Source organism: Paenibacillus sp. Y301 (assembly GCF_059445505.1).
On record NZ_JCAIUL010000010.1, the window covers coordinates 115344 to 173014 of the forward strand.

53 protein-coding genes and 3 pseudogenes (2 of these 56 cut by a window edge) are annotated in these 57671 nt (G+C 39.9%); 15 read left to right on the forward strand and 41 right to left on the reverse strand.

The window, feature by feature from the left end:
* From bcaP to AC1D69_RS17700, 4 genes are all read right to left on the reverse strand, one after another.
* Window positions 1–839, reverse strand: partial view of a branched-chain amino acid transporter BcaP gene (gene bcaP, locus AC1D69_RS17685; RefSeq protein WP_495457468.1) — the 5' portion only. 556 nt of this gene lie to the left of the window's left edge; the window shows 839 of its 1395 coding nt (coding positions 1–839); its start codon is at window positions 837–839; the stop codon falls past the left edge of the window.
* A gap of 181 nt (window positions 840–1020) precedes the next feature.
* Entirely contained in the window at window positions 1021–2319 is a 1299-nt protein-coding gene (locus tag AC1D69_RS17690) for a hemolysin family protein (RefSeq protein WP_495457469.1), read from the reverse strand.
* A gap of 95 nt (window positions 2320–2414) precedes the next feature.
* Entirely contained in the window at window positions 2415–3041 is a 627-nt protein-coding gene (locus AC1D69_RS17695; protein WP_495457470.1) for a LysE family translocator, read from the reverse strand.
* A gap of 494 nt (window positions 3042–3535) precedes the next feature.
* Entirely contained in the window at window positions 3536–4447 is a 912-nt protein-coding gene (locus AC1D69_RS17700) for a tyrosine-type recombinase/integrase (RefSeq protein WP_495457522.1), read from the reverse strand.
* A gap of 423 nt (window positions 4448–4870) precedes the next feature.
* On the opposite strand from AC1D69_RS17700, the gene AC1D69_RS17705 reads away from it, so the two are divergent.
* Together AC1D69_RS17705 and ppk1 are read left to right on the forward strand one after the other, a co-directional pair.
* Window positions 4871–6094, forward strand: a complete 1224-nt coding sequence (locus AC1D69_RS17705; RefSeq protein ID WP_495457471.1) for an MFS transporter — start codon at window positions 4871–4873, stop codon at window positions 6092–6094.
* A gap of 323 nt (window positions 6095–6417) precedes the next feature.
* On the forward strand, window positions 6418–8541 hold the full coding sequence (gene ppk1 / locus AC1D69_RS17710; RefSeq protein ID WP_495457472.1) for a polyphosphate kinase 1: 2124 nt from the start codon (window positions 6418–6420) through the stop codon (window positions 8539–8541).
* On the opposite strand, the gene AC1D69_RS17715 is transcribed toward ppk1, so the two are convergent.
* Window positions 8489–10021 (reverse strand): Ppx/GppA phosphatase family protein, encoded by a 1533-nt coding sequence (locus AC1D69_RS17715; protein ID WP_495457473.1) that lies wholly within the window; start codon window positions 10019–10021, stop codon window positions 8489–8491. The genes ppk1 and AC1D69_RS17715 overlap by 53 nt on opposite strands.
* A gap of 186 nt (window positions 10022–10207) precedes the next feature.
* Window positions 10208–10825, reverse strand: coding sequence for a TetR/AcrR family transcriptional regulator (locus tag AC1D69_RS17720; protein ID WP_495457474.1), 618 nt, complete (start codon window positions 10823–10825; stop codon window positions 10208–10210).
* Window positions 10826–10992: 167 nt separating this feature from the next.
* On the opposite strand from AC1D69_RS17720, the gene AC1D69_RS17725 reads away from it, so the two are divergent.
* Window positions 10993–12183, forward strand: coding sequence for a YhgE/Pip domain-containing protein (locus tag AC1D69_RS17725; RefSeq protein ID WP_495457475.1), 1191 nt, complete (start codon window positions 10993–10995; stop codon window positions 12181–12183).
* Window positions 12184–12324: 141 nt separating this feature from the next.
* On the opposite strand, the gene AC1D69_RS17730 is transcribed toward AC1D69_RS17725, so the two are convergent.
* The 5 genes from AC1D69_RS17730 to AC1D69_RS17750 all read right to left on the reverse strand — a co-directional run bounded on the left by AC1D69_RS17730 (window position 12325) and on the right by AC1D69_RS17750 (window position 17153).
* Window positions 12325–12876, reverse strand: coding sequence for a YdhK family protein (locus AC1D69_RS17730; protein ID WP_495457476.1), 552 nt, complete (start codon window positions 12874–12876; stop codon window positions 12325–12327).
* Between the two features lie 105 nt (window positions 12877–12981).
* Window positions 12982–13455, reverse strand: a complete 474-nt coding sequence (locus tag AC1D69_RS17735) for a hypothetical protein (RefSeq protein ID WP_495457477.1) — start codon at window positions 13453–13455, stop codon at window positions 12982–12984.
* Between the two features lie 94 nt (window positions 13456–13549).
* The gene (locus AC1D69_RS17740) at window positions 13550–14587 is read right to left on the reverse strand and encodes a GNAT family N-acetyltransferase (protein ID WP_495457478.1); all 1038 of its coding nucleotides are present in this window, start codon (window positions 14585–14587) and stop codon (window positions 13550–13552) included.
* Between the two features lie 345 nt (window positions 14588–14932).
* Window positions 14933–16561: a copper amine oxidase N-terminal domain-containing protein gene (locus tag AC1D69_RS17745; protein WP_495457479.1), complete on the reverse strand. Its 1629-nt coding sequence runs from the start codon at window positions 16559–16561 to the stop codon at window positions 14933–14935.
* A gap of 109 nt (window positions 16562–16670) precedes the next feature.
* Window positions 16671–17153, reverse strand: a complete 483-nt coding sequence (locus tag AC1D69_RS17750) for a DUF5412 family protein (RefSeq protein WP_495457480.1) — start codon at window positions 17151–17153, stop codon at window positions 16671–16673.
* A gap of 112 nt (window positions 17154–17265) precedes the next feature.
* On the opposite strand from AC1D69_RS17750, the gene AC1D69_RS17755 reads away from it, so the two are divergent.
* Window positions 17266–18177, forward strand: coding sequence for a VanZ family protein (locus AC1D69_RS17755; RefSeq protein ID WP_495457481.1), 912 nt, complete (start codon window positions 17266–17268; stop codon window positions 18175–18177).
* A 31-nt stretch (window positions 18178–18208) separates the two neighbouring features.
* On the opposite strand, the pseudogene AC1D69_RS17760 reads toward AC1D69_RS17755, so the two are convergent.
* From AC1D69_RS17760 to AC1D69_RS17840, 17 genes and pseudogenes are all read right to left on the reverse strand, one after another.
* Window positions 18209–18340: pseudogene (locus tag AC1D69_RS17760) on the reverse strand (GNAT family N-acetyltransferase); the annotation flags it as partial.
* Between the two features lie 16 nt (window positions 18341–18356).
* Window positions 18357–18704, reverse strand: a pseudogene (locus AC1D69_RS17765) (GNAT family N-acetyltransferase); the annotation flags it as partial.
* Window positions 18695–19174: a hypothetical protein gene (locus AC1D69_RS17770; protein WP_495457482.1), complete on the reverse strand. Its 480-nt coding sequence runs from the start codon at window positions 19172–19174 to the stop codon at window positions 18695–18697. The gene AC1D69_RS17770 and the pseudogene AC1D69_RS17765, both read right to left, overlap by 10 nt.
* Before the next feature lie 26 nt (window positions 19175–19200).
* On the reverse strand, window positions 19201–20079 hold the full coding sequence (locus tag AC1D69_RS17775) for an alpha/beta fold hydrolase (protein WP_495457483.1): 879 nt from the start codon (window positions 20077–20079) through the stop codon (window positions 19201–19203).
* A gap of 36 nt (window positions 20080–20115) precedes the next feature.
* Complete coding sequence (locus AC1D69_RS17780) at window positions 20116–20463, reverse strand: hypothetical protein (protein ID WP_495457484.1); 348 nt, start codon at window positions 20461–20463, stop codon at window positions 20116–20118.
* Between the two features lie 346 nt (window positions 20464–20809).
* A complete protein-coding gene (locus tag AC1D69_RS17785; protein WP_495457485.1) occupies window positions 20810–22303 on the reverse strand; it encodes a UDP-N-acetylmuramoyl-L-alanyl-D-glutamate--2,6-diaminopimelate ligase in 1494 nt (497 codons plus the stop codon).
* 149 nt (window positions 22304–22452) lie between these two features.
* Entirely contained in the window at window positions 22453–22713 is a 261-nt protein-coding gene (locus tag AC1D69_RS17790) for a hypothetical protein (protein WP_495457486.1), read from the reverse strand.
* A 60-nt stretch (window positions 22714–22773) separates the two neighbouring features.
* Complete coding sequence (locus tag AC1D69_RS17795; RefSeq protein ID WP_495457487.1) at window positions 22774–23985, reverse strand: hypothetical protein; 1212 nt, start codon at window positions 23983–23985, stop codon at window positions 22774–22776.
* Window positions 23986–23996: 11 nt separating this feature from the next.
* Complete coding sequence (locus tag AC1D69_RS17800) at window positions 23997–24839, reverse strand: hypothetical protein (RefSeq protein WP_495457488.1); 843 nt, start codon at window positions 24837–24839, stop codon at window positions 23997–23999.
* Complete coding sequence (locus AC1D69_RS17805) at window positions 24836–25525, reverse strand: ATP-binding cassette domain-containing protein (protein ID WP_495457489.1); 690 nt, start codon at window positions 25523–25525, stop codon at window positions 24836–24838. Before AC1D69_RS17805 ends, AC1D69_RS17800 begins: the two co-directional genes overlap by 4 nt.
* Window positions 25522–25950 (reverse strand): GntR family transcriptional regulator, encoded by a 429-nt coding sequence (locus AC1D69_RS17810; RefSeq protein ID WP_495457490.1) that lies wholly within the window; start codon window positions 25948–25950, stop codon window positions 25522–25524. The genes AC1D69_RS17805 and AC1D69_RS17810 overlap by 4 nt, the downstream gene beginning before the upstream one ends.
* Before the next feature lie 216 nt (window positions 25951–26166).
* Window positions 26167–27084, reverse strand: coding sequence for a D-ribose ABC transporter substrate-binding protein (locus tag AC1D69_RS17815; RefSeq protein WP_495457491.1), 918 nt, complete (start codon window positions 27082–27084; stop codon window positions 26167–26169).
* Between the two features lie 15 nt (window positions 27085–27099).
* The gene (locus tag AC1D69_RS17820) at window positions 27100–28062 is read right to left on the reverse strand and encodes an ABC transporter permease subunit (RefSeq protein WP_495457492.1); all 963 of its coding nucleotides are present in this window, start codon (window positions 28060–28062) and stop codon (window positions 27100–27102) included.
* A 2-nt stretch (window positions 28063–28064) separates the two neighbouring features.
* On the reverse strand, window positions 28065–29546 hold the full coding sequence (locus tag AC1D69_RS17825) for a sugar ABC transporter ATP-binding protein (RefSeq protein ID WP_495457493.1): 1482 nt from the start codon (window positions 29544–29546) through the stop codon (window positions 28065–28067).
* Window positions 29547–29565: 19 nt separating this feature from the next.
* Window positions 29566–29964 (reverse strand): D-ribose pyranase, encoded by a 399-nt coding sequence (gene rbsD / locus AC1D69_RS17830; RefSeq protein ID WP_495457494.1) that lies wholly within the window; start codon window positions 29962–29964, stop codon window positions 29566–29568.
* Between the two features lies 1 nt (window position 29965).
* The gene (gene rbsK / locus AC1D69_RS17835) at window positions 29966–30844 is read right to left on the reverse strand and encodes a ribokinase (RefSeq protein WP_495457523.1); all 879 of its coding nucleotides are present in this window, start codon (window positions 30842–30844) and stop codon (window positions 29966–29968) included.
* 5 nt (window positions 30845–30849) lie between these two features.
* Entirely contained in the window at window positions 30850–31857 is a 1008-nt protein-coding gene (locus tag AC1D69_RS17840) for a LacI family DNA-binding transcriptional regulator (protein ID WP_495457495.1), read from the reverse strand.
* Between the two features lie 236 nt (window positions 31858–32093).
* Between AC1D69_RS17840 and AC1D69_RS17845 the strand changes: the two genes are divergently transcribed.
* Window positions 32094–32870 (forward strand): 3'-5' exonuclease, encoded by a 777-nt coding sequence (locus AC1D69_RS17845; protein WP_495457496.1) that lies wholly within the window; start codon window positions 32094–32096, stop codon window positions 32868–32870.
* 59 nt (window positions 32871–32929) lie between these two features.
* Here the strand turns inward: AC1D69_RS17845 and AC1D69_RS17850 are convergent, their stop codons facing one another.
* From AC1D69_RS17850 to AC1D69_RS17860, 3 genes are all read right to left on the reverse strand, one after another.
* Window positions 32930–34129, reverse strand: a complete 1200-nt coding sequence (locus AC1D69_RS17850; protein WP_495457497.1) for a DNA glycosylase AlkZ-like family protein — start codon at window positions 34127–34129, stop codon at window positions 32930–32932.
* 66 nt (window positions 34130–34195) lie between these two features.
* On the reverse strand, window positions 34196–34657 hold the full coding sequence (locus tag AC1D69_RS17855; RefSeq protein ID WP_495457498.1) for a DUF6985 domain-containing protein: 462 nt from the start codon (window positions 34655–34657) through the stop codon (window positions 34196–34198).
* A 47-nt stretch (window positions 34658–34704) separates the two neighbouring features.
* On the reverse strand, window positions 34705–35202 hold the full coding sequence (locus AC1D69_RS17860; protein WP_495457499.1) for a DinB family protein: 498 nt from the start codon (window positions 35200–35202) through the stop codon (window positions 34705–34707).
* Window positions 35203–35684: 482 nt separating this feature from the next.
* Here AC1D69_RS17860 and AC1D69_RS17865 point away from each other — a divergent pair, with 482 nt between their 5' ends.
* Window positions 35685–40424: a S8 family serine peptidase gene (locus AC1D69_RS17865; RefSeq protein WP_495457500.1), complete on the forward strand. Its 4740-nt coding sequence runs from the start codon at window positions 35685–35687 to the stop codon at window positions 40422–40424.
* 412 nt (window positions 40425–40836) lie between these two features.
* Here AC1D69_RS17865 and AC1D69_RS17870 read toward each other — a convergent pair whose 3' ends face one another.
* Window positions 40837–42390: an amidohydrolase gene (locus AC1D69_RS17870; protein ID WP_495457501.1), complete on the reverse strand. Its 1554-nt coding sequence runs from the start codon at window positions 42388–42390 to the stop codon at window positions 40837–40839.
* A gap of 119 nt (window positions 42391–42509) precedes the next feature.
* On the opposite strand from AC1D69_RS17870, the gene AC1D69_RS17875 reads away from it, so the two are divergent.
* A complete protein-coding gene (locus AC1D69_RS17875; RefSeq protein ID WP_495457502.1) occupies window positions 42510–42929 on the forward strand; it encodes a hypothetical protein in 420 nt (139 codons plus the stop codon).
* 277 nt (window positions 42930–43206) lie between these two features.
* On the opposite strand, the gene AC1D69_RS17880 is transcribed toward AC1D69_RS17875, so the two are convergent.
* A complete protein-coding gene (locus AC1D69_RS17880; RefSeq protein ID WP_495457503.1) occupies window positions 43207–44097 on the reverse strand; it encodes an aldo/keto reductase in 891 nt (296 codons plus the stop codon).
* 83 nt (window positions 44098–44180) lie between these two features.
* Window positions 44181–44954 carry an SDR family NAD(P)-dependent oxidoreductase gene (locus AC1D69_RS17885; RefSeq protein WP_495457504.1) on the reverse strand — a complete coding sequence of 258 codons (774 nt, stop codon included), beginning with the start codon at window positions 44952–44954 and terminating at the stop codon, window positions 44181–44183.
* Between the two features lie 86 nt (window positions 44955–45040).
* Between AC1D69_RS17885 and AC1D69_RS17890 the strand changes: the two genes are divergently transcribed.
* Window positions 45041–45718, forward strand: coding sequence for a spermine/spermidine synthase domain-containing protein (locus AC1D69_RS17890; protein WP_495457505.1), 678 nt, complete (start codon window positions 45041–45043; stop codon window positions 45716–45718).
* Here the strand turns inward: AC1D69_RS17890 and AC1D69_RS17895 are convergent.
* Window positions 45715–46200 carry a GNAT family N-acetyltransferase gene (locus AC1D69_RS17895; protein WP_495457506.1) on the reverse strand — a complete coding sequence of 162 codons (486 nt, stop codon included), beginning with the start codon at window positions 46198–46200 and terminating at the stop codon, window positions 45715–45717. The genes AC1D69_RS17890 and AC1D69_RS17895 overlap by 4 nt on opposite strands.
* Before the next feature lie 162 nt (window positions 46201–46362).
* On the opposite strand from AC1D69_RS17895, the gene xerS reads away from it, so the two are divergent.
* On the forward strand, window positions 46363–47448 hold the full coding sequence (gene xerS, locus AC1D69_RS17900; RefSeq protein WP_495457507.1) for a tyrosine recombinase XerS: 1086 nt from the start codon (window positions 46363–46365) through the stop codon (window positions 47446–47448).
* Window positions 47449–47798: 350 nt separating this feature from the next.
* Window positions 47799–49055 (forward strand): DUF5050 domain-containing protein, encoded by a 1257-nt coding sequence (locus tag AC1D69_RS17905; protein WP_495457508.1) that lies wholly within the window; start codon window positions 47799–47801, stop codon window positions 49053–49055.
* A gap of 441 nt (window positions 49056–49496) precedes the next feature.
* Here AC1D69_RS17905 and AC1D69_RS17910 read toward each other — a convergent pair whose 3' ends face one another.
* Together AC1D69_RS17910 and AC1D69_RS17915 are read right to left on the reverse strand one after the other, a co-directional pair.
* A complete protein-coding gene (locus tag AC1D69_RS17910) occupies window positions 49497–50072 on the reverse strand; it encodes a GNAT family N-acetyltransferase (protein ID WP_495457509.1) in 576 nt (191 codons plus the stop codon).
* 123 nt (window positions 50073–50195) lie between these two features.
* Window positions 50196–50390: a hypothetical protein gene (locus AC1D69_RS17915; protein WP_495457510.1), complete on the reverse strand. Its 195-nt coding sequence runs from the start codon at window positions 50388–50390 to the stop codon at window positions 50196–50198.
* A 143-nt stretch (window positions 50391–50533) separates the two neighbouring features.
* Here AC1D69_RS17915 and AC1D69_RS17920 point away from each other — a divergent pair, with 143 nt between their 5' ends.
* Window positions 50534–51052 (forward strand): DUF2243 domain-containing protein, encoded by a 519-nt coding sequence (locus AC1D69_RS17920; RefSeq protein WP_495457511.1) that lies wholly within the window; start codon window positions 50534–50536, stop codon window positions 51050–51052.
* A 25-nt stretch (window positions 51053–51077) separates the two neighbouring features.
* Window positions 51078–51866 (forward strand): cytochrome c oxidase assembly protein, encoded by a 789-nt coding sequence (locus AC1D69_RS17925; protein ID WP_495457524.1) that lies wholly within the window; start codon window positions 51078–51080, stop codon window positions 51864–51866.
* A 626-nt stretch (window positions 51867–52492) separates the two neighbouring features.
* Here AC1D69_RS17925 and AC1D69_RS17930 read toward each other — a convergent pair.
* Window positions 52493–53365 carry a GNAT family N-acetyltransferase gene (locus AC1D69_RS17930; protein WP_495457512.1) on the reverse strand — a complete coding sequence of 291 codons (873 nt, stop codon included), beginning with the start codon at window positions 53363–53365 and terminating at the stop codon, window positions 52493–52495.
* A 224-nt stretch (window positions 53366–53589) separates the two neighbouring features.
* Window positions 53590–54477, reverse strand: coding sequence for a LysR family transcriptional regulator (locus AC1D69_RS17935; RefSeq protein ID WP_495457513.1), 888 nt, complete (start codon window positions 54475–54477; stop codon window positions 53590–53592).
* A 112-nt stretch (window positions 54478–54589) separates the two neighbouring features.
* Between AC1D69_RS17935 and AC1D69_RS17940 the strand changes: the two genes are divergently transcribed.
* The 3 genes and pseudogenes from AC1D69_RS17940 (at window position 54590) to AC1D69_RS17950 (ending at window position 56552) form a co-directional block, all read left to right on the forward strand.
* Complete coding sequence (locus tag AC1D69_RS17940) at window positions 54590–55975, forward strand: MFS transporter (RefSeq protein WP_495457514.1); 1386 nt, start codon at window positions 54590–54592, stop codon at window positions 55973–55975.
* A gap of 100 nt (window positions 55976–56075) precedes the next feature.
* Window positions 56076–56201, forward strand: a pseudogene (locus tag AC1D69_RS17945) (transposase); the annotation flags it as partial.
* A 99-nt stretch (window positions 56202–56300) separates the two neighbouring features.
* Window positions 56301–56552 (forward strand): dehydrogenase, encoded by a 252-nt coding sequence (locus tag AC1D69_RS17950; protein WP_495457515.1) that lies wholly within the window; start codon window positions 56301–56303, stop codon window positions 56550–56552.
* A 143-nt stretch (window positions 56553–56695) separates the two neighbouring features.
* On the opposite strand, the gene AC1D69_RS17955 is transcribed toward AC1D69_RS17950, so the two are convergent.
* Window positions 56696–56860 carry a hypothetical protein gene (locus tag AC1D69_RS17955; protein ID WP_495457516.1) on the reverse strand — a complete coding sequence of 55 codons (165 nt, stop codon included), beginning with the start codon at window positions 56858–56860 and terminating at the stop codon, window positions 56696–56698.
* Window positions 56861–57315: 455 nt separating this feature from the next.
* A protein-coding gene (locus AC1D69_RS17960) for a copper amine oxidase N-terminal domain-containing protein (protein WP_495457517.1) crosses the window boundary here: on the reverse strand, window positions 57316–57671 show its 3' end. 1192 nt of this gene lie beyond the right edge of the window; the window shows 356 of its 1548 coding nt (coding positions 1193–1548); its start codon lies off the right edge, out of view; its stop codon occupies window positions 57316–57318.

Genomic DNA, 57671 nt, shown 5'->3' on the forward strand with positions numbered 1-57671 from the left:
ATGCCTGTAATAACTAGAGATACCACGATATAAAGAATCGTACATATAGCAAGCGAAGAAATGATCCCAATGGGTAGATCTCTTTGAGGATTCTTCACTTCTTCTGCAGCTGTTGATAAGGCATCGAACCCTATATATGCAAAAAACACAGCGGCCGCACCATTGAAGACACCCGTCATCCCATAGGGTAGAAATGGGGACCAATTCGAAGGTTTCACATAAAAAATACCAACACCAATAAATAATAAAATAACTGCAATCTTAATCACAACCATAATGGTATTGAATCGAGCCGTTTCCTGTATTCCTCTCGTCAACATAAAACAAATTAAGAGAATAATTAGAACTGCAGGAAGATCAATGTAAGTTCCCTTCGACATATTAAAGGGTCCAGAAATGGCTGTAGGCAAGTGAATACCAAAACCATCTAATAACCCCTTTAAGTAACCAGACCAACCACTAGCCACGGCTGCGCCTGCGACACCGTATTCAAGTGCAAGGTCCCATCCTAGAATCCATGCAAACACTTCACCAAATGCGGTATAGCTATATGCATATGCGCTTCCTGATACAGGTACAGACGAAGCAAACTCCGAGTAACATAAAGCCGCAAGCACACACGCTATAGCTGCAACTACAAAGGATAGAACTAATCCGGGTCCTGCATGTTCAGCAGCTGCAACTCCTGTAAGAACAAATATACCCGTTCCAATAATGGCTCCGACGCCTAGGATAGTAAGGTCCATCGCGCCCAATGACTTTCTTAATGTTGCTGACTGATCTTTAGAATTCCCTTCTTCAATGTAACTGGATGCTGATTTTTTTCGAAATAAGTCCATGTTCTCTCTCCTTATTGCTTCTTGTGCCGCTGATTATTATCTTCTTTTATTATGTACGATGTCAATTACAAAAAAACGGAAATTAGAAATATCATCGACATATCCAGCATTTCCCTCATTATTATTGTTAAAAACGCAAAAAAAAACAGCACATAGGGCTGCTCTCGATCTATATCTATGATTATGATTCAACAATGAGTTCAACTTTACAATAACGATGTTTATCTTTCTCAAGAAGGGTAAATGTCACATTCTCATGTTGCCATTGATCTCCTTCTTCTAGTTCAGAATGATGACCATATAGCCATCCACCTATAGAATCCCACTCTTCCGTATCAAACTCAGTTGGGAGTAGGTTATTAATATGCATTAACGATACTTTACCATCCGCGATAATATGATTATCAGCGACTTTTGTGATTTCCTGCTCTTCTTCACCATCAAATTCATCGCGAATCTCGCCAACGATCTGTTCTAATATATCTTCGATGGTAACCATACCCGAGGTTCCACCGTATTCATCCACTAGAATGGCAATATGAGTGCTTTCTCTTTGCATTTTCTTTAACAATGCGTCTACAGAAGCCGTCTCAGGAACTGACATCACAGGTTGCATCAAGGTTGAAACTTCAACATTAGGGTTATCATCATAAGCTAAGAAAAATTGCTTCGTATTAATAATCCCGATAATGTTATCCTTATTCTCGTGTGCTACTGGAAATCGAGTATATTGCTCTCTCTTGATAATCTCCATATTTTCCTTTTGGGTCTTATCTGTATATAAGCACACCATATCTGTACGAGGTACAAGAATATCCTTTGCCAGCATGTTATCAAAAGCAAAAATCCGATTTACATACCCGAGTTCATTCTTGTTGATCTTACCACTTTCGTAACTTTCATTTATTATAATCTGAAGCTCTTCCTCGGAATGGGCTTCTTCATGTTCTGATGCAGGCTTGATCCCGATCATTTTAACTAATTGATTAGCCGAACCATTTAAAGTCCATATGAAGGGTCTCATCACTTTGTCAAACAATATGATAGGTTGGGCAGTTAATAATGCAATGGTCTCCGTTTTCCGTATAGCAATCGTCTTAGGTGCCAATTCACCTACTACGACGTGCAAGTACGTAATAACAACGAATGCAATAACGAACGAAATGAAATCATTTAAGCCTTGAGCTAGTTGCATTTTCGCAAATAAAGGATGTAGAATACTTTCTACTGTTGGCTCACCCAACCAACCTAGTCCGAGTGACGTAATCGTAATACCCAATTGACAAGCAGATAAGTAACCATCTAAATTGTCTAGTACCCTTTTTACAGCCGATGCATTCTTTCTACCTTCACTGATCATTTGATCCACTCGACTTGAACGAAGACGTACCATAGCGAATTCCACCGCTACGAAAAAAGCTGTTAATGCAATTAATATAGCGATTAAAAATAGATTTAACCCCGGCCTGCCACTTTCCACTACTTCATCTTCTCCTTTAAAAATATTATGATTTTTATAGTTACAAGATATAATTATACATCGATCACGGTTTTTTTACAAAAATATTGTCTAATTTAAGGTTGAGTGGTTGCCAATTTCAATCCTAATCCTATATATATGGCAGAAGCCGTAACATTAGAATATTCACTAAATTTAGGTCTGGCCAATAATTTATGACTGAAAGTCCCTGCAAAATAGGCGAGTATTGAAAAAATGACACCAGATAAGACTAGGAAAATCAACCCTAAAACAATCATTTGAAGTGGGACATACCCGGTTGTATAATCAACAAATTGCGGTAGAAAAGTAAGGAAAAATATAGCGACCTTTGGATTAAGGACATTCATAGTAAGCCCTCTAAGCAATAAACTCCGCTGCCCTTTCGGCTGACTCGCATTCAACTGGATAGGACTCTTACGATATTTAATAGACTTAAAGGCTAGGTAGAACAAATAAAGAGCCCCCGCCCATTTAAATAGGCTGAATGCAGTTGCAGATGTCGTAACAATAATAGAAAGTCCCAGTGCTGCGGCTAAGGTGTGAACGATACTTCCAAGACTTAATCCCACAGCCGTGTAGACTCCCGCTTTCCTTCCATTGGTCATTCCCTGTGTAACAGCAAATATAAGATCAGGACCTGGTATGAGGATCAATAAGATGGAAGCACCGATAAATATCATAAGTGAAGATAATGTAAACATGTGTTTAAATCCTTTCTTGTGCTTATTTTAGATGAATGAATTAATGTTAGAGCGAATATGACCTCAAGAGATTGTGTTGCTTCAACTGCAGCTAATTGTGAAAGGTTCCCTCTGACGCGTGTAACCCCTCATCTTTTAGACCGCATAGCGAACATATGTTCCATCGTCTTCAAATTGCTCTTTTAATTCCGGTATCACTATGCTTCAGTCTCGTATTAGTAGCTACAAAACCAATATATTGCATCTAAATCCTCCAAACAAGACAATTTATGGGTGTAATCCTCCTTGATGATTAAAAATGAGAATTATTCGAGGTTCGAACATATGTTCTAATGAGTGCAAAACGACCATAAAAAGTGATTTATTGTGTTTGGACCTTCGATCTTGAAGCTAGGAAATATATAAATGAAGTAGATAGAAAAAGTATTGGTTAACATAATATTTATTATGTTAACCAATACTGTTCGTTCATTTTTTAGCATCACTTTTAATTCCTACATCCTCACTTTTTCATTCTTTTCCTCTTCAATATCCTGTTCACTTATAGAAAATGAAGGTAATTCCAAAGTGAGTCTGGACATCGCTTCCTCTTTCTCACGACTCGTAATATGGGTATACACCGTAGTCGTCTGAATGGAGGAATGACCTAATAACTCCTGAACGGTTCTCAGATCTGCTCCCTTTCGTAGCAACATCGTGGCAAAAGAATGGCGCAACTTATGGCTGGAATAAGGTATTCGTTGCATCGGTTGGATATCACTCTGAAACCGATCGAACGTATCCGATGCCGCTTGTTGAATCGATCGAATCGATAACCGACGACCCTTTTGTGAGATAAACATCGCTACCTCTTTATTACGCTTAGGCTCAATACGTTCGCTCACTGCCCGCTCCAATACAGGACATACCGATTCAGGAACGGGAACTGTTCGCCATTTACGCCCTTTACCAAATACACTAAGTAATCGACCCTCCGAATTGAAATCACTTAAGTTCAGCGTATGCACTTCACCTACACGCAGACCCATGTATGCCATTAAAAGAAAGATTGCTAAATTACGGTCACGATGTTTTCCTTCCACCGCACTAAAGAACCTTTGCATTTCAGATTCCTCTAAATAGACGGGTGCACGATACTTGTCTGTTTTTGATTTCTTGATACCTACTGCAGGATTTACGTTATGTAGTTCCAATTCCATTAACGCTTTAAAAAAACATGAAACTGAAGCATGTTTACGATTACGTGTAGAATCACTTACGCCACGTTCACGGACAGATGATAAATAAGATACAACATGGAATTTCCTAACACTGTCTAATGACTTTCCATTGAGTGAAGCCAAAAATTCATGTACATCTCCGAGATACGATTTCTGTGTGTAAGTTGTATACCCGGCGTCTTTCATCCAGATTAAAAAACCATCCAACGCTTCTTCATAAACTTCTGTCCATTCGTTCACGGGTAGTCACTCCCTTTCTTCACTGTTATCTCTTCGTAGAAATTAATTTTAACATGAAGTTCAGTCGTTAGCACAATTAGTTCATTTTAGAGAAAGAACTTACGCGATTTGAACAAAATCCATTTTGGTATCATTTTTTCCAATAAAAGGTTACAAATAACGTGAGATAGCGGCCGTGATCCACTTAACAAATCCATTTAAATCAAAACAGCGTATAATTTAAGTTATACGCAATTATTTTAATGCGTTTTTTATGAGTTATTCTATATACTTCGTGACAAACTAAACCATATTGAAGATAATGATAAAGTGGTGATTTACACGAGAACACGTACTATAAAACAGCATAATACATAGGAGGTATGTTCCTTGGCAGGATCCAAGACTCAAGCAGCACCCATCGCTTCTACTGCATCGACCGTATATCCTATACTGTTTGCGATCAGTATTGTCCATCTATTGAACGACACGATGCAGTCAACCGTCTCCGCTCTTTTTCCAATCCTGAAGGATTCCATGAGTTTATCCTTTAGTCAGATTGGTCTAATAGCCTTCGCTATGAATATTACAGCTTCTCTTCTACAACCGGTTGTAGGAATGTTCGCAGATATTCGACCGCGCCCTTACATATTGCCTATTGGCGTATGTTTCACTTTGCTAGGTATCATCATGTTATCTATCGCTCCGAATTTCGCAATCGTATTACTCTCGGTTATATCTATCGGAATAGGATCGGCTGTATTCCATCCAGAATCATCTCGCGTTGCATTCTTGGCCAGTGGCGGGAAACGAGGGCTGTCACAGTCAATTTTCCAAGTTGGAGGTAATATTGGGAGTGCATTAGGCCCAATTATGACCGCCCTTATATTCGTCAAAATCGGTCAATTCGGTGTGATCTGGTTCACGACTGCAGCTGTAGTGGCTATTATTATCCAATATAAAGTAGCTCAATGGTACGGAAAGCAACCGTTACGCATAAAACCCGTTAAGACTAAGCCTTTGTCCACAGATGTCCGTCCAACCGGGTTAAGTCGCGCGCATGTCATATGGACGATTGTTATCTTAGTATTTCTCGTTTTTTCAAAAAATGTATACATGTCTAGCATCACTTCTTACTACACGTTCTTCTTAATTGAAACGCAAGGTGTAACCGTACAACATGCACAGTATTTCTTATTTGCATTCCTTGCAGCGGCAGCTGTGGGTACGTTTTTTGGGGGTCCTTTATCTGACCGATTTGGACGGAGAAATATTATATGGGTGTCCATATTAGGAACAGCCCCCTTCTCTATCGCACTTCCACACGTATCACTGGGATTAGCTGCAGTTATGAGTATTTGTGCAGGGTTCATTCTGTCCTCAGCTTTCTCGATCATCGTGGTATACGCTCAAGAATTAGTACCTGGTAAAATAGGTTTGATCTCCGGATTGTTCTTCGGCTTAGCATTTGGTCTTGGAGGATTAGGCTCAGCAGTCATGGGGAATATTGCGGATTTCACTAGCATCCCGTTCATCATGAACATCTCATCCTACTTACCTTTACTCGGTATACTAGCTGTATTTCTACCTAAAGATGAAGAACTCGGCAACTAAAATGAAGTTAAAAGAAAAGCTGGTAGTGCAAACCGATGATTCGGAATGCGCTGCCAGCTTTTCTTATATGGATAATGTCCTTTTGTGATGAACATGATAATATACATAAGATAAGACCTATAATTGAACTCGGCACTATTTCTAAAAAAAGATCTTCCGAACACTTGGTTAACATAATTATTATTATGTTAACCAATGCAAATCAGACGTACCTCTTCTACATTTATTTCATCATGAATATTATTTTTTTACACAGAATTTACAATTATATTGTAAGCTGAGAGTGATAGAAGACAATAATAACAAATTATGGCGGAGGAATTATGATCTCAGAAGAGAAATCCACACTTAAAAGTAACTTACCTACCCTATCATCTGCGTATTTGAATCGCGATCTAAGTTGGATTGAATTTAACAGACGTGTACTTCAGGAAGCTCAAGATACAGACACGCTTCTCTTAGAACGGGCTCATTTTCTAGCTATTGTATCTACAAATCTAGATGAGTTCATGAGTGTTCGTGTAGCAGGAATTCAAGATCAGATTAGAGCTGGGTATACAAAGAAAGACTTCACAGGCTACACGCCTTCGGGTCTCTATATGCGTCTTTTGAAAAAAGTATCTAAAATGATTAACGACCAGTACCGTACATTTCGTGATATCTCTAAATTGTTAACAAAAGAGGGTATTGTATTCTCTAGCTACAATGAATTGAATACCGTTCAAAAACAAGCCATGGATCAATATTATCAAGATATCATTTTCCCTGTATTAACTCCTATGGCAGTAGATCAGAGTCGCCCCTTTCCACTTGTTCATAGTCAATTTGTTTATTTATCTGTCGTACTTAGCCGTATAGGAAGTGTAGAAGAAGAACCCTATTTCGCAATCTTACAAATCCCATCCAACTTAGCGCGATGTATTCCTCTTCCTCATCGAACTAATAGTAAGAAACGCCAATTTATTTTTATAGAAGATCTAATTAAACGACATATTCACACACTATTTAGCGGTTATGCTCCAATAGCAGTTCATGAATTCCGCATTACACGTAACTCGGATCTAACGATTGACGAAGAAGGCGCCGAAGATCTATTAGAAGAGATTGAGAAGGAATTACGTAAACGTAGATGGGGATCACCCGTATGTATAGAAGTGGAGAAAGGGATGCATCCCTATGCCCTAAGTCAGCTCCAATATGAGTTTGAAATTAAAGACTTTATTTTTGAAATAGATGGTCCTCTGGATCTTAGCTTTCTACATAATTTCGCAGGATCTCTAAAGGGGTTCTCCCATTTAAGTAATCACCCTATTGAACCCGCATATCCGATGGAATTTGATGAGAATGAGGATTTTTTTGAAGTGCTACGAGAACGTGACGTCCTTGTATATCATCCATATGAATCCTTTGAGGCTGTTACCGATTTCATCATTCAAGCATCTGAAGATGAGCATGTGATGGCAATCAAAATGACATTGTATCGTGTCAGCGGCAATTCTCCGCTTATCCAAGCCTTAGCGACAGCTGCAGAATCCGGTAAACAGGTTACCGTTGTGGTGGAATTGAAGGCTAGATTTGATGAAGAACGTAATATCGCATGGGCTCGCAAGCTTGAGAAATCAGGATGCCACGTCGTATATGGTCTAATTGGGTTAAAAACACATGCCAAAATAACACTAATCGTAAGACAAGAAGATCATGGCTTGCAACGATACGTTCATGTAGGCACAGGAAATTACAACGACAGCACAGCCAAAGTATATACAGATTTGAGTCTATTCACTTCCAATCATGGCATTGGACTAGATGCTTCTGAGCTATTTAATCAAATGACGGGATACTCAACCAACAATGATTGGGAAGCCATAACTGTTGCACCGTCCAATATGAGTCAATCCCTCTTCAAACTGATTCGTAGAGAAGCCGAACATGCGGCTGCTGGTAGACCTGCACGAATTATTGCCAAGATGAATTCCTTATCGAATCAAGAGATGATCGACGAGTTATATGCTGCTTCACAGGCCGGTGTTCAGATCGACCTCATTATACGCGGTGTATGTTGCTTAAGACCTGGCGTTCCAGGATTAAGTGATCGAATCACAGTTCGGAGCATTGTTGACCGCTTTTTGGAACATTCTCGTATTTATTATTTTGAAAATGGTGGAACTTCAGAGGTATGGATCTCCAGCGCGGATTGGATGACTCGTAACTTAACTAGACGTATTGAACTGATGTGTCCGGTTTATGATCCTCACATCCTCACACTTGTCGCCCAAATCCTGCAATTGTCTCTTAAAGACAACGTTAAGTCTAGATTTCTACAACCTAGCGGTAGTTATGAATTCGCAGACGACAAAAAGGCTCCATTTAGGAGCCAGTCTGAGGCTATGAAGGTTAAGAAATGGAAGGGAAATCAATCTTCAATTTTAGATCCCATGCATTTTTAAATACTTTAACGGCATTATCCATCTCTTCTTGCTCAATCCATGTTTCTGTATCACTCTGAACCGTGAGATGTAGCGTCTTATTTCGAACCTCTGCATGAATTGATCTCACAGCTTGTGTCTCGCTTTGGTCGAGAGCAATGCATAGTTGCACTAAAGATCCTAACTTATGGATCCATACTTCGTCGGAAGGTAGTAATATGTCCTCATGTTCTTGGGACAGTTTCTGCTTCCGGCTTTTTGTGTTGTAAGAGGATATTAACGCACATAGAATGATCTCTCGATGCGTTAGTCCTCGAATAGAAGAATTCATAATCCAGTAATGGGTATGTCGGTTATACTGATAATAATTGATATGCCCACCAATGCGATACAACATAATCGATACGTATAAAAGCTTCTTATGCTCCTTCGTATCCCCCTCACCTTGCAAGGTTTCGTAGATCTCTTTGGATAATGTGTAGACATGCTCTAAGTGTGAACGTGATGCTTCCGCTTCAAAAGCTAATAATGTCTGAATGCTATACTCCAGTGTATTAGGTTTCACGGGTTGGGCGGGATTTAAGAAATCATGCAACATTCCCTCACGTAGACCTTCTCCACTAATTAGACAATGTTTAGCTTGGATATAATGATATACGGTATGTGCAATAATAAGTCCTGAAACAATGATATCCGTCCGGCTCTTAGACAAGCCATTTACAGTTTTACGTTTTTCTAGAGAAAGATGTGGAAGTGTATGAAATAGATGATTGATCGTATCTGTCTCTAACGCATAGCGATGTGAGGTCGGCATGGAATAATTGCAATGTTTCTGATCTATTTTACCGAGTGAACGGATCGTTCCACCTAGACCAAACAACGGTAACTCAGGTTTAGATTGCAACCACTTATGCTCATCAAGCATACTTAGCACATATGTACGAAGATTGAGAATTTGTTCCTCATTCCAATTACCATCGTTTCCGAACGTGACATTGGTATTCACCGCACCAAAAGGTAGAGATATACTTGTCTGATAACTTCGATTCTCAAACAATGTAATTTCCGTACTGCCCCCACCAATATCAACAATAAAGCCATCCTCTATATCAAAAGCATTAATGACACCTAGAAATCCGAAATAAGCCTCCTCTTTTCCTGAAATAAGCTTAATATCTATGGAAGATTCCTGTGATAGGAACGCAATAATTTCTTGAGAGTTACTAGCATTACGAATCGCTGCAGTTGCTCCCGCACGAATTCTGTCCACGCCAAACGTAGTACAGACCTTTCTGAATTGTTTGAGAATAGGTACTATGGATGCCATCTCATTCTTATCCAGAATTCCCTCTTCATTAACTTTCTCACTCAAACGAGCTGACTGTTTACATTCTTTAATAATCTTGTACCCTCCATCGGGTGTTGTATCATAAATAACCAGTCGGATGGAGTTGGAGCCAATGTCAATAATACCTATCCGGTACGGTTTATCTATTATCATTTATACTCCTATTCCTTGCTGAGTAGGCAACTTGTTATTATGAATATCTAAGTTAATAATATACCATATTTGTCCCTCTCGGTGTTGTTTTGCACTCCTACCACCGTCAACTATGTATGTTATACTGAAGCTCATAAAAAGGGATACTGACTTTTTCAATGTAGGTATCCCTTAGCTTTGTATTCCTTATTTTTTTAGACCCGCTGCACTGAAAGGACCATTAATAGCTATGGTAGATAAAATGCGTGCCATTTCCTTAGGCGATTCTTTTCTTCCGCTATGTAGCCATTGTTGGATAATCCCGATATGTGCAGAAGCTACATAAGATATCAAATATTGGCTAGGAACCAGTAATTTCTCCTTATCAAAAAGTTTAGTGGAGATATCTCCAAACAAGGTTTCCCACATGAACTCTTTTAGCCTTGACTGAAATGACAAATCTCCTTTTGGGCCTAAGACGGCTTTCATGAATCCGCTATTTTCATCCAGGTATTCAAAAATCAAAATGAGCAGATGAAAAGTAGCGGGAGTCGAGGAATTCGTTTCCATATCGGATAGAACATCAGGAAAATTATGTATGGCAATTCTGGACATGTCCTTCATTATCTCTTCTTCGCATTTAATCATTAAATCGAATTTGTCCTGATAGTGTGCATAAAATGTTCCTCTGTTAATTTTAGCAGTTGTAGTGATGTCTTTGACGGTCATCGCCTCGAACCCTTTCTCCTCAATCAATTTCACCAAAGCATCCCGAATCGATTGTTTAGTCCGAATCACACGTAAATCTGTACTATCTTCTCGCATACAACTTCCTCCCTAATATTTTTAACGACACATCCCGCGAATGTGTTCTTTAAGTAACACATCACCCGTTTTTGACCGTTGTCTTTAAACACATCAGTAATTATAATTTGCAATATAATAAACAACAGGTTGTTTGTTATTATAAACAATATTAAGGAGGATTGCATATGTTTAATATGTTTTTCAAAAACAGATTGTTAGTAATAGCACCCATTATTGCATTGGCTATCGTCTTTATCTTTTCGTTAACCTTATTTCCAACGGTCCAGCCGCAACCGAAAAAACTGCCGGTGGCCGTTGTAAATGAGGATCAGGGAGTAGAGATTCCGGGACAGTCCACTGTAAATATGGGGCAAACTATCATGGATATGGTGCAAACCGCTTCCGCGTCTGCCCCAGACGAAGACCCTGTAGTTAAATGGGTGGAAGTAGAAAGTACAACGGCAGTCCAAGAGGGGTTAGATGACCAAAAGTATTATGCAGCATTGGTAATCCCAAAGGATTTCAGTGCAAAACAAGTCTCATTAAGAACCGAAACGCCTTCTTCACCGGAATTACAGATATATGTCAATCAAGGTATGAATGCAGCCGCATCCAACATGGCGGCACAACTACTAAATGGCATGGTTGATAATATCAATAACAACGTCCGTACTCAATTACTCGATGGATTTAAAACACAAGGAGCGACTCTGACTGTAGAGCAGGCTTCCAGTATCGCAGTGCCTATTACAAAAACAGTCACCAATATAAATGAAGTTGGGAAGAATAGCGCAGGTGGCAACGCACCCATTTCATTATTCCAACCTCTATGGATTGCATGTCTGGCTAGTTCAGCCATTCTTTTCCTAGCAGTCAGCAAAATGCCGATGTTCACTCAAAAAGAAAAACTAGTTAGTAAGATTGGGCAGATAGTGATAGGTACGGTAGCAGCATTGGTCATTGGATTCGGTTTGACTTGGTTAGCCGAGGCAATGGTCGGGCTGAATATTCCGAATTTCATGGATACCGCTCTATTTTTAACAATTACAGCTTTTAGCTTCATCATGATGATTACAGCTGTTCTTTCATTGGTTGGAATCAAGGGCATCGCTCTTTTTGCCTTATTGCTATTCTTCGGAGCTCCTTTATTAGCAATGGCACCTGAGATGATGTCGCCTTTCTATCGGGATTGGATTTACTCTTGGCTACCGATGCGCTTTATGATTGAGGGGCTTCGTGAACTCTTTTACTTTGGTCAGGAATTGGCTTGGAACACAGCTCTTTCCGTCCTTGTCTGGATTATCGTGGTCAGTTTGATCGTTATCCTGCTTACTACCTTTCAACGTGCAAAATCAAAACAAGTAGCCAGCACTTAATAATACGTATAATGGAGATTTGTAAATGTAAAAACACTCTCAAACTTTCTCCTACATATTGATCTGTATACAAAGAATGGATAGAGTCATCAGAATATATCTGATTCCCTATCCATTCTTCTTTCTTCATGAATCCAATGATCACTTCGCAGCTGAAATCTCACTTTCAGTTACCCATTTATGATTAGTTACCTTGTCCCCACCCGTTGTCGGAGTGTAATCAACCATATATACAGTGGTCTGTTCAGCCGTATCAATGACAGCCGTTGCACCCATCATACCTTCCATATGATCTGCATTCATGATCACATCAGCATCTGGTTTATAAGGTTCGGCAGCAGCATCCTTTATATCTTCGTGAATAATCCATTTGTGATTACTTACTCGTTCTCCACCAGTTGTCGGAGTATACGAAACAGCATAAACTGTAGTGTCATAGGCACCTACGACGGTTGCCTTTGCACCCTCCATTCCTTCCATATGACCCGTTTTGATGATAACTTCACTTCCAACTTTATAGGTTGGATTCACGGCTTCCTTTAGACCCTTTGGAACTTCACTTGAACTTGAATGCGAACTGTGGTCCATGGGTGTCTCATTTACAGCGTTCTCTTTACCATTGTCATTTCCATTTCCACATGCACTTAAACTAATCGATGCTGCTAGCATAAGAAAAATCAATTGCTTCTTCATTTGATATGACCTCCGAATTCTTAGTTGTCCATATTCTACTGTATACCCATGGAACGTATAATTTCAAACAATAATTCATTATTTTTATCTAGATAAATGAAGTCATTACACCCAAGTGGTAAAGCGTTTTTGGACAAAGGGGATCCCATTACGCTCCGCCCATCTTGATAGTTCGGCTATCCCTTTATCTTCATCACCTTGAAATCGAAAACACAAATCAATGGGTACAATTTTATTACGAATTGGTTTAATTCCTATAACGGATTGGAACGTCCCTCTTACCATTACAGTCTTTATCTCTGACGCTTCAACTGTTCGTCCATTAATGAATAAGGAGTCTGGGTTGATTATCATGACCGTTGGTTTCATAAATAATCGATAGATTGGAATTGCCAACAAACCTAAACATACTAGAAACCATACACAACCAATATAAAATAGTACTCGATTACTATCATGGTCATACCTTCTTAACAAACTCATAAATATGACTAAGGAGATACTAATGCTTATAATTTGAAGAATCTCCGAAGGGTTCTTGATCTTAAAGTTACTACTTTGGATTTCAACTAGTCCCATCTTAGATACCTCCCTCTCATCTATCCATCTGTTACATCCACATGGATAACACCCGGCCCAATATCATATTATTCATTGCAGGGAAGGAATACCTCTATATTGTTCCGCGAAACTCTTCCTCAAGGATAGACATCTTAATCTCGTCATGAAATTCCCCATCTGAATAGAGGACATCTCGGAGTATCCCTTCGTGTTGAAATCCGATCTTCTCATATACATGAATCGCTCTTGGATTAAATGTATATACGCCCAGGTCGATTCGATGTAACTTCAACGTGTCGAAACCGTATCTAAGCATCAGCTTCATGGCTTCTGTTCCATATCCTTTGCCTGTATGTCGCGTATCTACACCAATCCGTATATTTGCACTTCGGTTCATCGAATCCATTTCGTTCAACACGACTTCACCGAGAAATTCACCCGTTTCCTTGGCCACAATGATGAAATCAGCACGATCATCGTTCATAACACCAATTTTTTTAATCCATGACATAATGTCATCTTGTGTAAAATCTCCCTGAGTCCCGGTAAATCGGTTGGATTCGGGCTCTTGTACAAAAGCATAATAATCCTCAAAGTCTGACTCACACGCCAAGCGTAGATCAATCGTATCCCCTTCAATTCTCACCTCTTTGCTTTGTTCATTTATATCATAATCTTCAGATCTTGCAGAAATTTCGTCCTCTGTGGGTTCCTCAAATCTAGTATCAAATAACAGTCTCATTTCTTCAGTTATATGATAAACATTCGAGTTACTATCGGTTATAGCTTCATTACGCATCTGTAATTGTTTCTTCGTCTGTATTTCTGGTGTGTTTATGTAATGTAGTTCAGTCGTTATTCCTTTATCCATAAAATGTTGTTTCACTTCGATTCTTTCTGCCTTACTCCAAAAACCAAAGTCTACAACCACGTTCACACCTATGGATACTAACTCATCTGCAAGATTGTATAAATAATCCATACTTTTACGCTGAATGAATTGATGTTGGTCTCCCAATTGTTCATCAAAAAGCGATAGCATTAAATCATCACATGATAGAATCATCGCCTGATAACGTTCTTTCAATTTCTTGGCATAAGTGCTCTTCCCGCTCCCCACTTTACCACAAAGCATATATACAGTTGCCATGTTACGTTCACTCCTATTTGTAAGCTAATTTATATGATATAGATAATATTACCATGAAATCCGTCATGTTACGTCACTCCGTGCGCTGTGAATTACCCGCGGTGCGAAATCCCTGTAGCCGCATGCCATCCCGGCACATCCATTTGGCCTAAACCGCGTAGAGAAATCCGTTATCGGAGAGCAAGAATGGCAATATTATAATCCGAATTTCTCGGATGCCCTATAGATGCAGGTTTTGGATTCCCCCTCTAAATTGGCCACAAAAAAACAAGCCGGACCAATCTCGGCTTGTTTAGGCGATCGTTTATCCGGAGTACTGTACGGTTCCAACATTCCAGCTCATTCTTAATTAGGCACTACTTTCAGGCTCTCAAATTCCTTGATCATTTGAGCATCGGCAAGAAATATGTTTTTTCCTCCAAGCTCGGAACCCATGGCCAGCCTATCCCCGGATGCTCTGTAAATGCTGACCGAATCGTCGGTAGAAAAATTCACTGACATTCCATGGAAGAACGTCACCGGAAATGTCCGGGGTAGCGTAACTTCAACGCCATCTGTGGTGATTTTCTTGAGGATACGGCAAACCGTGCGGATCCCTTCCTGATCCTGCTTATTCGTTCCGATCAGCGGTTTATATATCAGATCCCCGTCCTGAATATCTACAGACACGACCGTATCGATAGAGCATGAGGATGCCATCTCCTGAAAGCTTCGCTCCTTGGGAAGCGCCTTTCGTTCTTCTTCATAAGACGGTCGTTCGTAGGACAGTCGTTCTGATTGGCCGTTGTTATTTGGGAACGGACTGTCATATCCGAAATCCAAAACGCCGTGCCCCACGTCCCCGGCAAAGTTCAGTGAATCCCCAGGGTAAGGCGTCTGGTTATCATGAGCATATGTCAAATCTTTTCCCGTAAGGAGCTTATCTGCTAGGATCACAGTAGAGTTGTCCTTCAGGTCGATAAGTGACAGCAAGCCGCTGCGATTAGGTCGGACTACCAGAAAGTCGGTATCCACAGCCTGAACCCCGAACACGTCGTCTTGCTGGGTCAGCTGTGGTAGATCATACGTTGAGACGACTTTCCCTTCATCGTTATATACCCACACGATCTTGCCGTCAGTTAGCACCGCATGTTGAATCCAGCCGTTCGTATCATAGACTTGATAATCCGACGCATTAGACTCATACCGCTGGTCATAAGACGCATGCTTCTGCTCGACGATCTGGTTATCGCGGATCAGAAGAGTGTAGACTTCATAATGGGGTTGAGGACTTGCATAACTATCCACTAATGTCAGCACCGTATTCTTACCATGCCTGCTAGGGCCCTCAACTGAAACCGCTCCCTGCAACTGCGCTTCCAGCTTGCCTATGGAAAGTACATCGGACTGTTCGCCTTTGCCCATATACAGGTCACGGGTCGTACGATTCAACCATATCGCCAATGGGTTCAGCTCGAGGTAATCGTTCGGCTTCGTTATGCGTACGTTATGTGTGGTCGCCTCCCATTTAACTTCCGCTCCAATAGCTTCTGAGAAAAAGCGCATCGGTACATACACACGACCACCAACCATTCGGAGGGGTGTGGACAGAGAGACTCGCTGCCCATTTACGGATGCGCTGGTTGAGCCGAAGGGAACTTTAACCGTGAGTTCCGGATACCTCATCGTCACCGTTTTGGCCTGTGTGTTCCAGGCCACCAAGGTTCCGAGCAGTTCCCCGATATCCCGGAAAGGCAGATAAACCACACCTTCGTCTAGGAAAGGAGGCGTATTCGTCTTCACTACTTTTTCGTTAATCGTGATGTTAATGTCACTTTTTACAGATGTAGCGGGCGCTTCGGATTTGTCTGCGCTTACGGGTAGCGCGATGACAAATGCTACAGCCGTGGCCAGAAGCGTCGCAGGTAGAAATGAAGACCATCGTAATGTGAAGCGCATCTCGCAGGAAAACTTGGTTTTTAGGTTTTTAATCATCTGTTCATTTCTCCTTTAAGGTAGTTTTAAAAAAATAATTAATGCATTCATTCGTTTTTCGATATCTTCCAGTTGGTCAACATTTACTAACTTCTCATATCCCGTTAGTTCAAAAACCAAGTAGTTTAAAAATAAGAGGCACCTTAATGTCCTCCGCTTTATAGCAGTTTTCGAATTTCCCTTTAAGTAATAGACTTCGGCAGGCAGCTCCGGATTCTTCATATATATCCGTATTTACATTCAAATCAATGTTTCTATAATCATTATATTTTGGACTTTCATTTTTTATTGAAAGGATGTCTGAAGATTTCCAAGTTATCGAAAAATCATCTTTATGGTTACTAGAATATACCTTTTTCTTTTCTCCAGTCTGAGTCTGTTCGACCTCGACAATATAAATTACTCCACCTGCTGCACCGCCATAATTTAAATAATATGAGCTAGCTTCAAATTTACCATCAGGTGATTCTATGGGACCTAGAAATAATGTTGCGTTATCAAGGCTTTTAAAATTATAAAAGTACCTATTATATCCAATGAACAGTAATATACTAAAAATCAATAGTGAAATAATAATATATCTTTTTTTCATACAAAACCTCCGGTGCTCACTGGTCTAAAATAATTTCTTTATTTACAATATCTTACACAGTATTCTTATCTTAACCGAAACATTAGCGGTAATTTAAAATTAGGAGACATTTATGAAAGTGAAATCACGGAAATTCATCTTTACAGGAACCATCTTATATACAATTGTTGTCTTATTTTTTATTTTCTTTGCTTTTAATAGAGTGGATCATACAGCAGGAGTAAATGGATATACATTTATGCTTGTCCCAGAGAGAGTTCCGCTTCAATTCCCAGAACTAACCTCCTCATGGATATTTGACTTTGGAAATATTGTTGCTTTTATTCCTTTTGGTGTACTCATTCCCCTATTGTATCGAATCCGCTTTGGGAAGTTTATAACCTTCTTTATCTTGGCGATTCTCGTTCTGGAAACGCTGCAGGCTTTAACTTATCTTGGCAGCTTTGATGTAGTTGATGTGATATCCAATACTCTAGGTGCAGCAATAGGATATATCTCCTATAGAGTCGGATTTTCTTCAAAAATTTCTTATAAAAAGCTTATTGCTTCGGTCCTATCTATCGGTGTTCTTCTAGTTGGAATAATCGTGATTTCGGAAACCATCAATTATGTTGTAGCCAAAAGAGAAGGCCCGATTCAAGCGTTACATGAGGTGAAAGAAATAAATGGATCCCTGCCTATGACTGAAAATCTTCCCAGTTTGACGGTATCAGGCAAGAAAATAGAACCCAAAATGAACGTGTATAACAGTGATGGTGATAAAAGCAAATCATACATCTACATCTTAGGGAATAAATCAGATGTGAAGTTTTATTCATATTATGGCATTCCAGACAAGGGAGATCCCAAGGGAGAAGTCACTGTACTGGTGGATGATGGAAAAATAAGTGTTCAGTACAATCAAAAAGGTGCAGAACCTTTAAACATACCATTGGACAAGGTGAACAAAATTACGATTATCGTATCCGGAAACGCTAAACTATGGGATGTTGGATTCAGTGAAATGAAGCATTGGTGGGAGTGAAGAACAAACAAGCAACAAATTAAAATATCCTTCAAATACAAAATCCATTCTTATAATAAATGAACAAATCAGTCCATTTCTGATTCTCCAAAGAAAACTCTTTCCTCACACAATCAAGAAGAAATCCAGCTTTTTCAGCAAGCTTTATCGAGGGATGATTATCCATATCTCCCCTCGTTCCAAAATTGATTATGTATTGAATATCCCATCATAGCCCATTGATAATCCATACGTAGAATCTTAATCAACTCTATTTTCCCAACATTCATTCCATCCTCTTTACGGAATATTCCATAGATGTACATCTCATCTCTAATCGCACATTCATGGAATCCGTTAATCCAATCGCGGAACCACTCTTCCGTAGAAGAAGGCATATCTGTCGGACGTCCATCATCGTATTTGTACTGAGAGGGAAGTCTATTATCGAATTGTGTGTACCAATTAACATAATCCTCATTTACATAAGGACGAATGATAAGTCTTTCTGTCTCTATTAACTTATTTGATCTCGTCGTTACATCCATTTCGTAAACCCCTTTTGGAGAAAAGGAATCTGATTCTGCTCTGCCCAAATCTTCAATTCTTTCATTCCCTTATCTTCTTCCTCTATAAACCGAAAACAAAAATAAGTAGGAACATATTTCTTATCGGTTGGTTTAATTCCTAGAACAGGTCTGAAATATCCCGTAACCATTAGCATTTGAATTTCATTAGCTTCAACAATACGATTATTAATGAATAGGGATTTCCTACTAATCCATAAGTCAGTTGGCCTAGCAGATTTCCTATAAATAAAAATAACTAGCGAAATGCTATATATAAGAATTTGGGCGCCACCCAAATACAAAATGCTCTGCGGACTAAAATCATTCTGAATCTTTCCTATTAACCACGTCACGGATATGATTAATACCATGCTAATGGCTAATATTTGTGAATTTCCTGAAGGATATTGGATCTTAAATTTACTGTTCTGTACCTGCGTTTGTTGCATTCTAATACTCACTCCTTATCACAGAGTTATGTCAAAAAATCAATAATCTTATGGTTAACAATCTCGGATTGTTCCATAGTTAATGCATGACCTGCATCCTGTATAACACTTGTATGTAAGTTTGTTAGTAGTCGCTTGGCTTTAGATAACATTCGATCATAATGATAGATGACTTCTTTATCGCCAACCATCAGTAAAATCTCCATAGTAAGGCTTTGTAACTCGTGATCTTTAAATACAGTAGGTGTCACTCGCAAAAGTGGTATACAATTCAATCCTGAGACGATGAACTGACGAATCAGTACCTCAGCTTTAGCATCTGCTTGGTAGGAACTATTCATGAACCACGCTAACTCTTTACGAATACGATAAGCTGATGGTAAAACTATTGAAGGGTATACTTTTAATAAGAACATAGGAGTTATTCTATAAATTCCGGCGGCAGGTGCTAATAAGATCATTTTCTGTACTTTCTCAGGAGAATGAAGCGCAAAATTTATTGTGAGCCAGCCACCCATAGAATGTCCCATGAATATGGCTGATTGAAGATGAAGTTCCGTAAGAATATCAGAAACCCAGAGGGCTGCGTCTTCTCTTGTTCGTATAAGTGATGTAATAGTACTTTTACCTAAGTCACCTAATGTATCCACTGCGTACACTCTGAAATGTCTAGATAAGGATTCAACGTTGGGATACCACATGGTAGCACTGAACGTCATCCCATGAAACAACAATATTGCGGGAGACTCTATTAACCCCGATACAATGATGTGTGTATCACCAAATCTCGTAGATAGCATTACATCCTCAAACGGGACAGGCCATAACTGCATGGAGTCATCATACGCTTGGAGGAACTTCTCTCTATTCCCTTTTTTACGAACAATAGAATAGCTCCTATCCATGGATCAATCACCTCTTTCTGATCATCAATCAAGTATTCACATCCACCGCGCAAACCTTTTTTGGATAAACGGAATCTGATTCTCTTCTGCCCAACTCTTCAATTCTTTCATTCCCTTATCTTCATCCTCCGTTAATCTAAAACATAAATGAACGGGTACATATCTTTTGTTCTTGGGTTTAATCCCTATAACGGGGTTGAAGTAGCCCATGACCATGACTATCTTAATCTGATGAGCCTCAACTGTGCGACCATTAACGAAAAGGGAGTTCTGGTCTAATCTTAGGATAGATGGTTTCATAAATGCCTTAATGATCATGAATGTCAGCCCAATCGCAAATATTACAAGCGCAATGCATTCGATATAAAACTCGGTCCAAGACATGTTGTCATTTTGCATAATTGAAACTAACATTCTCATGTGTAATATCGACATAATGCTAACCAATATGATTGGTCCAATCAGGGAAGGATATCTAATCTTGTGTTCACTATTATTTTTCATCACTGGTGGCGTCATCTTAAATATTTCACCCCTAAAATCTAAATCATTTTTAAGTCTCAGGCTTATTCTCAGAATAACAATCAAAGCATAATAACGTTGTATCGTCTAATACTACCCCGTTAATAAATCCATCATTGCAGTAAATCTTTTGTTCACATACCTTACAGTAGCCAACAAATTCTTGCATACACATGTCCTCCTAAATCTAGTTCGTCATCTGCATCTATTAGGATCGGATTTGAATACCTTGAGTATGATCGCCTACTTCTGTATAAGAATGGTTCTGGTAGTCTTTTAGAATATGCTGGATTTCTGTTTTATAATCTTCTTTCCCAGCAAAGAACACGATATCTTCTGGATTAGCTAGTTCAATGGCTCTTGCTACTACTTGTTCCCGATTCGATAGCAGCTCCTGTGAAGTGCATTCTCCTTGCCCCTTCTCTAGTTCTTTAATCATCCTATTCGTAGCTTCCGTTGATGCATATTCCGTATTTACGATAACCATATCACTATGCTTAAGCGCGATTTCTCTCATCTGTGAAAATATACTCTCCTCATTCTTATCTTCACAACCAATCACCGTAATCACTCTCTTATGTGCCAGCTCATGCAATGTTAATAGTGCGTTGTTTAATGCATCAGAGGTATGGGCGTAGTCAACAATCACAAGAAAACCCTGATCACCATCTATCATTTCCATTCTCCCCGTCACATTCGTGAATTCAGATAATGCTTGTTGTATGGAGTGAAGCGGGATTTGTTCAGCTAGGGCTGTCGCAATAGCAGCAAGCGCATTGTACACATTAAAAATACCAACCATTTTGCATTGAATTGTAACCGTTCCTACAAAGGAAACGAGCCTGAATGTCATTCCTTTAGCTGTTAGTTGAATGTCTTCTGCCACCACATCTGCTGGATTGTTAATACCATATGTAATCACTTGTGCTGTTGTTAAACTATTAAATACTTCAGATGCTGAGTCATCTGCATTGAGAATAGCAAATTTTTGTTTAGAAGGCTCATGTGAGTATGAATTTCCCATTCTTGAGAAAAGAGCACCTTTGGCCATAAGGTAATTGTCCATCGTTCCGTGATAATCGAGATGATCATGGGTTAGATTCGTGAATACAGCTGTACGAAAATCACACCCTACAACACGTCCCATATGTAAACCTTGAGAAGTCACTTCCATTACACAATAATCTGTTGAACACTCATTCATTTTTGCTAGATTGGATTGAAGCATATGTGGGTCTTGTGTATTGATGTTACTTTTACGTATCGTGCTACCAATCTTTGTTCCGATATTCCCCATAAGACCCGTACGGTAACTAGCATGAGCTAAAATAGATTCAATCATATGACTTGTCGTTGTTTTTCCATTGGTTCCTGTTACCCCAATTAACTTGAGATCATGACTGGGATAACCGTAGAAATGTGTAGACAGCACGGCTAACGCGAATCTAGCATTGGATACTTTAATTGTGGGAACTTGAGCAACGACATCCTTCTCAACAATGATAGCCACAGCTCCCGCTTCAATCGCATGATCAATATATTGGTGACGATCCGCTTGAAGTCCTGATATACCAGATATACATACGAATAAATCGCCCTGCTTCACTTCTCGTGAATTCATATTAATTCCCGTAATATCCACATCTATATTCCCTTGAACCGAAAAGATGGTTAGTTGTTCAACAAGTTCTTTTAATTTCAAGAAAGAAACCTCCTATATAGAAAGTTAAACCTTTCACTATATATTCTCCAAAAGTTATATTTTCCCTTTTGTTGATTACATATCAATCATCATAAAAGCCTCTGGAGATTTCGCTCCAAAGGCTTTTGTACTGTCTCATTACGTGCTCACTATGCAGTTATGACTGATGTTACGACTTCATTTCTGAGCATGATGGATTGTCTTATAATATTCTTTTTCATCAAATCACGTTGTACAGCTACAGGGGTAGTATAGAGTCCTTCTTCCTTCGCTAAGGCTAACAATGTCCTCTTCGTTGCATCCATCGCAAGCTCCTCATCTTGAAGGATATAATACGCCACTTGATAGCCATACGTTTCCAACCGTCTTAATACCTCTAGTGTTCTATTGAAATAATCCGTTGATCTCATAATATCTACCTCGCCTGTACGTTGTGATGTTGATTAACGATTTAAAATACAAATAGGAGCCTAATCAGCAATTTGCATATATATCGTCCCTTCCCACTTACTTTCCATTGGCTTACCATCATAAACAATCTCACCTGTATATAGAATAGCTCCATTCGTCGCATCTAGTACGGCAATCTGTGGAGTAAAGTTTGATTGAGATACAATATATAACTTATTATTTTTCATATTTCCACTTAATATTTTATCGACACCCAGTTGCTGGGCAGTTAAGGTTAGGACTTCATTTGTTAACGTCCCTGTATCGATATTATAACGTGATATTGAAATGAAATCAGTCTGATAATTCAAGATAGAAAGTACATTACTATCTAGCCGAACATCTCCGTTGTCATCGATTCCTTCTTTCATCAGTAGGTCTGACAGATCTTTCAACTCACCGGTCTTATATGAATATGAGTAGAGATGCTGATCAAATTTCCCCATGTAATCGTTTGCTCTTGTTTGCTGATCAGTAACAACTAATACGCTATACTCACTGGGTGATGAATAAATTGTATTCGAAATACTTCGATCAAATAGCTTAACATTGTTCTTAAGGTTATCTTCAAAGGCAAGTCTTCCATTACTGATTAATGCTCCACTGTTTATATCCACAACATAATCATGATACTCAACCGCAGAACCATTCAAATTCCCCTTACTTCGTTGGTTTATAAGCATGTGAACGTGCTCACCAATCATCTGCACATCCTCCACATAGATATAAGAATAGTCCGATGAATTCTCCACAATGGTTTCATAATGCTTAACTTCACCGGAAGATTGATTTAGAAGGTCGATACTAAGTAGAATCTCCGACGTGCCATTAGAAGTATTATTGATAACAGCATCCGCATAAATAATCCACTTATCATCTTGATAAAAGCTATTAATATTTCCTTTTCTCCTCATAAAAGAGCGATGATCCTTGAAGATCTGATGGATATCCGCTTGCTCATTCCGCCATGACTCTGTACCTGAGAATATTTGGCTAAAGATATTGCGCCTACTTGGATAATCTCTGCCCTCAGTAGTAGCGTTCAAGTATTGGTATCTTCCCCTAACCAAAAAGGCTCCTTGAACTATAATCTTGTTTCCCTCGTCAACATCTCCTGATACTTTCGATATCTTATATTCCGGAAACTGGGCCACTGCACCATATACATAATACGTACCCAATCCAACAACAATAAACACAGTTATTACTATAGAAATCCAATAACGTCTCATGATAATCCTCCTTACACTGTTATCTTTTTGGAAAGAAGTCGACAACCAAGCCATACTGACACACTAAGAACGATTACGCACATGACTAACTCGATGCCATATATTTCATTAGAATATAAATATCCATTTACATCATTCAATCCCAGACCGAACAAAGGGAATAAAAGTGCGAACAAGCAAATACCTAAATAAAGAAGTGCGTATATAATGCCTACACGGCGATAGCTTCTTTCGATCAAAATAGCAGTGAAAATAGCCATAACAGCTATCATTCCTAATCCGTAATAGACTAGAAATACATCCAGATGCCAAGGTACCAACAACGGTAGCGCTCGATTTGCATAAAGAATATTAGATAAATAGGAAGGATCTCTAATATCTGATGGGACGATCAAGTTGAAGATTAACTCCTGAACAGGTAAAAGCGCCAACTGAAAAGATACAAGCACCAATATGAACATAAGAATCGCAGTAGCTTTTGAGAAATAAATATGTCGTCTTGCACTAGGAAGTGTCAACAAGCGATATATGAATGTATTTCTACCAAACCAATCCCGGTACCAAATTAGAAATACATATATCGCACACACCCCAATACTTAGCAGAATTGGAGTCATATAAATGGCTTGTATATTAGCCATCACATCCGTAAACGAAATATTACCGTTAGGTGAAGGTGTATAGCTACTATACTTCCCAATCTTCCAAGCCCCACTTTCTCTGTAAGATACAGCACTCTTAGTCCACCAGATCACGACACCAACCTGACATAATAACGTTAAACTCATAAGCCCTGCTAGTATATATTTGAATCGATTGATCTCCATATGTACGAGCTTCAGATAACTTTTCATGGCTGGTACACCTCCCTCATAACGTCGACAATGGACTTGCCTTCCTCGCTACGCATTTGTTCACAATAAAAGTCCTGATAGATGGCTCCATCTTTCATGAGTAGTGCTCGATCGATCAAATGCTCTACCTCACCGATCTCATGCGTGGTCAAAAGTACGCCGCGATCTTCGATCAAGTGGCTGGAGAATACCTCTGCAATCAAACCCCGACTAAACATATCTATTCCCGAAAAGGGCTCGTCCATTAAGACATATTCAGTATCTTGTGCAAGTCCCAACACTAAATTAAATTTAGATGCAGTCCCTTTCGATAGATTACCAATTCTCTCTGTTCCATCCAGGCTAAAAAATGTCATAAGCTCGTCAGCTCTACTTGTATTCCAGCTCTGATAAAAGTCTGCCATGAACTGGAGTCCCTCAGATAGCTTCATCCCAGAAGGCATTGTTAAATGATCAGGGATAAATGCCACTTTCTCATACATATTCTTATCTATGGGTTGACCATCAATCCGAATTGTACCTGATTTCAGAGGCGTCAATCCCATCATTGCCTTTAGAATCGTTGACTTACCCGCTCCGTTAATACCTATGAGACATGTGATTTGTCCCTTCTCTACCGTGAAGGAGGCACCGTTTAGCACAGAACGTCTACGAAATTTCTTATGAATGTCTACAACCTCAATCATGCCTCGTCTCCTCCTTCCTCTAGTAGTCTATCTATTTCATTTCTTTCAAGATACTTCTGCTTTACGATATCCAATAGTTCTTCTACGGGAACGTCAATTTTACGGACCGATACCACAAAGGCATCAACTGCATCGCTAATTAATTCAGAACGAATACTTCGTAGCATATTCTCATCAAGCGTGATTCTACTTGCTGAATTCCCTTCGGTTACGATCAATTGCTGTTCCTCCATTTCTTTATAAGCCTTCTGTGCTGTATTAGGGTTGATCTTCAGTAATGCACCCAATTCCCTCCGTGAAGGAATGATCTGTCCAGCCTCCAGCCGACCGGTAGCGAGTTGTTCTTTGAAATGACGGACAACTTGTAAATACACCGGATCCCGGCCATTAAAAATAACTTCTGTCCAACCTTCATTCATTTTCATCCGGATACCTCTCATTCTTTTCAAGTGTGTGTACCAAGTAGTTCATACACTTCAACTGTATTATGCCCATAATACATTCATATGTCAATACCATCCAATATTCTTGTATTCATCCATATGGGTTAAATCTACGAATCAATAACAAAAAAACACTGCACTCACCTAATCAGTGAGTGCAGTGCTTTATGCAAGAAGCCTTATAACAGCCTTCTCTTCTTACTCTTTAACTACCAATTTCAATGGAGCAGCAACCAACTTCTCTACTGTCTTACCATCAAGTACGTCTTTAGCAGCTTGAATGGACAATTGTCCAATCAACTCAGGTTGTTGAGCAACAGTACCTGTTAAATTGCCTGCTTCAATGGATTTCAAAGCATCGTCATTACCATCGAAACCAATGACAGGAATTTTCTTACCTGAACTTTGAATCGCTTCAATGGCTCCTAGTGCCATTTCGTCATTATGCGCAAAGACAGCTTGTACCGAAGGATTCCCTTGTAGCAAGTTCTCCATCACAGTTAGTCCTTTGGTACGGTCGAAATCAGCGGACTGTTTCCCAATCACATCGAGTTGTGTATCTGCGATCTCGTGGAATCCTTTCCCACGTTCACGTGTAGCTGATGCACCAGGTGAACCTTCAAGTTCAATGACCTTTGCACCTTTACCAAGTTGTGCCACGATGTATTCTGCAGCCATCGATCCACCTTTTACATTGTCTGAAGCAACAAGTGTCTGAATATCACCTTTGTCAGAAGAACGGTCAAGTGCAATCACTGGAATATCTAAGCTGTTCGCAGTCTGAACTACTGTAGAGATCGCAGATGAATCTACTGGATTGATTAACAGAGCATTTACTCCTTGTTGCATCAAATCCTCCACGTCATTACTTTGTTTCGCAGAATCATTCTGCGCATCAATGATAATAACTTCTAGCCCTTGTTTCTTAGCCTCTGCTACAACGCCATCTTTGACAGATACAAAGAATGGGTTGTTCAAGGTTGAAATCGATAAACCTATTTTCGCATTTTCTGAATTACCACTTTGGTTGGGCTTGGCCCACTCTGGTGGCTCTAATGAACAACCTGTCATGAGGATCATTAGTAAGGAAGTAAGAATTAAAGTCATTTTTTTCATATTAGAATCCTCCTCTTATGCAGTCTTCTTACGGTCAATTAATACAGCAATGGCTATAACAATACCTTTGACTACCATTTGGTAGAATGATGATACGCCGAGTAAATTTAGTCCGTTGTTCAATATCCCAATGATAAGAGCACCAATTAAAGTACCTACAATACGTCCACGCCCACCTGTTAAGCTCGTACCACCCAATACAACAGCAGCAATGGCATCTAACTCATAAGATGCACCCGCCGTTGGTTGTGCGGAGTTCAATCTAGAAGTCAGGATAGCACCTGCTAGTGCAGACAACATACCGATTAATGAATAGATCATTATTTTGATGCGATCTACTTTTATCCCAGAAATGATGGAAGCTTTTTCATTACCACCGATTGCGTACGTTTTACGACCGAATGGCGTTTTGTGTAATACCATCCATAATACTGCGAATATGATAATCATCGTGATCGCTGGAACCGGAATGCCTAGGAAATAACCACGACCAAACAATTGAAACATCTTACTTTCTCCAAGACCTGTGATCGGGTTACCATTTGTATATACAAGCGTTAATCCTCGAAAAATAGTCATGGTGGCTAACGTTGCGATAAAGGGCGCCATACGACCTTTGGTAATCATGAGTCCATTGACCATACCCATCACTCCACCTAGCAAACAACCAATAATGATAGCTAAGATTGGATCCAATCCAGAGAGCATGAGGTTAGCCATCAGCGCACTGGATAATGCGAGAATCGAACCAACGGATAAATCGATACCCCCTGTTAGAATTACAAAGGTCATCCCAAATGCGATCAACGCATTAATGGCAACTTGTCTTAGCAAATTCAGAATATTCAGTGGATCTACGAAACTTGGATTTAATGCGGTTACGATAATAATAAGAATGATTAACCCAAGTAACGGACCCAGTTTCTGTGTAATTTGCCCGATTTGAAAGCCCTTCTTTTCATCCTTGATAGTCGTCATAACTATTGCCCCCCTGTAGCTAACGTCATAATATTTTCTTGCGTAGCTTCCTGTTGTGAAAGTTCTCCACTGATTTCGCCTTCATGAACAACTATAATCCGATCACTCATTCCTAATACTTCAGGTAGTTCGGAAGAGACCATGATAATCGCTACGCCACGCTCCGTTAATTCGTTCATGAGTTGATAAATTTCTCGTTTCGCCCCAACGTCAACGCCGCGGGTTGGTTCATCTAAGATGAGAACACTTAATCCAATTCCAATCCACTTAGCGATAACCACTTTCTGTTGATTACCACCAGATAAGCTACTAACTAATGCATCTGCGGACTGTGTTTTGATCTGTAAACGTTTAATTAGAACATCTACAAATTCTTGTTCTTTCTTATTATTAATGATCCCTTTTGGCGCGAAGCTGTATAGATTCGTTAATACCATATTGTCCCGAATTGAGAAATCTAGAACCAATCCTTCATCTTTCCGGTCTTCTGTTACGAATCCGATGCCAGCATGCATGGCATCATTAGGATTGTGGATCGAGACTTTTTTCCCTCGTACCCAGATCTCGCCCTGATCTAAGGAATCTAATCCGAATATTGTTCTCATTATTTCTGTACGTCCAGATCCCATTAATCCTGAGAATCCTACGATTTCACCAGATCGTACGGAGAAATTAACGTCCTTAAACTGACCCTTTTTAGAAGCATTCTTGACTTCAAGTACAATCTCTCCGGGTTCTGCTGTACGTTCAGGGAAACGGTCTGTTAGTTCTCGTCCAACCATTTTTCTAACAACATCGTCAAAGTTCGTATCTGGTATATCCTTTGTATCTACTGTTTTCCCATCACGCATAACCGTTATTCGATCACATATTGCAAAAATCTCTTCCATACGATGCGAGATGTAGACGATGGAGACTCCTTCTTTTTTGAGTGATGCAATGACTTCGAATAGTTTCTGTATTTCTCGTTCGGTTAGAGCAGCTGTGGGTTCATCCATAACGATTACTTTCGCATGAGTCATGAGTGCTTTTGCAATCTCAATCATCTGTTTCTCACCAACAGAACATTCTCCCGCTTCTTGATTTAGTGGGATCGTAACAGCAAGTTTTCGAAACTGCTCATTGGCTAACGCCTTCATCTCATTCTTATTTAATAAACCAAATTTCGTTGTCCGTTCCTTACCAATAAATAGGTTGTCTAGGACAGTCATGTCGGACCATACATTAAGCTCTTGATGGATAAAAGCAATTCCTCTTTGTTCAGCCTCTTTTGGATTGGTAAAGTAGGTTTCCTTGTCATCAATAATGATGGTACCTTTGTCACGTTGATGAAGACCGATTAGAATATTCATCAACGTAGACTTACCCGCACCATTCTCGCCCATAAGGGCGTGAACTTCACCATCCTTTAGATCGAAATCTACACCCGTCAATACATTGTTAGCACCGAATGATTTATAAATATCTTTCATCGTAATGTGCATACCCTTGGCACCCCCTCATTTATCCGAAATATACACCGGCTTGTAAAATACAGTTAGCGTAAGGTTTAGCCTCACCCGTACGAATAATAACCTTAGCTTTCTGAGTTAAACACTTAAATTGTTCATGTGAACACTCTTCTATTGGTATTTCCTTAAATCTATCTTTTAAGTAGTGCGATGTTTCTTGATTGTCTGTCGCTAATTCCGATGCAATGGTTACTTTCTCGATGACCATGTCCTCAACCAGTAGATCTACGACATCTTGGAAGCTGGGTACACCGAGTGTAAGAGCGAGATCAATCTTAGGAACACCTGCTGGGATAGGAAGTCCCACATCTGCAATGACGATCGTATCGGTATGACCTAGATCAGCAAGTATTTTGGAGATATGACTGTTCAATATTCCATGTTTCTTCATATTAAAGACTCCCTTCAACTTCTGTTCTTGTTGGCATCCCACCTTGAGCCCCGAATTTAGTAACCGATAACGAAGCAGCCCGATTGGCGAACTTCACACTATCCTTTAAGGACTTACCTTCAGCCAGTGCAACCGCAAATGCAGCATTAAAAGTATCCCCTGCCCCGGTGGTATCTATAGCATTCACTTTATAGGAAGGAACAAGAACCTCTTGTTCTCCATCGTAGTAACGTACGCCATTACTACCTTCTGTAATGAATAACTTATTGGGATATTTCCGTAACGCGTCTTTCGTGCTCACTCCAGCGAACAAGATAGCACATTCATGCTCATTCGGTGTTAAGTATGTAGCATGTTCAATAATACTTTCACTAATGGGACGTGCAGGAGCCGGATTGAGTAACATTGGAACATTGAATTGATGGCAAATGTCACTTACATAAGATACCGTTTCTTCTGGAATCTCTTGTTGGATTAGAACCATATCTGAACTTCGAATGGTCTCAAGAGCTTGTTCGACATAAGAAGGAGTTACGTAATCATTGGCTCCTTTGACAACGATGATACTGTTATCACCTTCAGCTAATATGATATGTGCCGTACCACTTTCAACATCTGTAACCGGTTCCATATATGTGGTCTGAATGTCATTTAATTTGAGATTATCCATAATAGCTTTTCCATGATAATCATCCCCTATACAACCGATCATCGTAACATCAGCACCTAGTCGTGCGGCTGCCACAGCTTGATTCGCCCCCTTTCCTCCTGGAACCGTGGTGAAACGATCCCCTAATACAGTCTCACCCGCGTGAGGACGCTTAGGTGAGGTTACCACCAAATCCATGGAACAACTTCCTATTACCGTAATCTTAGCCATCATGATCAACCTCTTTCTTGTTGTTTGATTTCATTTATTCTTCTAGTCGTTTCTCGTTCAACGAAACTAACAGGTAATTGAATAATCTTATCCTCTACATTATCTTGTTCAATTAACTTAATAAGTAAACCAGCTGCTTCTCGACCCATCTCATACGCCGGTTGGCGGATGGTAGATAATGAAGGTGATAACAGACTGCTTAGCGGAATATCATCAAATCCGATGACCTGTAAATCTTGAGGTATTCTCTTGCCAAGACGATGTGCTTCGTGAATTACTGCTGTTGCCACGATATCGTTACTGGCAATGACACCATCCGTATCTATATATTTATCAAATAATTCCTTAGCCCATTGTTCAGCTTCTGTGTATGAGAAAGATGAAGTCTGGATAACATTAAATGTTATACCTCTCTCATTAAACACTTCGACGGCACCTAGAAAACGATCTTGTGCTGGTTTGATATGTGCTGGTCCTTGTACTATGGTGATTATTTCACTTCCACGAGCAATCATTTCTTGTGCAGCAAGGCGACCGCCTTTTCTGCCATCTGCGTATACAGAAGGACTTTCATTAGAAGTACGATCTAGAAAGACGATCGGAATTTTCAGGGATTGATACGTATCGCTATCTGGGAAGTTGGTTGCTGAAATTACACCGATGATATTATTCTGGACAAAAGTTCGAATGTAATCTAATTCCTTCACTTCGTTCTCATCACTATTTCCAAATATTAAGCGATAACCTTGCTCTTGCATCCGATCCTCCACACCCCGTGCTAACTGTGGAAAGAATGGATTCGTAATGTCTGATAGCAGCAACCCTATTAATTTTGATTTTCTTTTGTATAAGGATCGTGCTACTTCATTAGGTGTGTAATTGATCTCTTGGATTGCCGCTTCTACCTTTTTGCGTGTATCCGTATTGACATAGCCTGATTCATTTAATACCCGTGAAACCGTAGCCACTGAAACTCCAGCTATTCTTGCGACATCTTTTATAGTCATTGTCATCACTTATCATCTCCAGGTGTAACCGGTTACATTGATTACATTTCTAAAATATCATACTCCAATACTTTTTACAACTATTTATTTAAAATAAAGATCATTTGTTCTTTCCATCTTAGAGAATTGTTTCTATGGCGCCTAATTATGGATATCCACATCATGATTATAACTGAATTAACCATAGACACTAACTATTGTCCCTGATAAAATAGAACAAGTTAAAGAACGGGGGCACCATCGTGGATTATGTAATTTTAGATATTGAATTCAACGGTCGCAAATTTGCAAGTGACCTACCCATGGAAGTGATTGAGATCGGTGCTGTCCGATTGAATTCACAGTTACATGAAATGGATGAATTCTCAGCATTAATTAAACCAGTATATTTCTCTAAGCTTAATTCTTTTATTAAAAAGAAAACAGGGATTCCCCAAGAGGATATTGATCAAGCATCTGGATTTCGAAAAGTGATTACTGACTTTATAGAGTGGTTAAATCATAGTGAATCTTTCCTACTTCTAACTTGGGGTGGCGAGGATTTAAAAAGAATTATATATGATACACGCATGCACAATCTTGATGATGCTTATTGGATGGCAGCTAATTATTTCGATTTGTTAAAGGGTTTTGTTCGATATAAGAATGTTACGAATGATGTTAGTGTCGAAGGTGCTCTCCTAGATCTTAATATTGCTCCTACAGGATCTGCACATCGAGCATTAGATGATGCCAAGATGACATCGGAAGTATTCCGAGCTATATTCGATAAGTTAGATTTCGAACACACGCAACAGTTTAAAGATGTTTACTCGAATGCCAAAGAACGGAGAATGGTGAAGAATGCCATTCGTTCGATGACCTTGCAAAAGATCCCACTCACATGGGAGAATCTCTTTGAACGTTATCTTTTGAATAAGACCTCTCTTGAAGATCCAAGAAAATTAACAGAGCTACATGAATATTTCAACGTAGAGCTTACGAAGGTACAACGACCAATAACTGGATCTGCAAAATAGTTATTGTATTAAAAACCACTATGGATCATTGTCCATAGTGGTTTTGTCTATGAATGCGATCATTTCATCCAAGATGGATCAAAATGCAGGTCGGTCTCAGCTGTACCTTCCCCATTCAAATAACATGAAAATTGTTTCAGCGTCTGCTCGATTGCAGATAACATGTCTGAACTCGGATGGATGTGACTCTCCCACCACCAGTTTTGTATAATGGGGGCTGTTGGAGAATCTGTTTTTTTAGGTTCAAATCTAGCAACAAGCATATCCCCATAAAGTACCGGCAATACATAATAGCCATATTGGCGCTCTGCAAGAGGTTTGTAGACTTCCCAACGATAATCGAAATCAAACAATTCTTTAATTAGTTTTCGATCCCATAACATATTATCCAGAGGAGCTAGAATTCTAGCCGTATCCGGTTTACTCTGTTCATATATAATCTCTTCCAAAAGATATAAAGACTTTGTCTCCATATAAACAGGATGTTGCAACCCATCGATCGTTAACTCTGTAATTCTATGATCTGCAAGCAATCGACTAAATGCTTCATTTCGTTCTTTGCTTCGTAGGCCCTTTCCAATAGAAGGAGCTATTCCAAGCCAGGCATCACTTGGGCGATTCCATAACAATCCTACACAAGCCATTCTTCGTAATACAAACCAATCTAGAAACATTTCATCCGTTACATTTGGATCTTCTATGTGAATCATATCAGGGTCGATGTGCCGTTCAGCCAGATCGTAGTATTTTCTCGTATGTATCTTATGATGTATCACTAATTTTCCTGAATAGTACAATCCCTCAAGTGCAGCTCTTGCTAGTCTAGTATCTCCATAATGCCAACTTACTTTCTCTTCTAAATTAAAACTTGCAGAGGAAACCACGCCATCATTTCTAATCTTGTCTAGAATCATTTGTATTATTTCTGGATGCTGTTCACACCATTTTGAATAACCAAGTCTAAACCTCGAGAAATATGGCCAATCTTCTGTAATACATATAGACATATTCTTATCCCATTGATCCACTAGCCGAAAATCACGATATAACAACTCTTTCAATAATTCAGGTCTATAATCCCTCATTCGAGATTGCAGAACAAGATCCTGGTTAAACCCTACTACATTCAACGGATCAAACTGAATACACCGCACTTGCTGCATATATTCAAGTATCCCATCTTTTCCTATCAGCTTATCGTCATCTAGGTGGTGATATCGAATAAGAAATTTTCTTGCCTGTGCTTTCGTTATTCTCATCTCGATCCCTTCTCTTTCTAATAAAGTAGTGGACGTAGTTACTTCTGTAATATTTAATACCTACACTTAAGCGTAATTCCATTCATCTTTTTCTGTGAAATCGCCCCATGGATCCTCTCCATTGTACGCTCCTACATAGAGTACCTTGTCATCTCTAACAATCCACTCCATGCCATGTTCTTCTTCCCACTCGCAATTTAACTCCATATCGATGACTGGCATATCTCCCTGCTCAGGATCAGGAATACTCAAACTACTTGGATGTACGAATTCAAGAATATCTCGAATATTGGCTACTTCTTTTGGTTCTTCACCTATCATCTCTAGAAAATCATTACAATACTTAATAGAAGCTTCGCATAATTTGTCTATGACAGCATCACTAAGAGAGTTCAGATAATGAGCACATTTTTCAACATAATTAAGGTCAGCCTCATTAACATAGAATTTTATGTGTTTATTAAATAGTTTAAAATAGACCTCACCCTCTAATCCAGAGTCGTGATTCTTTACATTTCTTAGTAGCATGATAACACTCCTTAGTAGTGAGATAGATTATGATCTAATTCACTTTATTAATCTTCTAGACTATCCATTGGTATCTGCACAAGCCCTCTACCTATTACATTAGCTGAAACAGGTTTCTTCCCTACTTCTCTTGCCCAAATAGATAATTGACCCATATGATGAATTTCATGCGCAATCATATGACGAACGACTTCACCCCAAGTATCGGTTGCCATGCTTCCATCGGGTTGTGGATCGTAAAGTATTCTATTCTCCTTACTCTCATCCCAAGCATTGACGAACTCCTCCACTTCCTGACGAAATGTAGCTTGGAGCATACGAATTTTCTCAACACTCTGATATTCCTCAAAATTCTCCTGTAAATCTGACTTCCCTTGAAGTACACGAATCCAGCTCCACTCCACATCGATAATGTGAAATAGAGTATGTAAGATTCCACCTACACCACCGGTTCTTTTACGAAGTAATTCCTCCAATGGGACATCCTCACACCATTGATACCAATCTTCACGAATCATCCAGTTATATCGGAACAGCGTCTGCATCTAAGTACACTCCATACTTTGTCCTATTGTTAATTCTCTAGCATTCATATCATATTATTATACAATTTCGACTTATATGTTGGAACAAACAATTAAAGCGGATACATCGAGTATATTAATCCTCTTCATTCCTCATATGTTGATATATTTCGAAAACTACATGAGTTTCAATATATATGTAAATATACCTAAACAATGAGATTAACGACTTGCCGTTCCCTAAAGAAACGATAGTATTCGAGTCACTAATATGCCTATAACCTAAATGCTCTGTAATACGACACAGTAATCTGACAGCATTCACAACTCTATGTAGTTGAACAGCTAGTCTCTATGTCTCATCTCAAGACTATGTAAAAAATGTAAAATAAGTAATGTATTTAGCTATTGTTCAATTATTTTTAAATGAAGGAGGATGAATGTTTCTCATGCTACATCATGTCTAACTAGCTCAACACTATGATAATAAAGGAGGCTTTATTTTGAGGAAAAAAGGAAATGTAATGCATCGTTATTTTATTTTTTTACTATGTACAGTACTCATATTAGGAATTGGATTCCCCAATGTGACGTTTGCTGCTGACGTGGAAGACTCATCAAAGGTCTCTTTACCCGTTCAATCCACACTTCAACCTCCTGGTAATATTGACTTCTTGGATAAGGCGAAACTTCCAAAGTTCCAAAATCTTGATTCTCTCGGACTTCACGAAGTTACGAATTCAGTTACTCCTGAGAGCTATGTTGAATCTACAGATAGCTCTGAACCTATAACCGTCATTGTTGAATTACAAACGGAGCCTACGAAGGTTTTTGAATCGATCTCCCCTTTCTCGGTCAAATCTAGCATAAATAGTCATGCTAATATTCTCCGCCAGGAGCACACAATATTCAAATCCGCCGCGAAAAGTAAAGCTGGTGCTCAATTTAATCGCGAATACACCAAAGTATTTAATGGATATTCCATTACACTTCCTGGGGATCAAATTGATCAGTTACTTGAACTTCCAGGTGTTAAATCCGTATATCCTAACGTTGAATATCAGGCTCTAGACATCGTTGAATCCGAAGGATTCACACCTTCCATGGATGTGAGTGCCCCGTTCATCGGAGCAGACAAATTATGGGAATCGGGTTTTAGCGGTAAGGGTGTTAAGGTTGGTGTCATTGATACCGGTATCGACTACCATCATCCAAGTTTAAAAGACGCCTATAAAGGCGGTTATGACTTTGTAGACGATGATTCCGATCCAATGGAAACTTTACCCGATGCAACGAAACCCTTAAAGAATGGTAACTCGTATGATACATCGCACGGAACGCACGTCTCAGGTACCATAGTCGGGCAAGGAGATCCTGAACATCCTGATGCTGGTAAGGGTTGGGTTAGAGGGGTTGCTCCCGATGCTGATCTGTATGTATATCGCGTACTTGGACCTTATGGCAGTGGCTCTTCTGAAGATGTAATTGCTGCTATTGAAAAATCCGTAAGTGATGGTATGGACGTTATCAATCTATCGCTCGGAAATTCTCTCAATAATCAATACAGCGCAGACTCTAAAGCAGTGGACAATGCATCCCTTGCTGGTGTAACAGTCGTGCTAGCGAATGGTAACGATGGCCCTAACGCAGAAACGGTAGGAAGCCCTGCATCTGCTCAATTACCAATTTCTGTAGGTGCCTCTTCCCCACCTGTGCATACACCCATCTTCACCTCTCCCCAGGTAGGTAGAATCTATGCACAAATTGCAACATACGCACCTGAATTAACGCCAGTAGGCCAAGATCTTGATCTTGTATATGCTAATTTTGGTCAAGCAGCGGATTATACCCATTTAGATGTTACGGGTAAAACCGTTCTCGTATCTCGCGGAGGCATCTCTTTTGGAGAAAAGGCTATTCATGCTACGAAAGCTGGGGCAAAAGCTCTCATTATTTATAATAATACAGCTGGAGAAATTGCCGCCACTTTGGGTGAACCAGGAGTTTATGTCCCAACCTACACCATTACACAATCAAATGGTCTCGCATTAGTGAAGGAAATCGCCAATGGTCAATCCCTTGTAAACTTCTCATTAATTGAAGAACAAGATCTCTTAGCTGATTTCAGTTCGAGAGGCCCTTCTTTACCTTATTATTCTATTAAACCAGATCTAACTGCACCTGGAGTTGGAATTCGCTCTTCTATTCCATCATTTACAGGCGACTACACCAAAGCATATGAAGATTTAAATGGAACAAGTATGGCAGCGCCACATATAGCAGGTGCAGTAGCTTTAATGATAGAGAAGACTGAACAAGAGGGTCTAGACTTAAATCCAGATCAGATGAAATCACTTCTAGCCAATAACTCCGTTCCAATTAAAGATCGTAAAGGCGCTCCATACCCTGTGAATCAACAAGGGGCTGGACGTGTTGACTTAGTTAAAAGTTCTGAGGCTAAGGCAATCGCGAAAGTAAAAGAACCCCTCCCAAGCCAGCTTCAAGGAGATCCTAAAGCTATATACTATACAAGTAGTGCGTCGTTTGGTCTGCAAAGTGCTCCAAGTAAGTCATCCAAACTTATCACCATCGATAACATTAGCAATTCCACTCAGAAATACGATATTCAAGTGGAATGGTACAACAACGCGGGAGTTAATGTAGCACCAAGTATGCCTGCCATATTCCTGCGTGAAGGAACACCTTCCAGTTCGTTCAGCCTTAATCTAGATATTCCCACAGGCATTCCTGATGGTGAGTATGATGGTCAAGTTGTTCTTACTCAGGATGGTAATGGACATCAGTTAAGAGTACCATTCGCTGTTTTTGTGGGAGAAAGCTATGATCTTGATGCCATTACTGATATTGATTTCTCCAATGTCGTCTTTTCACCTAACGGTGATAATGTCGTAGATACAATGGATGTATCCTTCGCTGTTAATCGTCCATTGAAAGACTTATCGTTCTTTGTATTCAATGGAGAAACTGGTGACCCAATTGGTTACACATATGATTCTTTATCCGTACAACCAACACACAATATTGATTACCACAAATTCACGTGGGACGGAAAGGTTATCATCGAAGACAATAGTGAAATCACTTTAACAGACGGCTTTTACATTATGGTACCCGTCGTGTGGGATACAGGGGATCTTATAACTGATTCTGCGACAGGATTCCTTGTCGACATGTCTGCTCCGGAATTCGAACTAGATAGTGAGCAACTAATTCTTGATCCAGCTAAACCTGGAAAAGGTACAATTTCAGGAGAGTTGTTCTATGATTTATCTTTTGAATTAATTAGTGCAACAACATTACTCTCTGAATTAGTATCGGTATCCGCTATTTATGAAACAGCAGACGGATTTAAACAAGCGAATGGTACCGTGGATGAGGAAGGTTATTTCCAACTAGATGTGCCGTTACAACAGGGAAATAACACGTATTACTTATTCGTATATGATTCCATTGGAAATGGATTACAAATCCCAGCAAAAACTATTCACTATGATTTCCAACCCGATAGTAGTCAAGTGAACTTGTCTACATCTAAAGCGGAAGTAGCTACTGGGGAATCTTTTGACGTAAACGTAAATTACTCCGTTACAGAAGATGTATACTCTGCTTCTTTCGACTTAACTTATGATTCTAAGCTAACCTTACAACAGGTAAAATCTACGGTTACCAATGCTGTCTATGCTGGTTCAGACATTGACCAACTCGATATCACAGATGTTGGTACAGATAAGAAACAATTACATTATGAAGTGTCTCTACCGAATGCAAACATGCAAGGTTCTCTACTACAACTTACATTCGATGGATCAGAACCCGGTTCGTATCCAATTAATATTTCAAATGTACTACTACTGAATAATAAGCAGGAATTCATTCCGGCTTATGGATTTTCACCAGTTGTCATTAAAATAAATGCTCCTGTAGATCCTGTGGATCCTGTAGACCCTGTAGACCCTGTGGATCCTGTGGATCCTGTAGATCCTGTAGATCCTGTAGATCCTGTAGATCCTGTAGATCCTGTAGATCCTGTAGATCCTGTAGATCCTGTGGATCCTGTGGACCCTGTCGATCCTGGTAAAGGCCCAGACCCAATAGTACCAAGCCCTAGCCCAAGTCCATCTTCATCAAACGGCACTACTTCATCAACAACACCTAAGACACTGAAGTTCAAACATGGATCCGTGGTTGAATCAGATAAAGATGGCAAACACTCCGCAGTATTTACTGTAGATTCTTCCATCATCTCTGAACAACTCAAGAAAGCTGATACTAAGGTAGTCACATTAGATATTAGTGACGTTCCGGTTGATACCTATTACCCATTTAATCTGAGCATTGACAGTGCTACATTGACACAACTACAAACAGCTAAGAAAGACCTAGTCATTATTGGTAATGGATTTGAGATCCTTATTCCTTATTCATCCATTGCTAATTTCACTTCAAAAGATGGATTCTCACTTTCTCTTTCATTCGTAAAAGCAGATACTAGCAAATCAACGATTAAAACTCCTGAAGGTGGAACTGCTAAGTTAACAACTCCTGTTCTTACAATTCAAGAAGCTTTGACAAAACTTACAACACCGATCAAGATCACTCTCAATCTGGATAAAACGAACTATACTGATTTTCTCAAAGTCGGTGTATATTCCTTATCTGCAAGTAATCAATGGACACATATGGGAGCGGGTAACCTTAACAGCACTTCCACTTCCATTCAATTCTCAACAACCACGCTGGGATCATTTACAACAGCGGAAATATCTAAAAGCTTCATTGATGTTGTAACTCACTGGGCGAAACATGAAATCGAAGTTTTAGCTGCACAGTTCTTAATCACAGGCAAAGATACTACAAATACATTCAAACCAAATGATCAAGTCACTAAAGCAGAATTCCTTACGATTCTGGATCGACTACAATCATCATCAACCACTTGGGCTGATCGTATTGCCGAACAAGGTGCACGTAATACGATATCACGTGAAGAAGCCGCGATACTCCTTGCTAATGCACTCCGTGGCGATTCAAAGGATGTTGGAGTAACTGCCCTTACTTTCAAAGATGCTTCAAGTATTTCAAGCGATTCACTTGATGCCGTGGCCTTCGTAACAAGTAAAGGGTACCTCAAAGGAGATCCTAACCAGAACTTTAATCCTGAGGGTAAACTTACTCGCGCAGAAGTTGCTGTTATTTCGTACAGAGTGTTACTCGATTTATAATTTAAAAGCTTCGACTGAATAACAAAAACAGGCACTGTTAGCTCATGAAAGTGAGACTACAGTGCCTGTTTCCATTGTTATTCGTCTAGACTTTACTCATTGGAGACATCTTATAAGGTCCTTACTATTCTTTCATTTTGTTTAGATTCATGATGCTATAAAGTTGCTACTCCACTGGAGGTGAATCCGTTTGATTGTATATGTAAAATTATGGAATTTAATTTTTCCTTTTTCAAATTAGATACGAAGATATGATGCATACGAGATGAAGTATCTAGGTAAATTGAAATTGATCTTACTATTGTGAATTTTTCATATGTTGAAATATTGTCTTTAGTCTCAAATATAAGCCCACAGGTTTGGTTAAAAGTCCACCATCTGAGGGCTAATTTGTTATTGGATATTTTTATCTTTAATTCCTACGATATACGATAGATCCATTGACCACAGTCATCGCTATTCCCTTTTCCAGCCACGTATTAGGTGTGTTAAGAAAGGGATCCATTGGCAATATGGTGAAATCGGCAGTATACCCTTCTCTAATCATTCCTCGATCATGCTCATGCCCACTCACATAGGCACTTCCTGTTGTATATAAAGATATGGCATCATAAACACTTAAACGCTCTTCTGGGTGATATACAGTTCGACTTGGATCTTCTGAACTCATCCGAGTTACAGCGGTATACATTCCAAGGAGGGGTGAGACTTGTTCTATTGGAGCATCTGATCCCCCTGCACAATGGAGTCCGTTGGCAAGCATCGTTTTCCACGCGTATAATTTGAGATCAGTATCATATCCAATACGTTCCATTACCCACGGGAAATCAGATGCGACGAATGTAGGTTGAATATCGATCACAATGGGTAATAACTGTATTCGCTCAAGTGATTCCTGACTTAGTACTTGTCCATGAATTAATCGATCTCTTGTTCCAGCACATGCAGGATGCCGTTCAATAACATCTAAGACCTTCTCTGCAGCAAGATCACCAATCGCATGTACTGCAATAGGTAATCGATAGGATCTAGCCTTTTGAACTAAAAGATTGAGTTCTTCATCGTTATGGATCGCGATTCCATTGGTACTCCGGTCATCTGCATATGTATGGCTTAACAGCGCTGTCCGCCCTCCTAATGCCCCATCTGCAAAGATCTTTATCGCTCCAAATTCGAGAAATGGCGATTCTATATCCATAGCTTGTCCTTCATTCTTCCACTCATCAACAACCAAATGATGTACTAGAAGATGCGCTCTGAAGTTCATAGATTCCTCATGAATAACCTGATTGAATGCATGGATTGTATTGTAGCAGCTTCCATAATAACTTAAGTCTTCTGTATGTCCCCCAACCAGCCCTTGACTCCAAGCATGCTGAATGCCCAATCTCAATGCTTCTTGTAGATAGGATTCCGTTACCGCAGGAATAGCATGAAGTATCTTGTCTTGTTCAGAATCTTTAAAAATACCATCTTGCGGAGTACACTCGATTCCCGTATCTTCCATTGCCCGAGTATTTACAACTAATACATGTCGGCAAATTCGTCTCAATATAATAGGATGATGTGGTGCTACTAGATCCAACAATTCTTTTGTGATTGGACTGGTATCCTCCCAACGATTCTCATTCCATCCCTCTGCAATAATCCAAGAATCTACGGGTGCTACTTCAACGCGAGCCGCAACAGCTTGGAGGACTTCTTCTCTACTATTCATCTGAGACAGATCTAACTTTAGAAAAGACTCTCCATGTCCAATCAGGTGCATATGACTATCTACAAAACCAGGAAACAGGGTAGCCCCATCAAGATCTATCACTTTATCCATTTGTCCTTGAAATCTATTTGTTAAATCTTCTATAGTCCCTGTAGCAATGATTGTGCCATGCTCTGTATAAACAGCTTCTACCGTATGTCCTTCGGATTCCATTGTATATATTGTTCCATTCCACCAGCACTTGCCCATGATGTATCTCCTTCTATGTATCTCGTATGGATTCAATATAGAATTATTGCCTACTCGTGTCAATTATCATCCAGTTCAAGAACATATGTTAAAATAGATTCAGTAGGAAGAGCGGTGATTTGATGAGAAGAATAGCAACTATCGTATTAGGTATTAGTTTGTTCGTTCTAAGCGCATGTTCAAATCAAGAAGCAAATGTATCTATTGTTGACTCCATGAAGTCTGAATCGATTCAATTGACTGAAATGAAGACATCGAATGAACCTGAAATTAATGACATTGTCCCAATTGGTTACCAACTCGAGAACGGAGAAGTCATCAAAATTTATGAATTCGATTCGACAGATCAACGGGAATCGGGTCAGCAACAGTTTCAGAAGACTCAGCAGTTACTCAGTTCCCATGCGCCCATCATATATGATGCAAAGAACTTCCTCATACTTTATTACAGCAACGTTAATTCGGCAACTCAAACCCCTGATCTGAGTGAAACCACATATGGTAAACAAATAGAAAAGGCAATCAAACGAATTCAATAGCTTTCGCCCACAAGTAGTCGAGTTGAAGGCTACTTTTTTTATTGACTAGCACGACATGTTCATCTAGGATTCCTTTATTCCTGAATTGTTGTGAATAGATACGTACGAACGAAAATGGTTAGTCTGAATGTAACTAAAAATATAAATTTGATTTGTTATTGTGAATTTTTCATATATTGTATTTTTATCTATAGGTGTGTAAAAAAAGGGTTGACCTTAGGAACCTTTAAGGTCAACCCTTTTTGCAGCATATTTTAATCATAACTAGATCAGCTTGTTATATTTCCCCAACCCAATCTTCCCGTGCGACCTCTCTCCAACGTGCTCGAATTTCATCGTATATGGATTTAGGTAGAGGCCCATTTTCAAGAAGTTCTGCGTTTTGTTGCCAACGATCTGGATTATTAGTCCCTACAATCGCTGTATGTACACCTGGTGTGCTTAAGGCGAAACGAAGTGCAATATCGACGTCCTCTTCAACATTTTCTAAGAAATCATAACTTAATTCAAGTAATCGTTCCCAATAAACATAAGGATAGGCTGTTTGAGGTAATGTATCATAGCGCCATGCTATGTTAGCCACGGGTCTTTTTGCAATAACCCCCATATTCAGCCTCTGCGCCTCAGGTAACGTCATATCAATAGCCTCTTGGTCTGCGATGTTCACAGATATCATCAGGCTATCGAAGGCTTCTGTTTTTACAGCATATAATGCATCTGTTGTATCTCCGCTATACCCGATAAAACGTGTCTTTCCTTGTTCCTTCGCACGCTGAAGCACTTCAATAACAGCCCCTTGACGTAACACTTCCTCGGAACAACTATGTAAGTGAATGACATCTACATATTCCGTATTTAATCTTTTTAAGCTGCGATCTATGCTTTTCTCAAGGAGTACTGGGTCCCAATCTGGATAATCTAACCCTGCTGCATGTCCACATTTCGTAAACAAATAGAAGTCATCACGACGTGAAGCCAATGCTTTTCCAATTAACTCTTCACTCTGTCCGTAACATTCAGCGGTATCAATCATGTTCAGGCCTGCATCCAAAGCGCTATTTAACAGCTTTTCTACTTTATTGAGGTCTTGTTCCTGCCCAATCTCTGCTCCACCGAAACCCAGAGCACTTACTTTCATTCCTGTTTGTCCAAATAATCGCTGCTCCATCAAGTTACCCCCTTATTATGGATCGTCACTATTTTCATTACCCCATGGCTATCCAATTGAAAGCTACCTAGTATGTTATGCGATCAAAATCCATATATGCTCATTCCACCATCAACCAACAAGGTCTGACCTGTCATATAATTAGCAGCATTGGATGCTAGAAAAACAACGGGACCTACGACTTCCTCCAATTGTCCGACTCTTTGAAGTGGGGTACGATCCACAATATCTTGTAGATACTGTTCATCATTTAATAATTTCTCCGTTAGTGGCGTTCGGAAATACCATGGACCTACACTATTGACTAGAATGCCATACTTACCCCACTCCAAAGCTAGAACTTTGGTCATATGTATTAATGCCGCCTTCGTCGCACCATATACTACACCAGTACGGAGTGCAGTATGACCTCCAACAGAAGAAATATTAATAATCTTTCCTCCACCATGATCCTTCATATATTTCCCTGCGATTTGCGAGGCCATAAAAGCTGATTTCAAATTGGTCTGCATAATAGTATCCCACTGTTCATCTGTCACCTCAAACGCTGGGGTTCGAATGTTCATGCCAGCATTGTTGACAAGTATATCTAGACGTCCCATCTTCTGAATGACCTGTTCAAATGCTTCCTCTAGCTCTAATCTTACCGTAATATCTGTCGGTATGATCATGGTTCTAACGCTCGTAAGATCCTTTATGATTGCAGCAGTCTCTTCTAAATCCGATGCTGTTCTTGCGATCAAAGCCACATGACACCCCGCTTCCGCTAACCCAATGGCAATAGCTCGTCCAATCCCTCTTCCCGCCCCTGTAACTATAGCTGTCTGTCCTTGCAATGAAAAAGAAGGTAAATACATCTTATCGTCTCCTTACCCTAGATTTGACTTTCATACTTTTCTGATCATAAAATTAATAGGTAACTATATTAAATGAGGTGACGTCAATGAACCATTACGATTTACCACTTGAGGTGATTGAGAGACACGCCACACCACGCGGCGAGATTCAACTACAACGAAGAGGAGACTTCTTCGAAATCATTAGCAACGGTACCTTTCTGATGGCTACATATAATGGTGAGTCGGAGAAACTTCTCCTTCGCGAGCCATTAAAGCGTACATCACATCCAGCTTCCGTTCTAATCGGTGGGCTTGGTGTTGGTTATTCTCTACAAGAAGCTCTTTCAGATCCACGTGTAGAGAAGGTCACAGTTATCGAGATCGAAGATAAAATCATCGAATGGAATCATTCTGTACTTTCCCCTGTTACGGATGGTGCGGTCAACCATCCTAAGAGCCACATCGTGCATGCGGATTGCTTGCAATGGCTTGCCGAGCATGATGAGCAGTTCGATCTAATATGCTTAGACATCGATAATGGTCCAGACTGGAACGTATACGAGCAGAATGAGACATTATATAGTGATTATGGTCTTGCCTTGTTAGCACGTCATCTTCGCCCGGATGGATGTCTATCTTTCTGGAGTGCTACTTCTTCTCCGGAATTTGTTACGACTTTGAAACGACATTTCAACATCGTTGATGTTCTCTATGTACCACAGGAACGCGGAGAGCCTGATGCTATTTTCCTTACACAACAACCCATTCTCCAAGTGAACTAAGACTTGAAATATTGACTAAGGTTACCGTTGTCTGAACGGGTCTTTTGTCTGAAATCACCACCGGTGTAGGCACTAATTATCTTTTGCCAGAAAGCTTGCGCCGGGGTGTTACTACTTACCTGAGTCACCTTCCAATTTCCCTTATACCGCTGAAATAACTCATTCGCAGCCCATGTTCCTAATCCGGTACGACGGTATTTTTTCATAATAAAAAACTCCGTCATGTAATACTCCCCCTCAAAAGGGTTGTGAAGTTCCTCAACTAATGCGAAACCTGCCGGTTTATTGAAATAGGTAATGAGGTAGGCATACTTACCGTCCTTATGGTTCCAATACATTTCCAAATCAGGGTAATCATCGAACTTGCCTCGAGCATTCACATCCATATCCAAGTAACTCGTGAAATCATACAAATAGAACTGCATTAAGTGATCGATAACTTCCTTACGTTCATACGGGACCAATTCCAGCTTCATTTCCATAGTATCACTCCATTGGCACTAAACTTATCTAGTATCACTACTATATAACTTTGAGCACCCCCTCGCAATGTAGCCCATATCTCCCTCTCACATGAATAAGACTTCTCACTTTCCCTATGGTAAAATAGACTATAGAGTTCTAACCATCAAGGGGTGATGTCAGTGAATATCCAAAAAATAAGTGATCGTAAAAAGTTAGATGAAAAAGTGCTCGGCATGCCTTGGTTTGTGCAGCAGTTCATTGATTATAAGTTACCTGATCTGTCTCCATCCACACTACTTGAATATATTCGAGATTACGAAACATTCTTCAATTGGTTACGAGGCGAACTACTCTCCGAAGCCGATCATAATACAAAAGTTACGTTAACAGAACTTGAAATGCTACGTATGGAGAATGTGGTAAGTTACCGACTATATCTAACCACTCGTCTAGAAGGTGCCAATTCTAAAGTAACGATTTCTCGGAAACTGTCTTCTCTACGTTCTTTATTTCATTATTTAAGTCAGATTGCTGAGGATGAGGAATTCTATCCCCTTTTGAAACGGAATATCATGGCCAAGGTAGAGGTCAAACGTATTCACAAACCCAAGGATACTGCAGCTAAGTTGAAAGGTAAAATCCTTGAAGAAGACGAATTACTTGAATTCATAGGTTATATTCTTGAAGGGTATGGGGTCGACGTTGCTGACAACAAACAAGCCATGTACTCGTATGAACTCAATAAAGAACGCGATGCTTGTATTGCTAGCCTTATTTTGAATTCAGGATTACGTGTCTCTGAGGTCATTAATCTGAATATCGAAGATTTGGATTTCAATAATAAAATGATATACATATTCCGTAAAGGGAATAATGACGAAACCTATAAGACACCCGTCTATTTCCGTGAACAGGCAAAGGATGATCTAGCCTTATATCTCAGTCTTCGACATGCAAGATATCATGCACCTAAGAAAGAGAAGGCACTATTCCTCACGATCCCTAATGGGCAACATGAAGGAAAACGAATGACCAAACGTGCCGTTCAAGCCATGATTATTAAATATGCGACCCGCTTCGGCAAACCGTTCCTTACCGTGCACAAATTACGCCATTCTTTTGCAACAGACTACTATCTTCAGAACGATATCTATAAGACGAAAGAACAGTTAGGTCACGCTTCCACTGAAACGACCGAAGTCTACGCGCATCTAACCGATAAGACGATGTCCGAAGCGATTGAGCGACGGGTGGAGTCAACGTAGGATGGGTGAGTAATAAGTTTAGGTAGGCTATACAAATGGATAGAGACATCAGAATACATCTGATTCTCTATCCATTTGTATCATGTTCACGGACAGGGATCCTATCGCTAGATTATGTACTTAGTAGATATCATTCTTTTACAAGATAGGATTAACGGTTGAGAGGCGTTCTGCGACACCAGCTAGTTTATCTATGGTTCTAGGAAGGCAACCTTTTATATGGTAATAACGATGTCGTTCACACCTTTTCTCGAGTCGCCATACTCTGCTAGTTCCCCGGAATCCATTCAACTTTTCTTAATGTGAAACGTCTTATATTACATAACTATTTGAGAAAGAAGGTTTCACTAATGAAGAAATGGATGTTGGTTCTGCTTTCCTCTTTCTGCTTATTAGGTTCTGGCACAAGTGTCGTTAATTCCGCTAATAATCCACAAATCACGATTAACGTAAATGGAGAAATGATCACATTCGATGTGGAACCTATTAATGATCATGGTACAATACTTGTCCCCCTCCGCTTCGTTATAGACAAGCTTGGTGGTAAAATTGTCTCTTGGAATAATAACGAGTTGATCTTAGCGAAAGACACAACAACAATTACATTACATATCGGCTCTAAAATTGTACAAAAGAATCAAGAGCAATTTATGCTTACGACCGCACCGCAATTAATAGGCGGAAGAACGTTAGTACCGCTTCGGTTTCTCTCCGAGGCATTTGGTGCAAGCATAAATTACATCGATAATAACGTGTCGATTGGTACACCTTCAGCTATTCATCTGTCCCCAGCTATCAGTGGTAATTCCATAGGTAACCTTAACAATAGGGGCTGGTATGTAGGTGAGGGAGATTGGATTTTTTTCAACAACCAAAGTGACCACGGTAAGCTTTATAAGATAAAGGTAGATGGTACCGAAAGCCAGAAAATCGCTGATGACTATGGTGACCACTTGAATATTGTTAACCAGAAGCTATACTACATAAGTGGCCACAAACTGATCAAATCTAGTCTAGATGGAACAAACCGTAATCTCATGGCAGATTTCGGTTTAGGTGGGCCACACTTGATGTCTGTTGTTGGAGACTGGATTTATTACACGCAAGGAAATTCTATGTTTATGCCTCTATATCGCATGAAGACGGACGGAACATCTAAACAATTACTTGAGAAGAATGAAGTATCCAGTATCGCAGTGATCGATGGGAAAATTTATTACACTATCTATCTCACCAAACTATTTGTCATGGATATTGACGGAAGCAATAAAAGGAAATTATTAGATAACGGTTCTGTTTCAGCACTAGATGTTAAAGATGATTCTTTATTCTTTAATAACAATGGAAAGCTATACATGATGGGTACGGATGGAACATCTTTAACTAAGATTTCCGATCATGATGCTCGAGATATTAACATTCATGGGGATTGGCTATATTACAGCAATTATTCCGAATACAGCAAGAAATTATATCGGATCAACCTCGTTGACCATTCAACTCAAAAAATCGGAGATGATAAAACATTTTATCTCAACATCATAGGAAACAAGATAATCTATAGCAATCCCTATGAAAGAATCACGAAGCAGATCCCTATTGAATGATCAAAAATAGACGAACCCTTTTTAATTGGGATTCGTCTATTTTAGTTTTAAAATCTATCATTGTGTAAGGAACCTTGATCTGATTAAGTATTTACCTATCCAATATCCAATTACCCAAGTAAATAAATACACTATAACGTATACAAAGGCTGAACTATTTAAGAGAGTAAACATGATTACAATATAAGTTATTAGTGAGACTGTTAATGATAGAATTACATTACTATGAGTTAAATAACAAAGTGCCCCTTGTATGAGAAATACTACTGGGAAAATTAAAACCACACCAACAATCATTAACGATTTCATATTCAGATCTGTCAAGTTGAACATATTCGTTAAAGATAATATGGATACCAATGACATGATCAGTGCTGGAAATAGTATCGTTATGATGTTTTTCAGACCCATAACATCCCCCTCAATTATCTACCATACGTTCTAATATTCGTATCCCCTTACTTTTGAGTAAATGTTAAGATCCGCTAATTGGTCAGAATCATTCAAATTAAAGTTTCGTAACGTTCCCTCTAAGGTAAATCCTGCTCGTTCTGCCACTCGACTACTCGAAGTGTTTAGGCGGTTACAGCATATCTCAATCCGATTTGCTTCTAAATGAGTAATTGCAAAGGTTGAAATCGCATTTACAGCTTCTGTCATTAGACCTTGCCCTGTACGAGCGGTCCTCAACCAATAGCCGATTTCGAACTTGCGAACTTTCCAATCGATGCGATGGAGTCCACTACTTCCTACCAACGCACCAGAATCTTTATCAAATAAATGCAACACTAAATCTGTACGCTCTAAGAAATTTAATCTAGCTTTTCTTATGTATGCTTCTGATTCTTCTGCTGTAGGTATATTCTTCACAAACGGTAACCATGGGCGCATTTCATTAACACTTTCTCTGATCGCCTCGTTCACAGCAGATCCATCACCCCACTGAGGAGCACGAATGATAAGACGATGACTTTCAAACTCTTCTGGAAATGACAGCAAAATGGGATTCGTACTCATTAACCTCTCTCCTACTCTATCCATAAATTTTCAATATTATATCATAAAAGAAATGAATAACTCTATGGTATTTACCGCTTCAACTTATACGAAAAGGAATATATTCAACAGCTCGTATCTTTTTTAATATAATCTCATTCCTAACCAAATAACTGCGCCTAATGCGATAAAAGTAGCTAACGAGACAAAGATGACATAACCCTTTTTAGTAGCTGTAACCGAATGTTTATCATAAAAATCAGGTTTCCTACCCATTCCGATCCACAACTCACCAATTAGGTTTACGACTACAATAGAAAAGTTCTTAATAATCCCCACCCGTGCCACCTCCAATTTCAATTCCAACTATACAGTAATATCCTATATTTATATAACTATTCTGTATATAAATGATGATTTTAGGAACATTAAGGTAAATACGTAGAACTAATAAATGTTATAGAAAAGAAAAGGAGTAGCAAATGAGTACTACAATAAATCGCCACCAAAATAATTCAAATATTTCGAATCGATCTGTGTACTCCAATAGAAATATATGGTCTGGGATTCTATTTGGACTCGGGTTAGTTGGCTTTATTGATGAAGTTGTATTTCATCAGCTATTACATTGGCACCATTTCTACGACAAATCAACGACAGACATTGGATTGGTGTCGGATGGTTTGTTCCATGCTTTTAGTTGGTTTGCGACTATTGCTGCTTCGTTTTTATTAGCAGACTTACACCGCAAACAAGCTTACTGGTTCAAAAGGTGGTTAGGAGGTGTGTTTCTTGGGGGAGGGGTTTTTCAGCTATACGATGGGACTATCCAGCACAAATTAATGACGTTACATCAGATTCGTTATGTGGATAATGTGGTTGTTTATGATTGGATCTGGAATATCTTAGCTATCATCATGATTATAATTGGTGCCACTCTCATCATTCGTACGAGAAGCACACGACAACATGGAGAAACTGTTGCTCATGAATCACAATAATCACAGTGATAGCGTGGGAACTAACATGAACCAAGTAGCAGAGATAATACCTCAGCTACTTTTAGCACTACCTTTTGTAATAGTGTTGATTCTATATATTGGGGCTGTCATCATCTCCAATCAGCATCATAAGCCATGGCCGCTATCTCGAACTGTCTACTGGTTTTTTGGAATTTTCTTCGCTGTAATATCAGTGATAGGACCCCTAGCACATCAAGCCCACATAGATTTCACAGCGCATATGCTCGGTCATTTACTCTTGGGGATGCTAGCTCCACTCCTTATGGTTCTCGCTGCACCAATGACACTAGTACTACGAACAATAAGAATCACTTATGCAAGACGTCTTACACGTATTCTAAGGAGTTGGCCTTCTCGCATGTTTACCCATCCTGTTGTTACATCTGTTTTAAATATAGGAGGCCTATGGTTATTGTACACAACCAACTTATACTCCCTTATGCACGAGAGTACCGTTTTGAATGTCATTGTGCATTTCCATGTATTCATGGCAGGTTACCTATACACAGTATCAATGATTTATATTGACCCAATACTCCACCGGGTTTCTTTTTTATACCGTTCAATCGTGTTGATTATAGCCTTAGCTGGTCATGGCATCCTATCAAAATACATCTATATGCATCCGCCAGCTGGCATACCCTTAGAACAGGCAAACCAGGCAAGTATGGTGATGTACTATGGTGGAGATATCATTGAGTATATTGTTATCTTCGTACTTTGTTGGCAATGGTTTAGAGCGACCAAACCTCGGAGAGGAGTAACTTTGGGGCCAGCTATTGATCAAAGATAATTAACGTATAAGACATTCGGTCCATTTACCTTTCCGCACCCACCATGTATTCGATTTTTCGCATACATTCGGTCCATTTACCTTTCCGCACCCACCATGTATTCGATTTTCCGCATACATTGGGTCCGTTTACCTTCCCGCCACCAGCATGTATTCATTTTTCGCATACATTCGGTCCATTTACCTTCTGCCCCCATCATGTATTCGATTTTCCGCATACATTGGGTCCGTTTACCTTCCCGCCACCAGCATGTATTCGATTTTTCGCATACATTCGGTCCATTTACCTTCCCGCACTCACCATGTATTCGGTTTTTCACATACATTGGGCCCATTTACCTTCCCGCCTCCACTATGTATTCGGTTTTTCGCATACATTGGGTCCGTTTACCTTTCCGCACCCACCATGTATTCGATTTTTCGCATACATTGGGTCCGTTTACCTTCCCACCCCCATCATGTATTCGATTTTTCGCATACATTGGGTCTGTTTACCTTCCTGCATCCACCATGTATTCGGTTTTTCGCATACATAGCGTAATGACATTGTTAAAGGATGTCATTCCCTCTATCGAAATACCAGCATCGTCATTTTTTAAATAGTGCGTTGTCCTTATCTTAATCAGCTAAATCTCATTAATGGAGATCACATAGTAACGAAACTCAGCAGAAACGTCAAAACCTGTTGACTGATAGAGACTTAATGCGCGTTTATTTTGAGTAACTACGCCTAAACGAATTTGAGAGTACTCTTGTCGTAGCAAGAGATCAACTACCCTTGCAAGAATTTCACGGCCATATCCTCTACCTTGAATTGTGGGAAGCACGCAAAAATCATGAATAACAGCAGTATTCGTATCAACACAATTAACCCTTATTATTCCAATAGGTGTCATATTGGCCTTTGCAATGTAAGTAATACGTGCAGAATCGATAGTACGAGTAAAATACTCCCTAGTCCAAGACTCTGAATCTCCAAAAGCCTGTGATGAACACTGTACCATAAACTCGTAATCCTGTTCTTCTGCTAATCTCAATATTGTGCCCTCTAAACCTAATCTAGTATCTTGTACCCGCTTATGAGTCATAGCGAATTCAGATGTACTAAAGCTAGCCCCTAAATGCTGTATACAATCAATACCAGGCTCAGAGTTTGCTGGAATTCTAATACGACAAGTTTGGATACCCTGTAATAGTTGCATCTCCGATATTGCATGTTGCAGTAAGTCCCGAAAAACACCCTGACGACGAAACTCTGGGTGAACCATACCGTTAATATTTGCTTCAATCCCATCCGAAGTATACCAACTAAGGAAACCGATCAACTGATCTTCAATTTTACAAAGAAAAGCCTCATCTCCATCTATCGCTCTAAGACTTTCTACGCCCACCCTCAAACTTGAACTATCGAATATCTTGCACTGCTGTTCTAGCATTCTAATCTGATCGATCGGTTGACTTGAAAAATCATTCATTTTAATAATTTGATATCCTTGCATGTGCACTGGTCATCCTCATTATGAAGGAATCACGCAGTTTATGGACGATTAGGCGCTATCCTTCTAATTTCTGTCCGATTATTTATGGTTACCATATTAACGCCCCCCTGATAAGCTATAAATTGATTCTAACTGAATGATGAGAAAATACAATGTTGGTTTATTCATCGATTGAATAAACCATCAAGATTATTATTAGATATTCTTCTATGAACGCAGTCTGATTACATTGTCTGTTTGGATAACGTATCGAAATAATCTACAACTACCTCACGGAATTCCTGTGCAGCCTGCGAAATGTACCGACTTCTGTGCCATAATAGAGCTATCTCCCGTACCAATTCGTGATCCTCTACTTGAAGATACTTAATCTCTTCCCGTGAATTCCTTGCTGTGCTTGGTATGAAGGCTATGCCAATCTCAGCTTCCACAAGAGCGCTAAGTCTTGCAGGTTCATCTCCCTCATACACATAATTAGGTATAAATCCTACCGATAGGCATACTGAGTCAATTAAATCACGAGTGCCGTAGCCTCTCTTTACACCCACAAACCATTCATCTCTTAGCTCTGTTAAGGATACACTACTTCGATCTGCCAGCCGATGCCCCTTTGGAACAGCTACAAGGATTGGGTCGATAAACACGGTTAGACATTCGATGTCATCCCCTTCAATAGGAGGTGAGGACAAGCAACAATCAACCTCTCCTCGCTCAAGTAGTGTCACCATTTCCTGTGTGGTTAGCATTTGTACATGAAATTGGATATAGGGACGCTTTTTTCGAAACTCTCGAAGGATATTTGGTAATGCACTTGCGGCGGTCACCGCTAATTCGAGTATGTTATGTTCCGGACTGGATAAATCGTTAAGCTCCTGCTTCCCCTGTTCCAATTCAAACAAAGCCCTTTCTGCACGGCGAAGAAAACTACTTCCGAACTCATTTAATTGCAGCTTCCTACCAATTCGGTCAAACAAAGGAACCCCCAGATCCTCCTCTAAACGTTGAATTGTTTTACTTAGTGACGATTGAGTAACGTGTAGAGTTCGTGCAGCTTCGGTTACATGTTCCAAACGAGCTACTGCGATAAAATATTGTAGTTGAAGAAGTTCCATTTCGCGCCCCCATTCATTCCTTCAAATCAATGAGATTATATCATCAAATGCGTTGGAATCAATAAAGGATTTCAAGTACGATGATACTAACAAGATTTAGGGGTTGTTAAAAATGAGTACTCGCAGCAGGTGGTTAATGATTTCAGTTGGTCTTGGTATATTATTGAACCCTCTCAATTCTTCGATGGTTTCTGTTGCTATCCCGAGTCTGCAACATGTGTTCCGCCTTGATTTCACAGGTGTTTCTTGGATTGTGTTTTCTTTCTATATTACAAGTGCTATTGCACAACCCGTCATGGGAAGGGCCAGTGATTTATTCGGTCGTAGAAAGATATTCCTTACTGGGCTTGTTGTAGCTTTCATTGCCTCATTAGTAGCTCCATCATCACCAACCTTCGGGTGGCTTATCGTGTTCCGCATTATGCAAGCCATCGGAACAAGCATGATGGTTGCGGTTGGAATGGCCATTGTGCGAATTCATATTACGGAGAAACAAGCCACTGCGCTGTCTGTTTTGTCCATATTTCTATCCGGTGCGGCAGCCATTGGGCCCTTTATTGGCGGGGTTATCATCCACTGGTGGGGATGGCCTGCTATCTTTTTTGTCAATATTCCATTCGTGGTGGTAAGCTTTCTATTATCTTGGAGGAATATTCCCAAGGACGAACCGTCAACATCCGTTGTCGTAGGCATGTCCTTTCGTAAATGGTTTGATATGATTGACGTTACAGGGATCCTGCTCTTCACAGTGGGTCTGGTTGTCATGCTCGTAGGATTACTCTCAGCGAAATCATCCGGAAATATTTCATTAGGAAATATCAATGTTGGACTAATAGGCCTCGCTCTTCTGGGGGTATTCGTACTACATGAGTTAAAAACGTCGTCACCCTTCATTCCTTTACGTACATTCGTCAAATATCCTGCTATGACTTGGGTTAATGTCGAATTCATGCTTGTTAATGTACTTTATTACTCACTTTTTTTCGGGATTCCTTCCTACTTACAAATGGTACGTCATGTCAGCGAGTTCCAAACAGGGATGCTCATGCTAACTTTAGGCTTAAGCTCGCTAGTTACTTCTCCATTAGCAGGACGATGGATCGATAAATCAGGACCTCGACCAGCATTACTTGTGTCCGCCATCCTGATGACATTAGGGTCGATATGGCTCGTTACATTGAATCAAACTTCACCTGTTATTAGCGTCTGTTTCGCTTTGGCCGCATTCGGTATTAGCAATGGATTGAACAATGTGGGTTTGCAAACGGCCTTGTTCCAAAGCACAACAAAAGAAATTATCGGTGTTGCATCCGGATTATTTAATACATCACGATACCTGGGAACGATTATCTCTTCCTTACTAGCAGGCATCGTAATGGGAGGTAAGTTCAACTCCGATGGATTTCGAGTGCTTGGAATTATCCTCACAATCATTGCATTGTCTTTGGTAGTGATGAGTTGGAGGCAACGGGAGTCAAGACAATTGAAAGAGTCATAAGTTTTATCAATTTCTAAAAAAACGAACCATAGAGTCGATGGCTGAATCTAATGAAACCTATCACCTTTTACGAACGATTCCATAGTTAGGACACTTAACAGCTGCCATGTTCATAGCTGAAATTGGGAATATAAAAAGGCTCTCATCCGTGAAACAGCTAACCGCTTTCGCCGGTCTTGACTCAGCTGTTCTCGAATCGGGAACCTTCTTTTGTTCAGCATTTTAAATGTTTTTAAACAAGTCCAATACGTTATGAAAATGAATTTCGCTCAACTGTTCGACGACCTCTTCCACTACCAAATTCTCAGTATTACATCCAATGGCTATGATGGGTAATATTGGCGTTGGTATTGCGGGTCTACGTAACTATGTTGAGAACCTTCATACTGAACTTTCGGACAAAGGGATTTACGTTGGTCACCGTTCATTAGCTTTATTCATTACTGAACCAGGTTCTGGCAAAGTGAATGATCCAGATGTGATCGCTGATATGCGGTATGAAGCTTATGCAGAGAAAGCAGTTTGGGAACAATCCAAAAGGCTTTACTCTCGAAGCCCTCTTATCCTTCTACAATAGCAATAATGAAAACTTCCGTACTCATTTGGAATCTCGAAACTAATTCCTCTTTTCATTTTATCCCCCCCAGCATTTATTCAACCCCGTTATTTCAACGAAACACGGAGTAGCTACCGCTTGCAAACTGCTCTTTGTTCGTTCAGCTATCGTGTCCCGTTAGCCATCCATGCAGCGCAAGCGCTGCACCACAGATGATGAAAATGGTTATATTCAGTCAATACTGCTACTACGGCTGGCGAAGAAGGTCGATGAAATATGGTGCCTAGAGCCCATCCGTTAGTCTGACTCCAACGACCACGGTGCATCACAGATTGTCGCTCCCTTTTGGGAAGCACTCATGGGAGATTAATCCTACTCTGGTTATTGCACCAGCCTAGCCTTTATTGGTTGTAGAAGGAAGTTTGTTGTTTTTCGGTCTGCCTAACTTTATATAAGTACAAATAAGGCTCAGCCTTTTTTTGAAAGTGTTTTTCTGGGTGCTTTTTCTTATGTTCTTTTACTAGTATTGAGCTAGTTTAATTTTCATGGGAGTTCAACAAAGCTTAATTTCTTATTTTATTTAGCTGTGCTTAACGTTATGATTTCTATGCTGTTATTATATGGATAAGCTGTAACAGTGACAGCCTTCACGTCGTTACTTATCGCTTCATTTTGCTCGCCATGAGCTGGTCCTTTGAAGCATTACAGGACATCCAACAAAGCGGCAGTCCTGAACGCAACGTCCGCGACTGCCGCTTTCCTCATTTCCGCGTTAAGCGGCCGTTCAGTCGACGTCCGAGATCTTCCACGCGCCATTTTCCTGCATGAACACGATTCCCGGAGTGCCCGACTTATTGCCGTACGGATCGAACAGGTAGTTGAACGTCACATACGCCAGCAGTGCGCCGCCGGGACGGTCTTCGAACGTCACGGAGCGGACGCCAGTAATGATCCGCTGGCCGATGATCCCGAACGACTGCGCCGGCGTGCCGTTCTTCACGAACAGCCGGCCGAGCGCAGCGACGTCGCGACCGTTCATGGCGTTTACATAGCCGTTCAGCAGCTTCGCGGCGGCCAACTTATTCGCTTCTCCCGCATAAGCGCCTTCATCGAGCAACTGCGGCTTGAAGACGAGCAGCG

Bases quoted from the DNA above. Each gene is read 5' to 3' on its own strand.
- AC1D69_RS17925 (WP_495457524.1), top strand. From the start codon at position 51,078: ATGAACCAAGTAGCAGAGATAATACCTCAGCTACTTTTAGCACTACCT.
- AC1D69_RS17840 (WP_495457495.1), bottom strand. From the start codon at position 31,857: ATGACAATGACTATAAAAGATGTCGCAAGAATAGCTGGAGTTTCAGTG.
- AC1D69_RS17790 (WP_495457486.1), bottom strand. From the start codon at position 22,713: ATGAGATCAACGGATTATTTCAATAGAACACTAGAGGTATTAAGACGG.
- AC1D69_RS17740 (WP_495457478.1), bottom strand. From the start codon at position 14,587: ATGGCAACTGTATATATGCTTTGTGGTAAAGTGGGGAGCGGGAAGAGC.
- AC1D69_RS17720 (WP_495457474.1), bottom strand. From the start codon at position 10,825: ATGCGAGAAGATAGTACAGATTTACGTGTGATTCGGACTAAACAATCG.
- AC1D69_RS17880 (WP_495457503.1), bottom strand. From the start codon at position 44,097: ATGGAGCAGCGATTATTTGGACAAACAGGAATGAAAGTAAGTGCTCTG.
- AC1D69_RS17795 (WP_495457487.1), bottom strand. From the start codon at position 23,985: ATGAGACGTTATTGGATTTCTATAGTAATAACTGTGTTTATTGTTGTT.
- AC1D69_RS17800 (WP_495457488.1), bottom strand. From the start codon at position 24,839: ATGAAAAGTTATCTGAAGCTCGTACATATGGAGATCAATCGATTCAAA.
- AC1D69_RS17890 (WP_495457505.1), top strand. From the start codon at position 45,041: ATGAACCATTACGATTTACCACTTGAGGTGATTGAGAGACACGCCACA.
- AC1D69_RS17715 (WP_495457473.1), bottom strand. From the start codon at position 10,021: ATGATAATAGATAAACCGTACCGGATAGGTATTATTGACATTGGCTCC.
- AC1D69_RS17735 (WP_495457477.1), bottom strand. From the start codon at position 13,455: ATGGGACTAGTTGAAATCCAAAGTAGTAACTTTAAGATCAAGAACCCT.
- AC1D69_RS17700 (WP_495457522.1), bottom strand. From the start codon at position 4,447: ATGAAAGACGCCGGGTATACAACTTACACACAGAAATCGTATCTCGGA.
- ppk1 (WP_495457472.1), top strand. From the start codon at position 6,418: ATGATCTCAGAAGAGAAATCCACACTTAAAAGTAACTTACCTACCCTA.
- AC1D69_RS17780 (WP_495457484.1), bottom strand. From the start codon at position 20,463: ATGTCTTGGACCGAGTTTTATATCGAATGCATTGCGCTTGTAATATTT.
- AC1D69_RS17950 (WP_495457515.1), top strand. From the start codon at position 56,301: ATGATGGGTAATATTGGCGTTGGTATTGCGGGTCTACGTAACTATGTT.
- rbsD (WP_495457494.1), bottom strand. From the start codon at position 29,964: ATGAAGAAACATGGAATATTGAACAGTCATATCTCCAAAATACTTGCT.
- AC1D69_RS17815 (WP_495457491.1), bottom strand. From the start codon at position 27,084: ATGAAAAAAATGACTTTAATTCTTACTTCCTTACTAATGATCCTCATG.
- AC1D69_RS17910 (WP_495457509.1), bottom strand. From the start codon at position 50,072: ATGAGTACGAATCCCATTTTGCTGTCATTTCCAGAAGAGTTTGAAAGT.
- AC1D69_RS17820 (WP_495457492.1), bottom strand. From the start codon at position 28,062: ATGACGACTATCAAGGATGAAAAGAAGGGCTTTCAAATCGGGCAAATT.
- AC1D69_RS17695 (WP_495457470.1), bottom strand. From the start codon at position 3,041: ATGTTTACATTATCTTCACTTATGATATTTATCGGTGCTTCCATCTTA.
- AC1D69_RS17905 (WP_495457508.1), top strand. From the start codon at position 47,799: ATGAAGAAATGGATGTTGGTTCTGCTTTCCTCTTTCTGCTTATTAGGT.
- AC1D69_RS17860 (WP_495457499.1), bottom strand. From the start codon at position 35,202: ATGCAGACGCTGTTCCGATATAACTGGATGATTCGTGAAGATTGGTAT.
- AC1D69_RS17810 (WP_495457490.1), bottom strand. From the start codon at position 25,950: ATGAAAATGAATGAAGGTTGGACAGAAGTTATTTTTAATGGCCGGGAT.
- AC1D69_RS17855 (WP_495457498.1), bottom strand. From the start codon at position 34,657: ATGCTACTAAGAAATGTAAAGAATCACGACTCTGGATTAGAGGGTGAG.
- AC1D69_RS17730 (WP_495457476.1), bottom strand. From the start codon at position 12,876: ATGAAGAAGCAATTGATTTTTCTTATGCTAGCAGCATCGATTAGTTTA.
- rbsK (WP_495457523.1), bottom strand. From the start codon at position 30,844: ATGGCTAAGATTACGGTAATAGGAAGTTGTTCCATGGATTTGGTGGTA.
- AC1D69_RS17805 (WP_495457489.1), bottom strand. From the start codon at position 25,525: ATGATTGAGGTTGTAGACATTCATAAGAAATTTCGTAGACGTTCTGTG.
- AC1D69_RS17940 (WP_495457514.1), top strand. From the start codon at position 54,590: ATGAGTACTCGCAGCAGGTGGTTAATGATTTCAGTTGGTCTTGGTATA.
- AC1D69_RS17920 (WP_495457511.1), top strand. From the start codon at position 50,534: ATGAGTACTACAATAAATCGCCACCAAAATAATTCAAATATTTCGAAT.
- AC1D69_RS17930 (WP_495457512.1), bottom strand. From the start codon at position 53,365: ATGCAAGGATATCAAATTATTAAAATGAATGATTTTTCAAGTCAACCG.
- AC1D69_RS17750 (WP_495457480.1), bottom strand. From the start codon at position 17,153: ATGAAAAAAAGATATATTATTATTTCACTATTGATTTTTAGTATATTA.
- AC1D69_RS17745 (WP_495457479.1), bottom strand. From the start codon at position 16,561: ATGATTAAAAACCTAAAAACCAAGTTTTCCTGCGAGATGCGCTTCACA.
- AC1D69_RS17850 (WP_495457497.1), bottom strand. From the start codon at position 34,129: ATGAGAATAACGAAAGCACAGGCAAGAAAATTTCTTATTCGATATCAC.
- AC1D69_RS17870 (WP_495457501.1), bottom strand. From the start codon at position 42,390: ATGGGCAAGTGCTGGTGGAATGGAACAATATATACAATGGAATCCGAA.
- AC1D69_RS17770 (WP_495457482.1), bottom strand. From the start codon at position 19,174: ATGCAACAAACGCAGGTACAGAACAGTAAATTTAAGATCCAATATCCT.
- AC1D69_RS17775 (WP_495457483.1), bottom strand. From the start codon at position 20,079: ATGGATAGGAGCTATTCTATTGTTCGTAAAAAAGGGAATAGAGAGAAG.
- AC1D69_RS17895 (WP_495457506.1), bottom strand. From the start codon at position 46,200: ATGGAAATGAAGCTGGAATTGGTCCCGTATGAACGTAAGGAAGTTATC.
- AC1D69_RS17825 (WP_495457493.1), bottom strand. From the start codon at position 29,546: ATGCACATTACGATGAAAGATATTTATAAATCATTCGGTGCTAACAAT.
- AC1D69_RS17885 (WP_495457504.1), bottom strand. From the start codon at position 44,954: ATGTATTTACCTTCTTTTTCATTGCAAGGACAGACAGCTATAGTTACA.
- AC1D69_RS17755 (WP_495457481.1), top strand. From the start codon at position 17,266: ATGAAAGTGAAATCACGGAAATTCATCTTTACAGGAACCATCTTATAT.
- AC1D69_RS17725 (WP_495457475.1), top strand. From the start codon at position 10,993: ATGTTTAATATGTTTTTCAAAAACAGATTGTTAGTAATAGCACCCATT.
- AC1D69_RS17935 (WP_495457513.1), bottom strand. From the start codon at position 54,477: ATGGAACTTCTTCAACTACAATATTTTATCGCAGTAGCTCGTTTGGAA.